Source organism: candidate division KSB1 bacterium, from assembly GCA_016214895.1.
Lineage (GTDB): Bacteria > Electryoneota > RPQS01 > RPQS01 > RPQS01 > JACRMR01.
Genome location: JACRMR010000002.1, coordinates 1 through 57,671 on the forward strand (window position 1 = coordinate 1; position 57,671 = coordinate 57,671).

The 57,671-nt window shown below is 60.5% G+C and carries 34 protein-coding genes, 1 tRNA gene and 1 pseudogene (1 of these 36 running past the window's edge); 25 read left to right on the top strand and 11 right to left on the bottom strand.

Annotation, left to right across the window (positions count from 1 at the left end; translation table 11 throughout):
• The first annotated feature begins 148 nt into the window (after nucleotides 1–148).
• From HZB60_00080 to HZB60_00110, 7 genes and pseudogenes are all read left to right on the top strand, one after another.
• Nucleotides 149–385 (top strand): annotated as a pseudogene (locus HZB60_00080) (DUF4365 domain-containing protein).
• Entirely contained in the window at nucleotides 382–1,545 is a 1,164-nt protein-coding gene (locus HZB60_00085) for a hypothetical protein (protein ID MBI5058161.1), read from the top strand. Before HZB60_00080 ends, HZB60_00085 begins: the two are co-directional and overlap by 4 nt.
• A 93-nt stretch (nucleotides 1,546–1,638) precedes the next feature.
• Nucleotides 1,639–2,130 carry a hypothetical protein gene (locus tag HZB60_00090; protein ID MBI5058162.1) on the top strand — a complete coding sequence of 164 codons (492 nt, stop codon included), beginning with the start codon at nucleotides 1,639–1,641 and terminating at the stop codon, nucleotides 2,128–2,130.
• 743 nt (nucleotides 2,131–2,873) lie between these two features.
• Entirely contained in the window at nucleotides 2,874–3,686 is an 813-nt protein-coding gene (locus HZB60_00095) for a PhzF family phenazine biosynthesis protein (protein MBI5058163.1), read from the top strand.
• Nucleotides 3,687–3,715: 29 nt separating this feature from the next.
• Nucleotides 3,716–4,066 carry an STAS domain-containing protein gene (locus HZB60_00100; GenBank protein ID MBI5058164.1) on the top strand — a complete coding sequence of 117 codons (351 nt, stop codon included), beginning with the start codon at nucleotides 3,716–3,718 and terminating at the stop codon, nucleotides 4,064–4,066.
• Nucleotides 4,067–4,068: 2 nt separating this feature from the next.
• Entirely contained in the window at nucleotides 4,069–5,094 is a 1,026-nt protein-coding gene (locus tag HZB60_00105) for a PPC domain-containing protein (GenBank protein MBI5058165.1), read from the top strand.
• Nucleotides 5,095–5,468: 374 nt separating this feature from the next.
• Nucleotides 5,469–7,160: a T9SS type A sorting domain-containing protein gene (locus HZB60_00110; GenBank protein ID MBI5058166.1), complete on the top strand. Its 1,692-nt coding sequence runs from the start codon at nucleotides 5,469–5,471 to the stop codon at nucleotides 7,158–7,160.
• A gap of 94 nt (nucleotides 7,161–7,254) precedes the next feature.
• Here the strand turns inward: HZB60_00110 and HZB60_00115 are convergent, their stop codons facing one another.
• The 3 genes from HZB60_00115 to HZB60_00125 are packed head-to-tail and all read right to left on the bottom strand — an operon-like array spanning nucleotide 7,255 to nucleotide 9,948.
• On the bottom strand, nucleotides 7,255–8,490 hold the full coding sequence (locus HZB60_00115) for a hypothetical protein (GenBank protein ID MBI5058167.1): 1,236 nt from the start codon (nucleotides 8,488–8,490) through the stop codon (nucleotides 7,255–7,257).
• A gap of 10 nt (nucleotides 8,491–8,500) precedes the next feature.
• Nucleotides 8,501–9,484, bottom strand: a complete 984-nt coding sequence (locus HZB60_00120) for an SPFH domain-containing protein (protein MBI5058168.1) — start codon at nucleotides 9,482–9,484, stop codon at nucleotides 8,501–8,503.
• The gene (locus HZB60_00125; GenBank protein ID MBI5058169.1) at nucleotides 9,484–9,948 is read right to left on the bottom strand and encodes a hypothetical protein; all 465 of its coding nucleotides are present in this window, start codon (nucleotides 9,946–9,948) and stop codon (nucleotides 9,484–9,486) included. Before HZB60_00125 ends, HZB60_00120 begins: the two co-directional genes overlap by 1 nt.
• 1,109 nt (nucleotides 9,949–11,057) lie before the next feature.
• Between HZB60_00125 and icd the strand changes: the two genes are divergently transcribed.
• The 7 genes from icd to HZB60_00160 all read left to right on the top strand — a co-directional run bounded on the left by icd (nucleotide 11,058) and on the right by HZB60_00160 (nucleotide 26,722).
• Nucleotides 11,058–12,308 carry an isocitrate dehydrogenase (NADP(+)) gene (gene icd, locus HZB60_00130; protein ID MBI5058170.1) on the top strand — a complete coding sequence of 417 codons (1,251 nt, stop codon included), beginning with the start codon at nucleotides 11,058–11,060 and terminating at the stop codon, nucleotides 12,306–12,308.
• Nucleotides 12,309–12,873: 565 nt separating this feature from the next.
• Nucleotides 12,874–16,578 carry a TonB-dependent receptor gene (locus tag HZB60_00135; protein MBI5058171.1) on the top strand — a complete coding sequence of 1,235 codons (3,705 nt, stop codon included), beginning with the start codon at nucleotides 12,874–12,876 and terminating at the stop codon, nucleotides 16,576–16,578.
• Nucleotides 16,579–16,696: 118 nt separating this feature from the next.
• A complete protein-coding gene (locus tag HZB60_00140) occupies nucleotides 16,697–18,748 on the top strand; it encodes a right-handed parallel beta-helix repeat-containing protein (GenBank protein ID MBI5058172.1) in 2,052 nt (683 codons plus the stop codon).
• Nucleotides 18,749–18,810: 62 nt separating this feature from the next.
• The gene (locus HZB60_00145) at nucleotides 18,811–21,756 is read left to right on the top strand and encodes a hypothetical protein (protein ID MBI5058173.1); all 2,946 of its coding nucleotides are present in this window, start codon (nucleotides 18,811–18,813) and stop codon (nucleotides 21,754–21,756) included.
• A 65-nt stretch (nucleotides 21,757–21,821) separates the two neighbouring features.
• Nucleotides 21,822–22,907: a PorV/PorQ family protein gene (locus HZB60_00150; protein ID MBI5058174.1), complete on the top strand. Its 1,086-nt coding sequence runs from the start codon at nucleotides 21,822–21,824 to the stop codon at nucleotides 22,905–22,907.
• Between the two features lie 23 nt (nucleotides 22,908–22,930).
• Complete coding sequence (locus HZB60_00155; protein MBI5058175.1) at nucleotides 22,931–25,141, top strand: hypothetical protein; 2,211 nt, start codon at nucleotides 22,931–22,933, stop codon at nucleotides 25,139–25,141.
• A gap of 78 nt (nucleotides 25,142–25,219) precedes the next feature.
• On the top strand, nucleotides 25,220–26,722 hold the full coding sequence (locus HZB60_00160) for a hypothetical protein (protein MBI5058176.1): 1,503 nt from the start codon (nucleotides 25,220–25,222) through the stop codon (nucleotides 26,720–26,722).
• A 13-nt stretch (nucleotides 26,723–26,735) separates the two neighbouring features.
• On the opposite strand, the gene HZB60_00165 is transcribed toward HZB60_00160, so the two are convergent.
• Nucleotides 26,736–28,670 carry a tetratricopeptide repeat protein gene (locus HZB60_00165; GenBank protein ID MBI5058177.1) on the bottom strand — a complete coding sequence of 645 codons (1,935 nt, stop codon included), beginning with the start codon at nucleotides 28,668–28,670 and terminating at the stop codon, nucleotides 26,736–26,738.
• 69 nt (nucleotides 28,671–28,739) lie between these two features.
• Between HZB60_00165 and HZB60_00170 the strand changes: the two genes are divergently transcribed.
• Entirely contained in the window at nucleotides 28,740–31,802 is a 3,063-nt protein-coding gene (locus HZB60_00170; GenBank protein MBI5058178.1) for a S8 family peptidase, read from the top strand.
• 95 nt (nucleotides 31,803–31,897) lie between these two features.
• Here HZB60_00170 and HZB60_00175 read toward each other — a convergent pair whose 3' ends face one another.
• From HZB60_00175 to HZB60_00185, 3 genes are all read right to left on the bottom strand, one after another.
• Nucleotides 31,898–32,332, bottom strand: a complete 435-nt coding sequence (locus HZB60_00175) for a response regulator (protein ID MBI5058179.1) — start codon at nucleotides 32,330–32,332, stop codon at nucleotides 31,898–31,900.
• A gap of 303 nt (nucleotides 32,333–32,635) precedes the next feature.
• Nucleotides 32,636–34,090, bottom strand: a complete 1,455-nt coding sequence (locus HZB60_00180) for an RtcB family protein (protein MBI5058180.1) — start codon at nucleotides 34,088–34,090, stop codon at nucleotides 32,636–32,638.
• On the bottom strand, nucleotides 34,090–34,524 hold the full coding sequence (locus tag HZB60_00185; protein MBI5058181.1) for an archease: 435 nt from the start codon (nucleotides 34,522–34,524) through the stop codon (nucleotides 34,090–34,092). Before HZB60_00185 ends, HZB60_00180 begins: the two co-directional genes overlap by 1 nt.
• A 254-nt stretch (nucleotides 34,525–34,778) precedes the next feature.
• Here HZB60_00185 and HZB60_00190 point away from each other — a divergent pair, with 254 nt between their 5' ends.
• A complete protein-coding gene (locus HZB60_00190) occupies nucleotides 34,779–35,951 on the top strand; it encodes a hypothetical protein (GenBank protein MBI5058182.1) in 1,173 nt (390 codons plus the stop codon).
• Between the two features lie 276 nt (nucleotides 35,952–36,227).
• On the opposite strand, the gene HZB60_00195 is transcribed toward HZB60_00190, so the two are convergent.
• The 3 genes from HZB60_00195 to HZB60_00205 all read right to left on the bottom strand — a co-directional run bounded on the left by HZB60_00195 (nucleotide 36,228) and on the right by HZB60_00205 (nucleotide 43,143).
• Complete coding sequence (locus tag HZB60_00195; protein MBI5058183.1) at nucleotides 36,228–38,213, bottom strand: T9SS type A sorting domain-containing protein; 1,986 nt, start codon at nucleotides 38,211–38,213, stop codon at nucleotides 36,228–36,230.
• A 63-nt stretch (nucleotides 38,214–38,276) separates the two neighbouring features.
• Nucleotides 38,277–40,295: a T9SS type A sorting domain-containing protein gene (locus tag HZB60_00200; protein ID MBI5058184.1), complete on the bottom strand. Its 2,019-nt coding sequence runs from the start codon at nucleotides 40,293–40,295 to the stop codon at nucleotides 38,277–38,279.
• A gap of 277 nt (nucleotides 40,296–40,572) precedes the next feature.
• A complete protein-coding gene (locus HZB60_00205; protein MBI5058185.1) occupies nucleotides 40,573–43,143 on the bottom strand; it encodes a T9SS type A sorting domain-containing protein in 2,571 nt (856 codons plus the stop codon).
• A 179-nt stretch (nucleotides 43,144–43,322) separates the two neighbouring features.
• On the opposite strand from HZB60_00205, the gene HZB60_00210 reads away from it, so the two are divergent.
• From HZB60_00210 to HZB60_00220, 3 genes are all read left to right on the top strand, one after another.
• Nucleotides 43,323–43,398 (top strand) — tRNA-Phe (locus tag HZB60_00210).
• Nucleotides 43,399–43,852: 454 nt separating this feature from the next.
• Nucleotides 43,853–44,857, top strand: coding sequence for a bifunctional helix-turn-helix transcriptional regulator/GNAT family N-acetyltransferase (locus HZB60_00215; GenBank protein MBI5058186.1), 1,005 nt, complete (start codon nucleotides 43,853–43,855; stop codon nucleotides 44,855–44,857).
• A gap of 178 nt (nucleotides 44,858–45,035) precedes the next feature.
• Complete coding sequence (locus tag HZB60_00220; GenBank protein MBI5058187.1) at nucleotides 45,036–46,724, top strand: T9SS type A sorting domain-containing protein; 1,689 nt, start codon at nucleotides 45,036–45,038, stop codon at nucleotides 46,722–46,724.
• Between the two features lie 157 nt (nucleotides 46,725–46,881).
• Here the strand turns inward: HZB60_00220 and HZB60_00225 are convergent, their stop codons facing one another.
• The gene (locus HZB60_00225; GenBank protein ID MBI5058188.1) at nucleotides 46,882–49,353 is read right to left on the bottom strand and encodes a hypothetical protein; all 2,472 of its coding nucleotides are present in this window, start codon (nucleotides 49,351–49,353) and stop codon (nucleotides 46,882–46,884) included.
• A gap of 332 nt (nucleotides 49,354–49,685) precedes the next feature.
• Here HZB60_00225 and HZB60_00230 point away from each other — a divergent pair, with 332 nt between their 5' ends.
• The 6 genes from HZB60_00230 to HZB60_00255 form a co-directional block, all read left to right on the top strand.
• The gene (locus HZB60_00230; protein ID MBI5058189.1) at nucleotides 49,686–51,050 is read left to right on the top strand and encodes an 8-oxoguanine deaminase; all 1,365 of its coding nucleotides are present in this window, start codon (nucleotides 49,686–49,688) and stop codon (nucleotides 51,048–51,050) included.
• Nucleotides 51,051–51,292: 242 nt separating this feature from the next.
• Nucleotides 51,293–52,237 (top strand): hypothetical protein, encoded by a 945-nt coding sequence (locus HZB60_00235; GenBank protein ID MBI5058190.1) that lies wholly within the window; start codon nucleotides 51,293–51,295, stop codon nucleotides 52,235–52,237.
• A gap of 119 nt (nucleotides 52,238–52,356) precedes the next feature.
• Nucleotides 52,357–53,145, top strand: coding sequence for a hypothetical protein (locus HZB60_00240; protein MBI5058191.1), 789 nt, complete (start codon nucleotides 52,357–52,359; stop codon nucleotides 53,143–53,145).
• A 60-nt stretch (nucleotides 53,146–53,205) separates the two neighbouring features.
• Complete coding sequence (locus HZB60_00245; GenBank protein MBI5058192.1) at nucleotides 53,206–55,170, top strand: FHA domain-containing protein; 1,965 nt, start codon at nucleotides 53,206–53,208, stop codon at nucleotides 55,168–55,170.
• Nucleotides 55,167–56,984 carry a glycosyltransferase gene (locus HZB60_00250; GenBank protein ID MBI5058193.1) on the top strand — a complete coding sequence of 606 codons (1,818 nt, stop codon included), beginning with the start codon at nucleotides 55,167–55,169 and terminating at the stop codon, nucleotides 56,982–56,984. Before HZB60_00245 ends, HZB60_00250 begins: the two co-directional genes overlap by 4 nt.
• Before the next feature lie 650 nt (nucleotides 56,985–57,634).
• Nucleotides 57,635–57,671, top strand: partial view of a TetR/AcrR family transcriptional regulator gene (locus tag HZB60_00255; protein ID MBI5058194.1) — the start only. Its footprint extends 596 nt past the window's final position; the window shows 37 of its 633 coding nt (coding positions 1–37); the start codon lies at nucleotides 57,635–57,637; its stop codon lies off the right edge, out of view.

Below are 57,671 nucleotides of genomic sequence, written 5' to 3' on the forward strand. Positions count from 1 at the left end.
CATTATGTCAGCGGTGGAACAGCACAATGACAACCCAACCCCGTTTCGCTGGGCCGCAACCGCCGACGACATCATTACCAAGTTCCGTCACGCCCGCGCCGCCCTCGATAAGTTGCAATCTGAGTGAGACACTACACTAGTTGGACCCAATGCGGTTCCGAAAATCCTGGTAGTGCTGTTAGTTCCTGACGATGAAGTGAAGTGGCTTGACCACTCTGAGGATCGACTAGAATTGCGCCGATGTGCGTATTGGATTAATCTTGAGTCGCTTGGTCCAACAACAAACCAGGCGAGCGTAACGATTCGTGTTCCTCGCTCGCAACAATTCACGGCATCTACCCTTAAGGGTCTCTTGGTGACAATCGGAAGCACAGGGGAACTATGAGCCCGATTGGAATTGACGACAGTCTCCTGTCTGCTGTCTCTGTCGATAGCCTGCAACTCTACCTTGCGAGCAGACATTGGCGTGAGCGCGAGAGCATTGTGGGGAAGGCTTCTCTCTGGACGAGGGACGACGGCGATGAAGAAGTCCTTGTACCGCAAAACAACCAGTTACGTGACTTTGTCCGGCGGATTTCTGATCTGCTGCAAATCCTCGAATATGATGAAGCTCGGCCTTCGTACCTGATCCTGAAGGACAGCGTCCTTGCCTGGTTTGACTGCTGGAGAATTCGTCGCGATGAGGAGGACACAAAGAACGGGACAATCTCGTTTGAGGATGGAGCGCGACTCATCGCTGGTATGCGCGACTTGCTATCTGAGTCTACTAGGGGTTTTGTTCAGTCGTTGCAGCTGGACCCGGAACCCTCCCGGCCGAAGTTACGGAGCATCCTTCGTCGATTCAGATTGGGTCAGACGGAAATGGGGAGCTTTGTCGCCACTTTGGTGACGAATGTCAAGCAAGACTCGCCATCAGACCCAATATCTGGCCTCCAAGTGCCCGGTACTCCCGTTCAACGCTTGGTTTTGTACCGTCTTAATAAGACCATTTTTGCTGCCGTTCGTGCTGCGGAGACATCAAGAGTCGAGCAGTTCCGCGACTCGATTTTGGACGGGGTTACGCCTCGTGTCTGCCGCACACTGGCTGCAATCGGGGCGGAACACGATTTGTCATCGTCCGTGGAGATTTCGTTTCAGTATTCTATGGGCCACGTGGTCACAACTCCTTTGGAAGCACGCGTTGCTATTTCTCCCGAGGCGCGAGAAATGTTGTCGGAGGCTGCGGAGTACTTGACTCATTCAGTCTTGCCCGCGACCGATGAGAAGTTTGCCGTTCGAGGACCAGTTGTTGTTCTCCAGCGTGATCCCAATGCATCGGAGGGAACCGTTTATGTGTTTTCAGACGTGGAAGGTAGAAATCGGAGAATCCGAGTTGAGCTGAAGGCCAGCGCTTACAGGCAAGCGATTCACGCGCATGAGCAAAATCTTGAGGTATCATGTCGCGGTACGCTTGTACGTGAAGGTCGTGCCTACCGAATAGACGATCCCAAATCGCTCACAATTATGGATTCGGGAGACCAGATCGACCTCGAACTGCCCTCTTAGCCTGCAGGTTGGTCGCGGCTCTTCCACGCGGCGCACCTGTCGGCATGTGTTCTGCTCGGCGAAAACTAAGAAGTACTGTCAGGAGAACTTGGCGTGAAAGAGAATTTGGCTGTGATCATAGTCGGCAATCCAAACTCGGGTAAGAGTCATACATGGAATACACTATTCGGAGCAGTCGTAAAGACAGGCTCACAGTTACGTCGACTGTGCTTGACTGTGACAACGAATGTTGAGGTCTTCCTAGTCAGCGGATCGCCAGAAGAACGCGAGACTTACGTTGGAAAGATTATCGGCGAGAAAGCTCCTCGTATTGTCTTATGCTCAATGCAGTATCGCCAAGACGCAGTTCAGACCATCCAGTATTTTGTAGAACACGACTATTTCCTATTTGTTCATTGGCTGAACCCTGGATTTCGAGATGTAATCAGATACGAAGATCGGTTGAATATGGTCTCGCTTATTCTTGCCGAAGAGTCGTTACTTGGTGTACGTAATGGCTCCACTGATTCGATTTCGCGAGTGCAGGAGATAAAGGACTTCATCTACGGGTGGGCGTTTAGTAGAGGTCTCGTTCGCACAACTTGACGTTTACCGCCGAGGTAGGTCCCCCGACCTGCCCGGAATCGGGGGTATTCCTCTTCCTCGCGGCGGCACTTGTCTCAAAGTGCCCCGCTCGGGCAAATGCGTGAACGTGGATGGGTTTCGCCGAGCGGGTCGGATGATGACATCCAACGCCGCGAAGTCGAATACGAATCACGGTCGCGGCGGCACTTGTCTCCAAGTGCCCCGCTCGGGAAAGTGCGTGCACGTGGACGGGTTTCGCCGAGCGGGTCGGATGAAGGCATCCAACGCCGCGATTCTCCTTCCTCGCGGCGGCACATGTCTTCATGTGCCCCCTTCGGCAACACCTGTGAGCGCGTATACGCCACGCCGAAGCCCGATGAAAATGCCTCTCGCATTTCCCTCCCGCGCGATAGCTTGATGTATGCCATCACCGGACAGCCGGGCAGTGCCTCTCGCTCCATTTCTGGTAACTCGTTTACGAATAATAGGTTACGACCTTTTCCTTCTTTCCACTTGCTTATTGCCCAAAAATGTTGTATATTAGGCTCCAAATGAATTCTGAAATATTCATTAAGGGCACAATTAGTGATATCAATCCTCCATTCAGACGTATTTATGATACTTGTTCGCCGACACTACGTATTCCGCCCTACTCCTTGTTTTTCCATCAGTAAACCAGTTCGTTTGGTCATAAAATATTTTCATCGACGAGCTTGACTTTCTTCTCCATACTTCATATTTCATAATTCATACCCTCCCCCGCCATGCAGCTCTTCACCGTCGATGTCTTCACCGACAAGCCCTTCTCCGGCAACCCGGCGGGCGTGTGCGCAATGGAGGCCCCGCTCGATCCGGCGCAAATGCAGCGCATCGCGTCGGAGCTGAACCTCGCCGAAACCGCGTTCCTCTATCCCATTTCGGAATCGCCGCTGTTCACGGAAGGGCAGGGAGGGTGGCATCTGCGCTGGTTCACGCCCGCCGTCGAGATCAATCTGTGCGGACATGCCACCATCGCCGCCACGCATATCCTCGAACAAACCGGCCGCATCGCCCCCGACTCCTTGGTCCACTATCAAACCAAATCCGGGGCGCTCACCGCCCGTCGCGTCGGCGACAAGTTCGAGCTTAACTTCCCCGCGGTCCGTGTCGAATCGCGACCGCTGTCCGCCGAGGCCATGCGCGCCCTCGGAGTTACTCGCGTCAGCTTCAGCACCGGCGGAAACTGGCAATTGGCGGAACTGGAAACCGAAGACCGCGTGCGGATGCTCAGACCCGACGTCCGCGCCCTGTATTCCCTCGGCATCGGCAACCTGATCGTTACCGCCCGGGCCTCGACCGCGCCCTTCGATTTCGTCATGCGCGTCTTCGTCCCCGCCTTCGGCATCGATGAAGATCCCGCCACCGGCGCCGCCCACTGCGTGCTCGCGCCCTACTGGTCCGCCAAGCTGAAACGATCTCCGCTGCTCGCGTGGCAGCTGTCCAAACGCGGCGGCTTCGCCGAATGCGAACCGCACGGTGACCGTGTCCTCATTCGCGGCGCCGCCGTCACTATGCTTTCCGCCGAACTGAACGTCTAAGCTACGCCTCCTATTTAGAAATCGCACCTATGCAAGTCCTCACCACCGACGAGAAAGACGTCATCGTGATTCATCTGCACGGCCGCATCACGGGTGTGCAAGACACGGATGATTTTCACAACGTGATCGAAACCATCCTCACGAGCGACTTCAAGAACGCCGTGCTGGATATCAAAGGCGTGGACTGGATGAATTCCACCGGCCTCGCGCTGCTGGTGCGCGCCTATACGCAACTGCACGAAGCCGGATGTCGGATGCACATCGCCGGAGCCTCGCCGGCCGTGCAGACCGTCCTGCACACCACCAAGTTGGACAGCGTCTTCGGCCTCTTCCCCAACGTCGCCGAAGCCGCCGCGGATCTGCGCCAAACCGTGGCTTAGCCATGTGGCGCGCGCGGATCTGCCCGCTGCTCATTGTCGCCGCACTGCTGAGCGCCGCGAGTCGCGTGCCGGCCGTCGTCGAAGTGGAACCCAATGACAATAACTGGCAAGCTAACCCGGTGGTCTGTGGCGACACGGTCATCTGTGCCGTCCTCAGCAGCGGCACCCCTGCGGACGTCGATAATTTCCGCTTCACGGTACTTGGCCCCGACTCCGTCCTGTTGACAACCTATTCCTGCTTTGCCTCCGTCAACACCTTCCTGATTCTCTACGACAGCAACGACTCCATCGTCGCGACCGACAACGACAGCGGCCCCGGCTATTGCAGTGAGATCCGCTATCGCACGCCCGGCCCCGCAACCTATGTCGCCCGCGTCATGCGCACCCTGCCGACCGTCGATTCCGTGTACTCCCTGACGATCTCGTGCCTGAATCCGCCCCCGCAGGAATACGATCTTTGCACCACCCCGCGGATTATCGAAAGCCTGCCTTATTATAATGAAGGCTCGACCTACGGCGCGACCCATCAGGCCGGCACGGCGGCGCCCGACGTCTTCTATCGCTTTCACAATTACACCGTCGCCAACTACGATATCACGGTTTGCGCTTCGACGTGGGACGCGCGCGTGGGCCTGCTCTCCTACTGCCACGGCGGCTGGGGTGACGACGAGTCCGTCGGCTGCGGTCTTGGCGCGGCGCTCACAACCTACGGCCTTCCCATCGGAGATTACCTGATCATCGTCGAAGGCGTCGCCGCGAATCAACAGGGAGATTTCTCTCTCGAAGTCGCCGCCGACCTGCCGCCTTGCCCCGCCCCCGATGCCGTCGTGATGTGGCAAGTCGGAGGGTATCCCTTCCTCGAATGGCCCGATCTGGTTGGACCCCAGTCCTTCGCGGTCTGGAACTCCGCGTCACCGGACGGCCCCTGGGAGCATCTCGGACTCTCACCGTTCTCCTACTATCTCGATTCCCTCGGCTACAATCCCAGCCGCCGATTCTACCGCGTCACCTCAATCTGTCCGTGGTGACGCCCCGCCGCGGCGCCTCAAGTTTAATCTCGAACTCGCCCGTTATCGCCGCCCCCCCGGCAACACGCCCCACGCGTGTGGCGCCATGTGCCCAATCGGGTAAGGTCCGTAACCGGGCGAGGCTCAGCGCCGCTCAGCACTTCCAATCGTCTCTTCGGCGCGCCTTTCGTCGAATTACATGACATATTGTATCCGTTCATATATGTCCAATGCTATACATGAATTCTATTTAGTATAGTATAGGCCTTGATTTCGCCGGGTCCGTTACCTATCTTCAAGTACCAAGTGAGATTCTTGACAGCTTGCGTACACAACCTGAAGATGGAGTGATATACCCCATGCGAATGATGTATGTTTTGGCTCTTGCCCTTTGTATGAGTTGGACCCTGGCGATCGCGCTGCCGCCGGCAGTCCAGTGGGAGAAGCAGTACGGACCGGGAGCGGCTGGTGAATTCGGTCAAGCGGTGATCCAGACCGCTGACGGCGGTTATGCCGTCGCCGGTGTGACGGACTTCCTCGATCTGTTCGGGGATTTCATGCTGCTCCGACTCGACGCCAACGGCGACACCCTCTGGACTCGCATCTATGTCGATTTGGCCGGTGAACAGTCGCCGCGGGCGCTGTTCCAAAAACCGGATAACGGATTTGTGATCGGCGGCCAGCATAACGACTTCATGTCCGGCGACGCCGATTATCGTTTGATCGAGACCGATGCCGCCGGAAACCTCGTCGGTACGCATACCTACGCGGATCCCAATTACGACCTATGCGCCGACATGATCCCGACCGCTGATGGCGGCGTCATGTTCGTCGGCACGCGCGATGTGTCCGGTGTCATGCAGGCGAACGTGCAGAAGGTCGATAATGCGTGGAATCTCGAGTGGGATTCCACCTACGCCTTCTTTCCCACCGGGTCGAATGGTGCCGCCGATATTCGCCAAACCGGTGACGGGGGCTACGCATTGGCGGGAACCTTTCAGAACGTGGATTCGACGAAGATCTTCCTCGCGAAGATCAACGCACTCGGGTTTACGCAGTGGGCGGTTCTGCTCGATCCCTACGGGATGGAATGGGGATACTGCCTCGAATTGGCTGGAAGCGGGTTCGTCGTCGGCGGCATGGCCGACACCGGCGGCCCGGACCTCTATGACGCGTGTCTGATCGCGACCGATGGCGCCGGAACCCTGCTCTGGAGTGGTACTTACGGTGGAGCCGACGTTGATTGGGCCCGCGATCTCAGTGCCACGCCTGACGGCGGGTTGGTAGCGACCGGTTACAATGTCGAGGGCTTCGACGATTATACCTACATCTTCAAGACGGATGGCAGCGGTATTGAATACTGGTCCGTACTCCTCGGTGCCGCATCGTCCGATGAGGGCCGATCCGTTCGTCCGACCGCTGACGGAGGCTACGTGGCGACCGGACTCCGTGCGCGTCCCGATGCCGAGGACCAGAACATCTACGTCGTGAAACTCATCGCTGACGTGCCGCTGCCGGTGGAACTGCTCGCCTTCGATGCTCGGATCGTCGGTGATGGCATCGAGCTCTCCTTCACCACGGCGGCTGAGACCAACACGGCCTATTTCGAGATTCTGCGATCCGCCGGCGCTGACTTCGCCGCGATCGCCAGACTCGAAGGCGCTGGGAATTCGACCACGGAGCGGCACTACTCTTTCGCCGATCAGCGCGTGAATCCGGGGACGACCTATCGCTATTTCCTCGCCGACATCGATGCCGACGGAAACCGCACTGAGCATCGCGATCGTATGCAGACCGTGACCTTCGGCGGAACCGCCGAGCTCCCCGCGGATTTCGCGCTGTCGGCATTTCCCAATCCGTTCAATCCCGGAACCACTGTCGAATTCGCCCTCCCGGAAGCGTTGCGAGCCACCGTGAAGGTGTTCGATCCGGCGGGCAGACTCGTCCGCACACTGGCCGACAACGTGTTCCCCGCCGGCAGCCACCGCGTTGCTTTCGCGGCGGCCGGTCTGCCCAGCGGAATCTATCTCGTCCGAGTCGAAGCCGGGGAATATTCCAAGATCGCGAAGCTCGTCCTGCTCAAGTAATCCGGTGTGAGCGCACCGCTCACGCGCCGCATTGAATGCAGAAGCGGTGGCCGTTCGGGCCACCGCTTGCGTTTTCTATGCTGCGGTCCAAGCGCTATTGCGGCCAGCGCTCCGCAACCCGCACCAGCGGCGTTAATAAACGACGGACGATCGCGCGGGCACCGGACGAACGCGCGAGCCGCACCGCCGCCGCCGGCGCCAGCCGATAGTAAAGCCGAATGAACAGCCGGCCCGCGACCGAACGCTCCAAAACCTGATCGCGGAACCGACGCAGCGCCGCCACTTCCGCCGCCCAGTCCGAACCGTAGGCCGCCGTCGCAATGAAACAACCCGTGCGCAGCTCGAGCTTTGCCGGACCGCTCCAGTCGCTCAGCGTCTTGCTCAGTTGAATCATCCGCCGCGTCGAGCTGTCCGTGGCGTCAACATCCTCTTTCACCGTCCAGATCTTGACCACGTCGTCAAGGTCATCGTCAACGAATCGTTCGAGTTGTAATTGGGCTTTCTCCGGCAGCACCGGCTTGTAGCCGCCGATATATTCAGATTGACTCGAACTGCCGTCAAGAAAAATGAAATAGCGCACGCCGCCCACGCTCGCCACTGCCGTCCAAAACGGCCAGTACACGCGCTTCACGTTCAGCTGCTGGAAGTACAGATCCTTGATCTTCGCGCGCGACTCCAGCCAGTTCTTCAGTTGCAACTCCGCCGCCTGCGCCGTGATCGTCAAGGGATACTGCGGCGTGTCGCCCGCCGATTCTCCGCTGAACGGCACAAGGCACGAGGTCGTGGCGTGCCGCAGCACGTTGCGACAGAAATCGATGTGAACGCTCCCGCGTCGCTCATCGAACAGCTCATTCATGATGCGGTCGCTGAGTTCTTCCAGCGACACGTCCGTGGTCGGCGGAGTAAAGAAGCGCACGGCGCGACCGGTCTGTCGCATTTCGTTCAGCTTCCCGGTCGCCGGAATGAACTCGTTGAAGCCGCCGCTGATCGTGCCATTCGCCCGCCAGCCCGAGTAAACACCGGTCATCAGATAGAACGGCCAGTACGCCGCCTGTACGCTAACCAGCCGCGAACTCTGCGAGAAGGCCGGCGGGACGTCCTCGTGCGGCGCGCGAATCCAATGGTCGATCAGCCGCCGCGCCGGGCCTTCCGCCAGCCGCAACGGAGCGATGGAATCGGGAGCGACGCCGGATTCCCGGGCTTCGGCCAGCAGCGCCCGTCCGCAATACTCGCAGACGGGACTGGCGGAGCCGAAGTCGAGCTCCGACTGGCCGCCGCAGCCCGGACACTTGACCGTCTTGACTTCGCTCTGTGTGCGCATGGAGTTCACGGGGCGGATCTCAAATCGTGTCAATCAGCTTCTGCTTCAACGTTTCAAACTCCGCCGCCGACAGCGCGCCGTTATCGAGCAGCGCCTTCAGCTGACCGAGCTTCTGCAACGCAGCGTCCGCCGTCCCGCGCGCCGTCGGCGCCGCGGACAGCGCCGCCTGAATGTACTGCGGCAAGGCCGCGCCCATGCCGATCCCCGCGCCGAGGCCGACGCCCGCGCCCGCGACGCCACCCGGGTTCTCCGCCGCGGTTTCGAGCGCCATCGCCGCCTTGAATTTCATGAATTCGTCCAGATTGCCGAGCGCCGCGATGGCCGAACGCGTGTCAATTACGCTCTGCACATCGTCGGGCAGCGAAATCGCGTTGACATGAAAGTCGTGCAACAATAACCCCAGCCCGCGAAACTCCGTCAACAGACTCTCGCGAACCAGCAGCGCCAGCCGGTTGAACTGCATCGGCAGCTCGAACACGGTCTTCAACTCGCGGCCCAGAAATTCCGTCACCCGGCTGACGATCAGATTGCGCAGATAGTTGGCGATCGTGTCGTCATAGTAAAGCCCTTCCGTGCCCACGACCTTATTCAGAAACAGCATCGGATCGCTGATCTGGATTGAATAGATGCCGTGGGCGCGCAGCCGAACCATTTTTAGCTCGCTGTCCCGGAACACGATGGCCGCGGGGGTTCCCCATTTCAGATTGGGGAAAAGCTTCATGTTGAGGAAGTAAACTTCGGAGCGAAACGGCGACTCGTCACCGTAGCCGAAGCTCGTCACCCATTTTCCGACCAGCGGAATGTTCGGCGTCTTCAGCACGTGCCGCCCCGGAGGAAACACGTCCAGCGCGCGCCCATCGCGGAAGAACACGGCGACCTGACTCTCGCGGACCGTCAACTGCGCGCCCCACTTGATCTCGCACGTGCCGTCCTCGGGCACGCGCGCGACCATGGTCTTACCGCCGTCGTCGAGAAACTCGAGGACTTCCATGAGCTTCGGCATTATTTGAACTCCTGCAAGTAGTGACCGCGGGCGTCAACACAATGCTCGAGGCGGTGAATGACGGTCGTAAGGTCCTGCCAGGTCAGTTCGGCCACGCGCTCCGCCAGACGAATCGCGGACTCCAACAGCTCCAGATCGCGTCTCGTCAACTCTTCGAGTTCCGCCGTGCCGATGGTATCACAGGCCATCAACCCGCTCGCCCCGGCGGGGGCATGGTGCAGCCGCTCGCGGAGGGTCTGGATTCGCTGGCGGCAATTCTCGGCCATCTGCGCCCGGATCTCCTGATGGCGATCCAGTTCGAGCTGGAGGCGCTCCCGAACGATTTCCTCGCACTGTTCCAGTGCCGCGCAGACCCGGGCGCGAACCTGCGCGTCGGACTGCCGCCGTTCGTCGCGCTCCGCATAGCCCGTATAGCCGGGCATATAGCGCATCATTTTGTCGATTATGTTGGGATCTCGCTGCATGGGCCGCTCCGCGCTGAAGAAATCATTCACGAGGCTATGTTCCAACGAATTTCGGCAAGAGATGTGCCAATTCAGCCGACCGGCGCCGGGGGGGAAGCGGGGCCTGCCGGAACGAGTACCGCCGTGAGGGCGCCCCAATTCCGGGCATTTGGGGAGGAGTCCGGCAGCCGGGTTCACAGAATGACCACTGGCCGAGGACCGTGCATGAATTCCCCGGCTTTTCACAGGATTCGCAGAATTGGCACGCCACCATGCAGTGCAGGAGAAGTGGACCGACAATAATTCACACCTAAACACTGCATTGCACTGCGATACGCGCACGGTGTGCATTATGTGAGTGCATGCAACAAAAACGTAAATACTTCTTTATCAATATATAAAGTCGTTGGCCTGCACATTGCGTAAGTAATCGTCGGAAGCTAATCGCTTCTCCCGGCCCTTCCGGGATGCTCGAACCGCCGGTCTCCTCGCGCGGCACACTCTCACCACCGTCGGTTGAGCACAAGAAACGGAACAAGGAGGGCCTCCAGCTAAGGCCAACCTGACACTGAGATCTCCCCGGTGTTGCGGTTCACTCAGGTTGACGGCACGAGAAACCGGCACGGCATCCTGACCTGCGAGGCCTTCCTGACTTCCGATTGACCGATCGCCCACATTCGCGGAGCTGCCCGGCGCATTATCTCGCCTACCTCAATGCGCTTCGGGAGTGGTGGCTGATTCAACCGCTTCGTCTCGCATCCGACCACTCCCAACCAAAACACCGGCGACCTGTCGGTGTTTTTTTTACCCCGTGGCCAGCGAACCGCCGGTCTTGCCGAACGGAGTGGGCCGAGACATCTCGACGTAAAGTGAGACGAGGGTTGACATTTGAGAGTTATTTGTTTATCTTCAACCGCGCGTTAAGACGGGGTTATCCGGCACGGTTTCCAGACAGCGCGAGCGGGCTGCCGAATTCCATATTAACCGGAGTTTGCACGCCGCGACCACGGATCTCGAAAGCCGCCGCCCGGCGGCAATCCTCCCGCCCTCCGCACCCCTTTTCTCTGTCTGGTCCCGCGACCGCGCCGCGCGCCGGTTGCCTGACCCTCCCAAATCCCGGTTGAATCCTTATGGCGGCTTACCAGAAACTGACTCCCCCGACCGCGGGCCATGCGATCACCACGGCCGGAAATCGCTTGAATGTCCCCGACGACCCGATCATTCCGTTCATTGAAGGCGACGGCACCGGCCGCGATATCTGGAAAGCGAGTCGCCGGGTGTTCGACGCCGCGGTACAGAAGGCGTACAACGGAAAACGCCGCGTCGAATGGTTTGAAGTCTATGCCGGCGAGAAGGCGCTGGGAGTCTATGGCGAAAACGTCTGGCTGCCGGACGATACGCTCACCGCGATCAAAGCCTATATCGTGGCGATCAAAGGCCCGCTCACGACTCCGGTCGGCGGGGGGATCCGGTCGCTGAATGTCGCTCTGCGGCAAGTGCTTGATCTGTATGCCTGCGTGCGGCCCGTGCGCTGGTTCACCGGCGTCCCGGCTCCCGTCAAGCATCCGGAAAAGCTGAACGTGATTATCTTCCGCGAGAATACGGAAGATGTCTATGCGGGAATCGAGTGGAAATCCGGCACGCCGGAATGCAAGAAGGTGCTCGACTTCCTGAATAACGAGATGGGGAAGAACATCCGCGCCGACAGCGGGATCGGCATCAAGCCGATCTCCAAGGAAGGCACATACCGCATCGTCCGCAAAGCGATCAAGTGGGCGATCGCCAAGAAGTTATCGTCGGTTACGCTGGTGCACAAGGGCAACATCATGAAGTTCACCGAAGGCGCCTTCCGCGACTGGGGCTACCAGTGCGCGCGCGAAGAATTCGGTGAGCAGACGGTCAGCGAGCAGGAATTGTGGGATGCGCACGGCGGCAAACTGCCGGCCGGAAAGGTGCTGATTAAAGATCGCATCGCCGATTCGATGTTCCAGCAGATTCTGCTGCGGCCCGACGAATACGAAGTGCTCTGTACGCCGAATCTGAACGGCGACTATCTGTCCGATGCCTGCGCCGCGCAGGTCGGCGGCTTGGGACTGGCGCCGGGCGCGAATATCTCCGATTTCTACGCGGTGTTCGAAGCCACGCACGGTACGGCGCCGAAGTACGCGGACCAGGACATGATTAATCCCGGCAGCGTGATCCTGTCGGGGGTCATGATGTTCGAGTATCTGGGCTGGCCGGAAGTCGCAGATGCCATCGTGCGCGGGGTGGACGGCGCGATCAAGAACAAGCGCGTCACCTACGACCTGCACCGGCAAATGGAGGGCGCGACCAAGCTCAAGACCTCCGAGTTCGCCGACGAGATTATCAAGAATCTGTAAGGCGCGGCTGACGGATTCCGGGCGGGTAACGCGCGTCGGCGAGGTGATGGTCGCGCACGCTGATCGCCGAGGAGGGACTGTGTCCCTGCCGGAATCAACCGCCCATCGCGTCCAGGTGACTTCCGCAATTCCGGCGGAGTATGGAGACCCCGCTCGGGGTTTGAAGTGAGACATCGGCCGTGCACTGGGGAGAATTCCCGACGGGGCACTTGGAGACAAGTGTCGCCAAGAGCATTCCGGGCGGATGATTGGTAGTGTGCGATTGAGACTTATGCGGTAACGCGCACGGCGGGAAAAGAAAACCCCTCACGAGGTGAGGGGAGGCTGTTTTGTTTTTGATCGGTTGCGGACTCGTTGTCCCGCGCCTGATCGTCGTTTGTTTGCGCTACTTCGCAGACGGGAGATCTCTATCTCTCCGCTTTTTGTTACGCTGTTGCGGGCACTTTGGTTTCCGGTCCCCCGATAATTCACTTCACTCGGGTTCCTTACCTGTATAGACGTTGAAATGCTTTTCTTGTTGCAGGCTCCCCCACGTTTTTCGAGCCGCCACCGCGAGGACTTCATCATGAATCGATGCCATTGGCTCCCCTTTGCACTACTCCTGTTGCTGCTCGTGAGCCTGCCGCTGGAACTGCTCGCCGGCCCCGGGAAGATTGCCGGTACCATTCTTGACGAAAACAAGGAGGGAGTGATCGGCGCGGCCGTCATGATTGTGCAGACCAATCAGGGCAGCGTGGCGAATATTCAGGGCGACTATACCATCCTGAATGTCCAGCCCGGAAGTTACACGGTGCGGATCAGCTCCGTCGGCTACGGCACACAGGTGTTTAATGGCGTGACGGTCAGCGGCGACCTGACGACGACGTTGAACGCCACCCTGCGGGATGAGGCGATTCAGGTCGAGGAGCAGGAGATCATCTATAAGGCGCCGACGGTCAAGGCCGACGTGCCGAACAAGGAGATCCGCTTTAATCAGGATGACTTCAAGTCGCGCGCCGTGACCAATATCAAGGATATGCTCACGAAGCAGCCGGGCTTCAAGGTTGACCAGGAAGGCGCGATTCACGTGCGCGGCGGTCGCGAACACGAGGTGCTGGTCGCCGTGGACGGCCAAGCCTACCGCGATCCGCTGGTCAACAGCTCGAAGCGACTGGTAAACTTCTCCGCGCTGAACGTGGAGGAAGTAGAAGTCCTGACCGGCGGCGACGCGCGCTACGGCGGTTTCCAGGCGGCGCTCATCAATGTGACCACACCGGAAGGCTCAATGAAGGACTACGCGGGGACCGCCGAGTGGCGAACCGACCGCGCGTTCCAGACCTACAGCTTCAACACCGACCAGTACGATTACTCCCTGTCGGGACCGGTGCCGTTTGCCGACAAATTGCTCGGCGCGAAGAAGCTGAGCTTCTTCGCCTCGGGCACGTCCAAGCTGACCAACACTTATACGCCATACAGCGTGCAGCGCGACGCCAACGATTACCTCGGCGTCGGCCTGGATGTCCCCGAACGGCAGTCCAATGACTACTCCGCGTTCCTCAAGCTGACCTACCGGCTGTCGGGAAACAAGAAGATGAACTTGTCCTACAACCGCGATTACTCGCTGTGGGACATCTACCCGGACGGCGAAGCGGCTATCGGCGGCAATTACGGCTGGACCTATAAGTACAACGTCGCCAATCGCCCGTACGCGAAGAACACGCGGCAGTCCGTCAATCTGGCCTTCTCGCACAACATTTCGAAGAATACGTTCTACGAGATCACGGTCGGCAATTTCCGCACGACGACGCAAATCCGGCCGCGCGGCAAGAACCCGGACCAATTCACGCTCGCGGATGACGTCGAAGACCAGAGCGTGCTCGACGGAGCCACGGTCGGCGACACGGATAACAATGGCTTCCTCGACGGCTATATCGACGCCAACCGCAATGGACGCTATGATGGTACCGGTGAAGGTTACGAGGACATCAACCAGAACGGACAGTGGGACCGCGGCGAAGATTTCGTGGACCTGAACGGCAACGGACTTTACGATGCCGCGGAGCCGTGGATCGATCGCGCCAACCCGCAGGGGGTCAACAATCTCGGCGTGTTCGACGCGTGGGATCCGTTCGTTGACCTGAACGGGAACGGCCGCTGGGATCCGGCCGAACCGCAGCTGTCCGAGCAGGACTGGAACCAGAACGGCGCGTGGGACGGCGAACGCTTCAACGATGCCAACGGCAACGGTCGCTATGACGGCGCCGGCGAGGGTTACGACGACAAGAACCGCAGCGGTGACATCGATCGCAAAGATCTCTACGCCATGAGCCAGGACGACCCGGACGTTCCCGAACCTTACGTGGATGGCGACTACTGGCACGATACCGGAGAGCCGTTCATCGATGAGCCGAACGCGTTCGGTTATTACAACGGACGCTGGGATGAGGGTGAGGTGTTCTTTGATCTCCCGTCGTCCTATAATGGCCCGTTCTCGCCGCGCTTCCAGGCGTCGTTGAACAACCGCTATGACGCGCCCAACGGAGCGTTTGACGAGTACGAATTGTGGACCTATCCGGCCGCGGAAGCTTATGGGTCCGATCCGCGCTTCCCCGTGCTATATACGTGGGAGGACGTGCGCTTCGGAATTCGCGAGTTCGGGGCGCAGTGGATCAACGCTCCTGTGGATCTCGTGACGGGGTACCCGGGGTACTTCCTGTATGATCCCGATCATTCCACCTGGACCAACGCGACGCTGGATGACCGGGATCGACCGATTGCGGATTTCCCCGATCGCGTGTGGAATTCAGCCGATGCGGGAACCGATTCCCGCCCCGGTCAGCTCGAAGCCTACGAAGACTACAACGGCAACGGCGTCGCGGATCGCTTCACGGACGGCTTCCTGAATCCGGGCTGGTGGGATGCCAACGCCTTCTGGCAGAACCGCGAAGCCACCGAGTGGGCCGGGAAGATGGACGTGACCAGCCAGGTCAACAAGTTCCACGAGTTGAAGTCGGGGATCGAGATGAAGTTCCGTGACCTGGACATGCAGTCGATCATCGGACCGGATCAGCCGTACGATAACCCCGATGTCCCGCTGCCGCCGGACGCGCCGTATGCGGGCCGCGGAGCCAAGCGCGACTTCTATACCCAGCAGCCGACCGAAGGCTCGCTCTATTTTCAGGACAAGATGGAATTCGAGGGCATGATCGTGCGCGCGGGGCTGCGCAGCGACTTCATCGTACAATCCGATGAATTTCTGCAGGCCACGCAGGACCTGATCGATGCCGAACAGCCGGGCGCATTGCTGGCGAAACGCGGCCGGTTCGTAGTCGCGCCCCGGCTCGGAATTTCGCACCCGATTTCCACCAAGTCCAAGCTGTATTTCAACTACGGCCACTACTATCAGGCGCCGTCGTTCGAGTACTTCTATCGCTCGGCAACCGTGAACATCGCGCCCAACACCGAAATCGGGAACCCGAATCTTGAGTACGAAAAGACGGTTTCCTACGAATTGGGCGTGAACACGGAGTTCACCGAGGATTGGGTGATCGACGTGGCCGGTTATTACCGTGACGTGTATAATCAGATCGGAACGGTGGAACAGCGCGTCGGACCGGTCACGCTGAACCGCTACTTCAATCTCGGTTACGGTCGCGCCCGCGGGTTCGAATTTTCACTGTCGAAGAAGCTGTCCAATATGTGGGCACTCACGGCCAACTACGACTTCTCCTATGCTTACGGCAAGGAATCGGCGGCCACCGAGGGCCTCACGCAACGGCAGAACTCGCAGGTGGAAAACCGCGACGAGCATCCGCTGGGCTGGGATGAGACCCACCGCGTCTCGGCGTTCCTCACGTTGTTAATGGGCCAGAAGGACAAGAAGCATCTGTTCGGGCTGCGGCTGCCGTCCGACTGGCTGGCGACGGCCGAGTATTCCTACGGCTCGGGCCTGCCCTACACACCGTCAACGTACACCACGGGCAAGAAGGCCAATCTGATTCTGGCCAACTCGGCCCGCTATCCGATGACGACCCGGACCGACCTGAAGGTTGACAAGTTCTGGACATTGAACCGGAATCTGAAGCTCACGACCGGCGTTGAAATCTATAATCTGTTCGACAAGAAGAACGTCCGCGAGCTGTACGCCGAAACGGGCAACGCCCACGACGCCTCGCATAAAGAGAATCAGGACGCGCGCGAAGACGACAATCTGGGCAAGGATGTCGATCACAATCCGCGCAACTACGGGTCGCCGCGCCAGATCATGCTGCACTTCCGGCTGGCCTTCTAAGCCCATGACAGCGCGCAGTGCATCCCCCAATCAGGTACGCTTGCAAACCTGCAATTCACCCCAGTGCGGTCATCCGGCCGGCACTCACGGTCCCGATATCCGGAGTAGAATGGCAAATATGACGAAATTTTTCGGCTCGCTTGGGAGCCTGCTCCTGGTCGGTCTGCTGATCGGCTGCACCAGCCCGACGTCCCACAAACCGGAGCCGCCCACCCCGAAGCGCGACGGCGTACCGCTCGACCGAACGCTGACGGAGATCTTCCCGTCCGCCACGGGCAAGCCGTGGTTGATCGATTCCGACTGGGTGATCGGCCCGGACGATGTAGTGCGGATTCACGAGGGTACGGAGTTCATCTTCGACATCAATCCCAGCGACACAATCGGCCCGGTGTGGGTGGACGTGCAAGGTCAGTTGATCGCCGATGGCTCGCCCGACGCGCCGATTATCTTCACGACGGCGTTCGTGGACAAGGATCGCGGGCACTGGCGCGGCTTCAAGCTGCGCAACCCCGATCCGGCGCGCGGGTCCGTGTTCGAACATTGCGTGTTTGAATACGGCGCCTATTTCGACGTGGATACGGTGTCCGATCGCGGGACGGACGCTCAGCTCTATCGCGGGATGCTCTCGATCATCAACAGCAGCCCGCGCATCGAACGCTGCGTCGTGTACTACAATCAGAACAACGCGGTGTTTATCAGCGGCCAGAACGCGCGGCCGACGATCCGGTTCAACATTTTCACGGAAAACGACGCCTCGGCGGTCCGCGCGGATACGCTCGTCGATCTGGACGAGATCGTGCTGGCCTACAACGACGTCGCGGACAACTCGGCCATCGCGTTCCTGATGGGTTACGATAGCACGCGATTCGGCAAGTTCACGCAGGTGAATTCGAATCTGGATAGTTGCGACCAGTTCTTCAACGTCGAGATCTCGCCGCTGTTTGTCGATGCGCCCAACGGCGATTTCGGGCTGCAACCCTGCTCGCCCGCGATCGATGCCGGTCCAACCGACTCGCCGCAATTCAACGATGCGGACGGCACCCGGGCGGACATGGGGATCTCGCCCTATTTGCAATCGCCGGGCGAATTGCGCGGCGTGCTGGCGGGAACGGACATCGTGCTGGATCCGGCCGTTGCCTATCGCATGTCCTGCGATTTGCGCGTGAATTTCGGACAGACGCTGACGATCCCGGCGGGAACGACCATCGAAATCAACGACGTTTACGACATCGAAGCGTTCGGTCGAATCCGCTGCATGGGCACCGCCGACAACCCGGTGCGCTTCTGGCGGCAGGGCGGCACGAATTCGTGGGGGACGATGACGATTCACGAAGTCGATAGCATGCAACGGCGGCCGGCACCGTGGACCTTCCCCTCCGAGTTCCGCTATACGGAATTCGTCAATTATCAATCGATCAACATCGAGAAACCGGGCGCGGTGTTTGAAGCCTGCAAATTCGAGCGCGGCTTCTTCTATGGCGCCTGGGTGAATCTGCCCAGCAAGAACATCGAAGACAGTGTCAATTTCAGCTATTGCGACTTCCTCGAGTGCGGAGCCTTCGGGCTGGTGATCGCGGAAAGCCCGGCCGGAGTCCGCAACTGCAAAGTCGTGCACGCGAAGGGGCGCGGGATCACCGTGTGGAAGGGCGGCGACAAGGTCGCGATCTCGAATTGCATCGTCGATGCGTGCAGCACGAGCGGCATCGTCATCGAAGTGCACGCGCATCCGCTGATTCTCAACAACTCCATTCGCGATTGCGGTTACTACGGACTCCAGATTACCGACCAATCCCGGCCGGTGGTGATGAACACGATCGTCGTCAACTCGGCACGCTATGGGGTTTACACCTACGCCAGCGCGCTTCCGTATCTGGACTACAACTGCTTCTTCAATAACTACACGCTGGGGAATCAGAATCTGAATTTCGGTCCGCCGGAATCCGGCGGCGATACGTTGGATTCGTTCAACGACGTCACGGATAATCCGCTGCTCGGCGCCGATTTCCAGCTGGGAGCCGGTTCCCCGGCCATTGACGCCGGCAATCCCGAAGCGCCATACAACGACGTGGACGCGTCCCGCAATGACATGGGCGCCTTCGGCGGCCCGCAGGGCGGCCGCGTCGGTCGGTTCAGTCTGCCCCGCAACCCGCACACCTTGGCCGCCAAATGAGTCATCGATTCGAACAAACGGGCTGGCACGCTGCTTTGAGTCCGATGGGAGGTTTGACTTCTATGCACAGGAACATGAAGGTCGGTCTCATGCTGGCCGCCCTCGCGCTCGGCTGGTCGTCAACGGCGCTCGCGCGCAATGACGCCTTCAATCCGGATCGCGTACGCGGCCCGGTCCGGCCCGCGGTCAGCAACCCGAATATTGAGAACCGCGTCCACGACAAAGGCCGGATGTGCATGAACGTCACCAACTACGGGTACTTCGGCAACTCCGACCCGTCACAGGACGCCCTGCCCAACCCGTGCCCGCCGGGCAACTGGGCCGAACAGTGCGAGTATCCCTGCGGCGGCGATCAGAACTATCTGTATCAGGCCGGGCTGTGGATCGGCGCACTGATTGTCGAAGAGGGCTTTGAAACCAAGCGCGTCAGCGTCGGCGTGGACGGCTGGCTGAATCCGTCGGTCAACGAGTTCTGGCCGGGGGAAGGCTCGGCGGGCGGAATTACCGAGCGGTCGATCCGTCCCGGTTCGACGAACTGTCTCGGCGTGATGGTCAGCGATCCCGCGGCCGTCTCCGACCAGGATTTCATCGCCGCGATGGCCGATACACTGCGCGACGATTTCTGGCTGACCGACGATCCGGTCGATGGTAAACACAGGCCGCTCGGTCTGAAAATTACGCAGACATCCTATTCCTTCAGTCAGGCGTTCGCGGAAGATTTCATCCTGATTGACTACGAAATCGAGAATATCGCCTCGAACTTCCTGAAGAACGTGTATGTCGGTCTGTATGTCGATGCCGATGTCGGCGACAAGAACCTCTTCAACGAGCATACAGACGACATCTGCGGGTTCCGCCGGTCCACACGCGAGGCGTCGCCGAATGGCGAAGACGTGCTCGTGCCGATCGACGTGGCCTGGATTGCCGATAACGACGGGCGTCCGTCAACGCGGGGCAGCGGAGCGCTGACGTGTCCGAATGTGACCGGAACGCGAGTAATTCGCGGGCCGAATCCGCGGCTCGAGACCTCATTCAATTGGTGGATATCGAACAGCGACCAGTCATTGGACTTCGGACCGTTCTGGGATATCCACTGCGATAATCCGCTCGATCCGCTCTATTGGAACCGCACGCTCGGCACCCCGATGGGTGACGAACACAAGTATCAGATTCTGAGCAATACGGAGTTTGATCCGGATCAACTCTGGGTCTGCGATATGGCCGCCGCGCCGCCGCAAATCATCGATCCGCCGGGAGGGAATCCCGATGATACCGTCCGAACGTGGGCCGTGTGCGACCCGTCCACCGAACAAGCGGATATCTGCAACGGCTACGATACGCGCTACCTGCTGTCCTGGGGGCCGCTCGGGATTCGTGACTATCAGGACCAGACCGGTCGGTGGATCTACCGCCTGAATCCGGGCGAGAAGTTCAATATGACCATCGCCTACGTCGGCGGCGAGAATTTCCACGATCCGACGCATCCGCAGAACGGCAATGAAGTCATCGACTCCACGCTGTTCAATTTCGCCGATCTCGAATTGAATGCGCGGTGGTCGAAAGATGTCTATGACAACCGCGGGACCGATACCCCGCAGTGGGACTGGGGTAACGATCACATTGACGGCACGGCGGATGATGACGGCAGCGAGGGCGATGGCATCCTGGATACCGGTGACGGCTGGTACGGGGAAGACGTCGGGAATGACGGCCTCTACACCGAAGTGCCCTCCGGTTTCCGGCCCGGTATCGACAGCGTCGTCGTGACCTATTGGAAGGGTACGCGCTGGGAGAAATTTGCCGGATATTATCGCGGTCCGGATGCGGGTGAACGTGACGGCATCATTTCCGCCGTCAATAACAGCTTCTTGTTCCCGGAAACGGGAGGCGCGGGCACTGAAGACGGAATTATTCCCTTCGATCTGGCCTACGAGCATCCCGTCTATCGTTACTGGGATATGGGGTGGATGAGCGGGAACGGGTTGCTGGACCAAGGGGACGGTTTGCCGGACTTCACGGGTCCGCCTCCGCCGCGACTCCCCGCGCTGTTGCATTGTGTGGAGAACACCAGCAACGCTTCCGCGCATCTGGGCGGCGTGGTGCGATCTCAACAGAACGGCACTTGCTTTACCGGCGGTCTGGGCTATGAACTCCTCAACACGGCGGTCACCCTGCGCTGGTCCAAACGCGCATCGGAAGACCCGGACTACGTGGATCCGTTCTCCCGCGTGCAGGACTTTGAAGGCTATCGTATTCATCGCGGCACGACACCGTTGGATACGTCGTTCTCCTTGCTCGCCGAATACGACCTGATCGACTTTGCCTACTTCTCGTCCACGGATTCGATGATGACGATTCCGATCGTCACCACGCGTCCCGATACGCTGCCGCAGGATACGACGATTCTCGAAGTTCAGGGCACGCTCAAGCCCTATGGCAACAACACCGGACTGCAAGATATCATCCGCGACGACTCGACGTATCAATTCACCGAGTCCGCGCATCCGCTGGCGCCGCTGTACTACTCGGTGACGGCGTTCGACTTCGGAGATCCGAAATCCGGGTTAGGCTCGCTGGAAACCCGTCCGACCGCCAACGCCGTGCTGCTGGCTCCTGCCGGCACACCCAAAGAGCCGGTCAAGGTCGTGCCGAATCCCTACCGTGCGTATGAAGACTACACGGTGTCCTCGCTGGGAATCAGCTGGGAAAATCAGAATGACGGGACCAAAGACTTCTACGCGCAGCAGGATCGTCGCATCGAGTTCATCAATCTGCCGGAGAAGTGCCTGATCCGCGTGTTCACGACCGCCGGGGACCTGGTCCAGATTATTCCTCACAATACCGACGGTGACAAGAGCGCCTGGGCGTCGATGGCTTCTGAACGCTGGGACCTCAACTCGCGCAATCGTCAACAGGTCGTTTCGGGGATCTACCTGTACTCCGTCGAAAACCTGACCGACGGTCATGGTTACGAAATCGAGACCGGCAAATTCGTTATCATCCGCTAAGCCGTGGCCAATCCCCTCAACCCAATCAACGCTCCTGCATCCTTGATATACGGAAGGATTCTCCCATGATGCGATGGACTTCCCTTGCTCTTCTTGCCGCGCTGTGTCTCCTGCCGGAATTCGGCTGGGCACAGGCCAAAGTGGGAACCGCCGGTGTGCAGTTTCTTAAGATCAGCCCGAGCTGCCGAGCGGTCGGAATGGGCGAAGCGTATGTGGCCGTCGCCAACGACGCCTCCGCTATTTTCCATAACCCGGGCGCGCTGGCCCGGATCGCGGAACCGCATGCCACGCTCAGCTATATCGATTACGCCGCGGGTTTGCAGTATGGCTATATCGGAATGTCGCAACCGATGAAGAAACTGAACGGAACGGTCGCCGCCTCCGTGGTCTATCTGACCACGGACGAAATGGAAGAGACGACGTCCCTCCAGCCACAAGGTACGGGCCGGACGTTCACCGCGGGCGACATGGCCGTCGGACTCAGCTACAGCCAGCAACTGACGAACAAGTTCTCGGTCGGCGGAACGCTGAAAGTCATCAATGAATCGCTCGCCGACAAGTCCGCGACCGGTTGGGGCGCCGATCTCGGGACGTACTATTACACCGGCTGGCGCAGCGTCCGGCTGGCGATGTTGACCTCGAATTTCGGTCCGGACATGAACTTCGTGGACAATCCGTTCCCGCTGCCGATGAATTTCACGTTCGGCATGGCCGGCTACATCATGAACTCCGGTCCGCGCGATTTCTGGACCGGCTCCGATTCGGTCGGTTGCCATGCCGTGCTGCTGTCGGGCGCCTGGTCGCATCCCAACGACAACCTTGAAGTCTATAATGTCGGGCTCGAATACGGTTTCGCGAATTCGGCCTTCCTGCGCTTCGGCAAAAAGATAAACGGCCTGACCCGCAAAGGTTGGGACGAATATCAGCGCAAGATCGAAGCCGGGGAAGACGCGACGAGCGAGAACCCGTTTTATGAGTATCCGCTGTTCTCGAAAACCGGAAAGTTCTTCCAGAACGGCGCCTCGGTCGGCGCCGGACTGAAGTTCGACAAGATAGGACTGACCATTGACTATGCCTTCAACGGCATCGCCTATCTCGACAACATCCACCGGTTTTCGCTCGGGTACCGTTTCAACCGACCGCTGTTTTGATCCGCGACCTCAGGAGATCCCCCATGAGAAACACAAAATACTTCCTTGCGGCTTGCGCGGTGCTGATTGCGGTATTCGTCTTTGATGGCTGTGACCGCCTAACCGGCGACGCGAACCCGAATGCCGCCCCCGACGTCCGATTCGTGAATACCCCGATGGATACGTCCACCTTCAATTATGCCCCGATCGTGTACTGGATTGGTTACGATTCGGACGGTCTGATCAGCGGCTACGAGTACTACGACGACTCGACCGAAGCCGCGCGCGAGGCCTATCGGCAGGATCGCACGACGCCGGGAACCTTGAAAGCCTACATCGACGCGATCCCGGCGGACGACTGGGTGCGCACGTCACGCACGCAAGAGACGATCTATCTCGGAACGGCCGCCGGAGAAACGAAGGAACACGTCTTTATCGTGCGGGCGATCGACGACAAAGAAGCGCGCTCGCTGCCCAAAGTGCGCACGTATTTCCGCACCAACGTAGCGCCCGACCCGCCGCTCGTCAAGTGGTCGCAGTCGGCGGACGAGGTCGCATTTGCCCGCGTTATCGTGATTGCGGAGACGCTGTTCTGGGGCGATACGGTCAGCACGACCTATCCCGGAATCGAGTTTCTCTGGCAAGGCAATGATGCCGACAGCCGCGACCTCAATATCATTCCCCTCGAATTCAGCTATGCGCTCGTGCGCTTGCCGAACGACACGATCCCGCACCCGATCTACGGTGACAGCCTGAATATTGTCGGCTACGAAGGCGGCTGGAGTCCGTGGTCGGAGGACGCCTCCGTTGTGTTCTTTGGCCAGGAAACGGGTGACTACGTGCTAACGTTGCGTGTGCGCGATGACGGCTTGACCCTGTGCCATCCTGATTCCTTCGCCTACGCGTATTTCAAGGCCATCAAGCCGACGTTCGCGTACCAGTTGCTGATCGTAGACGAAACGTCGATCCCCACCAACAACGAACTCAATCTGTTCGGCGCGCGCAATGCCGACTCCGTGATGGCCTTCTACTACGACCTCGTGCCGCAGGCGTTTCACATCGCCGAGCTGTTCAGGTCGATGGCGTATGATTCGCTGATCCCGACGCCGTTTGAGGACTACGAGATTCAACCGGCCGGAAGTGGCGCGCAGGTGCAGGAGTTCGACAACAAGAACGTCAACGATGGACACACGATTCCGTATGGCTTGATCGGACAGTTCAAGTGGGTGTGGGTCATTCACGATAACAATGCCAACAATACGGATGACATCGGTGTGGACGCCCGTCAGCACGTGATGGACCGTTACCTCCGAGTCGGCGGGCAGATCATGCTGTCGGGACGACGCCTGTTTTCCGGTGGGTACCTGCTGGCCGAAGGCGGCGAACAACCGCTTTCCGCGCAGGACAACGGCACGTTCTTCACGACGTTTTTCAACCTCAATACGGTGTCCGCCAAGTCGCAATGGGGGACCGCGCAACCGCCACCCGAATTCTCGGGAGCTACGACGTCGAACACCTTCCTGCCCGACCTGAAGGTTGACACCGCGGTCTGTGCATCGCTCAACTGGCGGGGTCGGCATTTCCCGAATCTCACGGAAATCGACTACTTCAGCCGGGCGACCAGTCAGACCAGCTACGACCTTTCGCTCACGCTCTACGATTACAACTCGGCAACCCGTGATGCGAGCTACGACACCACGAACGTGGACTGCAGAGTGCACGCGTCCTCGCCGTCCGTGGCCTACCTGCAGCCGGCGCCCGGCCACAACATCATTTTCCAGGTGGACCGGATTTTCAACGTGACGCGGGATGTCTATGCGCAGTTCCTCTGGATGGACCATGGCGGACCGTTTGACTCCGCCAGAATCGTTTGTTCGACACCCGAGCAGGCGGGTGCGTGGCTGACCAGCGATTCGCTTCAAGTTGACTACGTTTTCAGCCCGATCTCGGTGAATCACAACAAGCCGGTGGCCTGTCACTTCCAGAAGCATGAAGTGGTGCAGACTCGTGATCCGCGAAATCCGAACGCCTTTCTCTTCCAGTTGGCCGTGTTGTACCGGACATCGCTATTTACCTTCCCGTTCTCCTTCCTGGATACCACCGAGCAGGAGATCCTGCCGCAATTCGGACCGATGAATCCGGTAGCGTATATGGTCGCGAACGAGATCATCAACTTCAATTTGCCGCGAAATCTCGGTGATTTCAATTTTGATTTCAGCCGAGACCGCCCCGGTCCGGTCGGCCCGGTGCGATGAGGGCGCCTACGCCGTAACAGACGACGAACAAAGGCCGCGGGCAACAGCCCCGCGGCCTCTCTCTTCATAAACTCCGGGATGATGCTGAAGCGCTGGAATACGTATCGTGTGCTATGGTCGCTGCTCGTGCTGCCGGCCGCATGGTTTGGACCGGAGCACGGGAGTTGGTCGCTGGAGGATCAGTTGCGCCGATTGGACTTCTGCACGCACGGCGACTCGCTCGCGCGGACGCATAATTCCGTGGTCGTCGCGGATCTGGGAGTGACACCGCTGGCGACGGCCTTGCATCGCGGCGCGCACGCGTTCGGGGAGCGCCCGTATCGCCTGCTCTTTGCGATAATTGCGGTCGGCGCCGGGTGGCTCTGTGCCGCCGGCGGTTATGCCGCGGCCTGGTTGCTGATCCCGCTCACCCTGTCGGCGATCATCCCCGGTGAATACGGGCTGACGCTACTGCTGGTCTGGCCGTTACTCTATCTGCTGACGCGCGACAAGCGTCCGGGAGCGGCTCAGATCGCCGTGGCAGCCGTGGCCGGCGCCGTGGCCACCGCGCTGTCGCCGCTGCTAATTCCCGTCATCGTAATTCTGCTGTTTCAGGCGGGAGCCCGCGGCTGGTCCCGCGAGGCGATCATCGCGGCAGGCTGCTGGGGCATCGTGGCTTCTTTCCTCAGCGCGGAATTCGCGTCGCACCTGCCGCTCTTTGCCGCTCCGTCCGGCGAGAGCATCTTGATGAACTTGAGACGGGTCGCGGGAATGGATTCTGACCCAGTTTGGTCGGGAGTCGTGCTTGCGAGCTGGCTGATGGGCACGTTGCTCATGACTCGCAACGGGACGGTTCCGCGAACGGCCGGCGGCGGGTTGCTTGCCGTCGGCTTCGGTGTATTTCAGCACCGGTTGTGGAGTGCAGCCTTGACCTCTGGGCAGATTGACGGGCAGATCTCGCTGCTCGCGCTTGCGCCGTGGATCCTGCTCGCGGGATTGCCGCCCTATCGACGGCGTCCGACAGGCGTCGCGCTGCTGCTGGCACTCCTGTTTGGCGTGCTGGCATTGCGGATACCCGAAGACCCGCAGGCACTGCCGGTGGCTGCCGCCGTTCTGCTGCCGCTCTGGCTCATCGATCTCAAAAAAAATGGCCGCGATCGCGGCCCGGCATTTGTCAGTTTGTTGCTGCTGACCGCGCTGAATACGGCCGCGTTTTCCGCCATCGTATATGACCGCGCGCAGGCCACAGCGGATCACGTCCGGCTGCTCGAACCCCGAGCGGGTTCACCGCTCGTCATTTCACCGCCTAAACTCGGCTTCGAGGTGGCGCCGCTCTGGCGGCAGCGGGAGATCTACGGTGCGCATGACCGCGATCAACTGCTGGCGACCGCGCTCGAGTTTCGCCAGACCCACGTGGACACGTTCTATCTCCTGCTCGATGCGCACTATCCGCTGTATGTCGAGACCTTCCCGGGTGGAAAACCCGCCTGGCCGACGCAGATGACCGTTACCAACGGCGGTACAATCCATCGCACGCAGCGCCGGCTCTACCAACTCGTCACCAACCCGACGGATTCACTCTGGCAGCAGTGGGAGCAGTGAGTTGCATGGGTGACTACTGCCCAAACAGCGGCAGGAGCTGATCCCGCAGTCTGCGCGCCTCGGACAGGCCCGGATCGAGCACCAAAGCGCGATCGAGATGGGCGATGGCTTCGCCCTGGAAATTCATCCGGCCCAACGCGATCGCGAGATTGTAATGAGCGACCGGCGTTGGCTCGTAGAATATGCACGAATCGAGATAGGCCGCGCCCAACGAGTCCGCGCCCAACTTCAAATAACGAATTCCGACGCGGAAATTCAGCCCCGCGAGATTGTGCCTTGCATCCAGCGCCAACGGCCGCTCCTGAATCGCGCGGCGATAGCTCGCGAACGCGCCCGCCGTATCGCCCAACATCTCCTGCACGGTGCCGAGGTTGTTCCACGCTTGCGGATTGTGCGGATCGTAGCGCAATGATGTTTCATACCAGTAGCGCGCGCTGTCCAGCCGCTGCTTGCGGTAGAACACCACACCGAGGTTGAGCGCGTCGCGGGCCGGTTGTTCGCCGTCGCGGAGTCCGTCGCTGAAACAGACCCGTGCCGAATCGAGCTGATTCAGTTTCAGGTATGCATTTCCTTCCATGCTCCGCGCCCAGCCCTCCGGGGCTTCGCGCAACTGCCAGAGGTTCAGATAGGCCAATGCGCAGCCCGGGATCAGCAAGGTGAGCGGCAGCAACCTGCGAGTCCGGCCCCCGCGAATCACCGAAACCGACCAGGCGACGCCAATGCCCGATAGCCAACAAAGCCACGGGACGGCGGGCAATCGAAAGCGACTGGTCACAAAGAACAAGATCACGCTCACCGCGTAGGCGGCAACCATCCCGACCAGCAACCGTGTCCCAGCCTCACGCCGAGTGACCCAGCCCCCCAGCAGACTCAGCGGCACGAGCACCCCGAAGTTCAGGTAAATCAGCCACGGAAGCCAGGGACTCAGAGCGCTGAAATGAAGGATATGTTTGTTGTTCGAAATCTCAAACCGGTTGCAAAACAGAGCCGTCTTGTGTATCATAAAGCGGAAGCTGTCCCACGGATGCGAAAGCAGGAAGCGCCACGCCTTGTCCGCATAGAAATCGGAAAGTTCGCCGCTGCGGAGTTGTCGCCCGGTTTCGCGCTCGGCTTGCAGCTCGGCATCCTGCATGGTCCAGGTACTGCCGTATCCCGGGAGCACGGAGAGAATCCCGGTGGATTCGGGATTGTTACCGATCCAGAGATTGACTCCCCCCTGCGTGGCAATCAGCACGAACTCGTGGCCGCGCACGTAATTCGCCGCGGTTACGGGTACGATCGGTAGCGCGAGGCCGACCAGCCACACTCCGAGCAGCTTGAGCGGCGCGTTCGACCGCCGCATCCAGTAGGCCGCTGCGAGCAGCGCCAGAGGAGCGACCATTAAGAAATTCGGTCGCAGAATTGCCGCCGCGCCCCAGACCAGCCCGCACAGCAGGAGCGACGCCGGAGTCGAATCGCGACTCAGCCGCAGTGTGGCCCAGGCCACCAACGTGGCCGCGAGAATCTCCGCACTGACGGAGAGCAGCTCGCCGCCGTAGAAGATGCAAGTGCCGTTCAGCGCGAGCAGCGCCGCCGCCACGATGGCCGCGATGCTGCCGAAGTACGACTTTCCCGCGCGGAACACTGCCCACACCGCCGCCCCTTGCAGCAGCACATTCAGCATCCGCGCCGCGACCAGATCGCGCCCGAAGACCGCATAGACCCCGGCCAGCAGGGTAGGGTAGAGTGGAGCACGAAACAGCGGAAACGGCCCCCATTCACCGCGGGTGATTCGTTGCGCCGCCTCGTCGTACCACTGCGGATCTACCGCCGGGACCCAAAACGTCGGGTTCGTGTGGCTATTCCAGATGTGCAGGACACGCAGCAGCACGGCCAGCCCAACTAATAGCACCGGCCAGCCGTGCCACTCCGCCCAACGGGGTCCCTGTACTGTCGCATCGGCACTCATCTTGCACGCACAATATAACTATCCGTCTTCAATTCTGCCAATCCCGTTCGCCACAAGCCGGAGGAACCGATGAACCGCCTACTCAAACTACTCACGTGCACTGCGTGTGCGCTCGCCGTCCTGATCGGACCGGGTGGACTGTCGCAGGCCGCGGAGCACTCGCCGACGCTTGACGAAACCATACAAACCACGCCCGCCGGGAAACTGATCCCCGTGGTGCTCGTACTGGACAGCCGGGTCAGCATGGACGAGGTGTATCCGAATGCGCTCGCCCTCGCGATGGACGCCCGCCGCGACTATGTGATCCGCACGCTTAAAGAGCGCTTTGCCATGATGAGTGAAAGCGTGTGGCCGTACCTCGCCGATGAGAAGAAAGCCGGTCGCGTTTCATTGCTGCGACCACTCTGGGTCGTGAACTCGATCCGGGTCGTGCTCGATCCTGCGCTGATCGCTGACATCGACAGCAAGTTTCCCGAAGTCGTGTACATCCTGAGCGATCAGCGGTACGACAACACGCTCGATGCGGCGGGCTGGGGATTGCTCGACATCGAAGCGCCGCGCTGTTGGGAGGAGGTTGAAGCGAACGGCAGCGGCGTGATTCTCGGCCACAAGGACTCCGGTTGTAATACCGCGCTGCCCGCATTCGCCAATAATTTGTGGGTGAATCCCGGCGAGGACCTGAATGGCAACGGCCATGTGGACACGATCGAACAAAACGAAATCGATGATGACGGCAACGGATATGTGGACGACTTCTACGGCTGGAACTTCGAGGACGACAACGCATACTTGTATCCCACGGATGGCAGCGGCCACGGAAATCTGACTGCGTCGGTGATCGCCTCCGCGCTCGGCACGGCGACCAATCCGTGTGACACCTCCGCCGTCGCACCGGGAGTGAAGCTGATGATCCTGAAGAGTTACACTTCGCAGAGTTCTGTCTGGGAAGCGAGTCAGTATGCGATTGACCATGGTGCGATGGTCATCTCCGCGAGTTTGAGCTTCAAACTCTCCGATTGCGGAGATACCGTGCGCGATTGCCCGAATCTGGTCATGCATCGCCGGGTCAGCGAGATGGAACTTGCGGCGGGCATCATTCACGCGAATTCCACGGGAAACTACGGGCTGTCGAATCCGGTTCCCATGTCATGTTCAGCCCCTTCGACCTGCCCGCCGCCGGCGATGACCGACGGTCACGAACAGCAGGGCGGAGTCAGCTCGATCGTCGCGGTTTCCGCCTACCTCTCCGGGCATGTCCATTTCTCACAGTCCGGTCACGGTCCGGGCGGCTGGTCGCGCGATGACATCTGCTTCACCGCGGGGAGCCCGATCTCACGTATGCCATTCTGCGGACCCGCCGGTAGCAGCAACGCATATCCGGCCGAATACGAGGACTATCCGTGGCAGGACGGAGCATTCCCGGGATTGGCAAAGCCTGATGTGACCGCGCCGACGGTGGTTAGTGCGGTTGATCGCGGCGGCTTCTGCTCGAGCATTAACGGCACCAGCGGCGCGACTCCGCATGTCGGCGCGGCACTCGCCTTGATCTACTCGGCCTTTCCGGGGATTACGCCGGAAGACTGCTACCGCTACCTGATCGCCGGAATTCAAGATCAAGGCGAGGCGGGCTGGGATTCCCTGTGGGGATTCGGAATGGTGCGGCCGTATGCCGCGATTCTCGAAGGTCGCGGCCTGCGCGGGACCATCGCCGGAACCGCGGCGATCGGCCAATCACCGGTCGAGGGTGTGCGCGTCTCCGTCGCCGGGAATCAGCCGGTCTATTCGAATAGCAACGGAGTGTTCCGGCTCGTTGTCGCGGCGGGCGACTACGACGTGCTGTTCGAGCGGTACGGCTATCTCGACATTCATTTGAATCGTCACGTCACCGCGCAGGGAACGGTGAATGCCGACGTGGAATTGCAGGTTGCGCCGCAGACCACGCTGGCGGTCTCCGTCGTGAATTATGCGGGAGCCCCGCTCGCCGACATGCCCGTCTGGATTCCTGAGATCGAGCGCTCGGGGATAACCGATGTGAATGGATACGCGACCTTCAACGACATCTACGCCGGGGCCTACGACGTGCACTGCGGGGCCTTGCCGTGGGCTGAACACGTCGTGAACGCGGACGTCCACAGCGACCCATTGACGGTCACCGCTACGTTGAACTACTCGCCGCAGGCCACGGTCAGCGGACCGGATGAGTACGGATACTACATCTACGACAACTATGATTCGCCCCAGGCCGCGTTCGAGTGGGTGGAAATCAATCCGAATGCCGGCGGATTGAACGGAGAGTGCCTGAATATCACCGGCGACAATTGCGCCCCGCGCACACTGCCGTTCGACTTCCAATTCTACGGAGTAAGCACTACGTCCGTGCGAATTCACGCGAACGGTTTTGTCCTGTTCGGCACGACGTGTTCGCAAGACTGGGGTTCGAATCCGATTCCGCGCGTCGAAGCGCCGAATGGTTACGTCGCGCCGATGTTCACGGACTGGATGCCGACCGCCGCGTCGTGCGTCTATTACCTGGCCGACAATGCCAACCACCGCGTCATCGTCGAGTGGTACAATGTAATCGAGTATTACGAGACCGGTCCGGCGCGCTTCGAGATCATTCTCTACGATCCGCAATTCATGCCGACGCCCAGCGGTGACGGCGCGATGAAGATGCAGTATGATGGGTGGGAGGGCCGCTACGAGGGATCGGTCGGCGTCGAAAACCCGACCGGAACCGACGGATTGCAGTATTACTTCCAGGGCTATTATGAACCGCACGCCGCGCCGATCGTGCCCGGCCGGGCGCTGCTCGTCACCACCGACCCGAACCTCTCCGCGGCCGACGAGGCGCGTCCAACTTCGCCGCAGCAGTTCCTGCTGTCGCAAAACTATCCCAATCCGTTCAATCCGTCCACGACCTTTGCGATCACCGTGCCGCATCGGGCGCAGGTCCGCCTGACCTTGTTTGACGTGCTTGGTCGCGAAGCCGCCGTGTTACTTGACGGAGTTCGCGAACCCGGCGTACACTCGGTCACGTTCAACGCCACCGGACTCAGCAGCGGCATCTACTTCGCCCGCCTCGAATCCGGAGGCGCGATCTACACCGTGCGCAAGATCATGCTGCTGAAGTGATTTGAAAACACCGGCAAACGAAAGCCCGATGTCGCAGCATCGGGCTTTTCTCGTTGTGCCGGGGACTTCCAGGCTCACCGGCATACTCAAGGACGCTACAGAATATCGTGGCGATCCGCCATCGGCGTGGCTTCCTTGGAAGCACCCCAGGCTTGCTCGATGGCGGGCTGCAGCGAGTCGATGGCCTGCTTCAATTGATCCAGCGTAAACGGTTTTTCCATGTAGATATCGGGCCGCACGGCCTCCATGTTCAGAACCGCTTTCAGGTGCATTAAGCCGGTCACCAGTATCACAGGAATGTCGGGATTCATCGACTTGATGTCCGCCAATAACATCAGCCCATTCCGGTTCGGCATGTGAATGTCGGAAACCACCAGATCGGGATGATGCTCACGGAAGGCGGCAAATCCTTCGTCACCATCCTGTGCCGTGATCGTCTCGAACCCAAATTGCTGAATTGCCGTCTTCATCAGCATCAGAAAACTGCTATCGTCGTCCACGAGCAAGCACTTGTGAGTCGTTGCGGGCATGTTTCAATCTCGATTCATGAGTAGGCTGTTGCCTCAGGAATCGGCAAACGATATGCCCAACTTCCGGCGCCATTCGTCCCGCCCTTCCGTTGCGATTCGTCAACCTGCAATCCGGGGCCGAGATTAGTAGCGACCCCCCCCGGCCCCCCACAGGATGTGGGGGGAGGGCGGAGGCCGATTCCGGCGGGGTCCAGCGGATGCGCGAAGCCGCGCCCCCCCCGGCCCCCCACAGGATGTGGGGGGAGAGCGGAGGCCGATTCCGGCCGCGCGGGGACGCACGGCTCGGCGGGCGGGAATCGCGTGCTATCCCTTGATCCCGCCGACCGGACGCAGCTTCGCCACGGGTCGCGCCAGACCAACTCCGGCGGCGACCGCCACAACATCATCCACGTTCTTGTAAACTTCCGGTTGTTCTTCAGCCAGTGTTGACCCGGTACGTGCCTGCACGATGATCCCGCGGGCCGCCAGTTGTTCCCGCACCTCGTTGGAGCGCCGCAGCTTCAGTCCGGCATTACGCGACATCAGCCGACCCGCGCCGTGCGGCGCGGAGCCGAAGGATTCCGTCAACGCGTTCGGTTCGCCGACCAACACCCAGGATGCGCGGCCCATGTCGCCCGGAATCAGCACCGGCTGACCGACTTGCCGGTACGCGAGCGGCACGAGCGGATGCCCGGCCGGGAGTGAACGCGTCGCACCTTTACGATGCACGCACACGCGGGCTTCGTCGCCGGCGACGAGGTGTTGCTCGAACTTGGCAATGTTGTGACAGACGTCGTACACCAGGCCGAAGCCGCAGTCTTCAATGCGTCGTTTCATAATTTCCGCGAAGACCTGCATCCAGTGCCAGCGCATGGTCAACCGATTCACCCACGCGAAGTTCGCCGCGCATTTCATTGCCGCAAAATACCGTTGGCCCTCCTTGCTGGTGAGCGGAGCACAGGCTAACTGCCGATCGGGCAATTCAATCCCGAACTTGCTGGCCGCTCTGTCCATCACGGGCAGGAAATCCGTGCAGACCTGATAACCGAAGCCGCGCGAACCTGAATGCACCATGCAACAAACCTGGCCCGGAAACAGTCCGAATACTTGAGCGACGCGCTCGTCGTGAATCTCCTCAACCACCTGGACCTCGACAAAGTGGTTGCCCGCGCCCAGCGTGCCGAGCTGCTCGAAGCCGCGTTCCCGCGCGCGCGCCGAGATTTCGCCGGGGTCGGCTCCGGCGAGCGCCCCTTGCTCTTCCATGTGCAGCGGATCATCCGCCCCGCACACCCCTCGCCGGACGGCAAACTGAGCGCCGGTCAGCAAGACCTGCTCGAATTCCGGCTTTGTCACCCGCAGCCCGCCCTTGGATCCCACGCCCGTCGGAATCCGCGCGAACATCGTGTTGATCAACCGCTCCAGCGGCCCCTGTACTTCCTGCCAGTGCACCGCGGTTCGCGTAAGATTCACTCCGCAGTTGATGTCGTAGCCCACGCCGCCCGGAGAGATCACGCCCTCGGTGGCATGGAAGGCCGCAACACCCCCGATCGGGAATCCATACCCCCAATGCATGTCCGGCATCGCTAGGCTGCACCCGACGATGCCCGGCAGAGTGGCGACATTCGCCACTTGGGTCGGCGACATGTCGGCCCGGAGCTGGCCGAACAGAGAATCGTTCAGGAACATGATCCCGTCCGTCCGCATGTCAGCGCGGCTTTCCTGCGGAATTCGGTAGCGGAACGGCCCGGCGCGCTCGATGGTTGCTTGTGGTTGTGCCATTAGAGATCGCAGACAAAGTAAATCTTTACCATCCCCGTCTCCTTAGTAACGCGGAAGCCGTGGTACGTGACCGCTTTGACGTCGTATTTCAACTCGTGGCGCGTCGGGTCGAGGGGTTCGCCACCCAGAACTACCTGTAATTCGTTACAATCTTTAGAGTTACAATTTGTCATGTATTTTACCGAGCATGGCAACCAGCGTCTCGCAGATATAAGATAAATAATTTCATTAAGATAGGCGATCATCCGCCGATCTACATCTTCGTCAGCTATCCACAACGGAAACTGTTCTCGCTCTTCAATCGTATCAAGCGGAACCAACTGAGCCACCAGTCCAAGAGAGGCATTGGCCAGTGCCTCCAATTCGTCGGCGCCCCAAGCCTCAACTGCGAGGTCGCCGGAGTGGTCAACTGCCCGGAATCGTTTGTCGATCATGGACTTGGGTATTTCTGTGGATATGTGGATAACTCCAATATTTACGGAACCTTTACAATCCGCTGCGCGTTACATTTCGTAACCCGTTTGAGCAAAATAGTACATGCGATTCCCGCTGCGCAAGCCCTTGAGTTGACATAAAGATAGTCACTTTCTGCGATGGAAAAAAGTGGGGAAAAGGCATTGACAATCCTCGCAGAATTCACTATAATACCTGCCGATTTTCCCCAACCAACACCGGAGAAGGAACCCCTATGCTGAGTTTTAAGAAGTTTTTCGCAATTCTCGTCATCTGCGCTGTAATGATCCCGATGGTCGCCAGCGCAACGGTCACCCGCATGGTCGGCCTAGGCGGCGGCGATGTCACCTACATCACCAAGGACCAGTCCAACTCGAATGTCTGGCCGCAGCTCGTCAAGAAGTACGGCAATCGCGCCGGGGCCGAATTCGCCGGCAACTCGGTCACCTGGGATGCCAATGCCGTCTGGGCTACCTATGACTTCGGCGATGAGAAGTCGGTCCTCTACTTCGGTCTGAACAAGTATCAGGTCACGAAGTACACCGAGATGCCCGATGCCGTCAATGACGGACCCGGGATCAACAACGCGCTGTCGATCAAGTACGGTCGTCCGCTGGGCGAGAACATGCTGATCGGCGCGGGCCTGTCCTACGCGAGCGAAGGCTTCACGCAGAAGGCTACGGCTGGCGAGACGAACACCAATGCCAGTGACTTCGGCCTTGATCTCGGTGTTTCCTGCATCAAGAACAACTGGGACCTCGTGGTGGGCTTCGACATGGCTTCGTTCACGGATGAAGCCGGCGGCACCAAGCTCAGCGAGCCGAACGGCATGATGGGGATCCACCTTGATGGCCGCTGGTGGTACAACTACTCCGACAACGCGTCGCTCATTCCGAACCTCCGCTTCAGCACCCTGTCCGACGGGATGAAGGCGTCTGGTGGCTTCGAGCGTACGCACAAGACCACGGCGTTCTCCTTCGGTGCCGGTCACAACTGGTGGCCTGCCGACAATGCGCTCGTGATTTTCGACTTTGGTTTCGCGATGCGCTCGACCGCGCATGAGTTCAAGCCGGCGACGACCCCGTCCAGCGATTCAACTGACTCGTGGAGCGCTATGCCTTACTGGCGCGTGGGCGCCGAGACCAAGGTGTTCGGTTGGCTCGATGGCCGCATTGGTGCCGAGCGTTTCTGGGCGAGCCACACGCCGAACGGCGATCGCGACGACGAGATGACCCACAGCTACATGCAGACGAACACCTATGTCGGCGCGACGGCGCATTGGAATCGCCTGTCGCTCGATCTGTTGGTGCATCCAGACTTCCTGATGAAGGGCCCGTACTTCGTCTCCGGCGATGCGACCACTGAAATGTTCTCGCAGGTCTCGCTGGTTTACGACTTCAAGCAGTAAGCTCGCGTAGTTGGCAGTTCTCAGCCGGCTCACGGGTTCCCGTGAGCCGGTTTTGTTATTCTCCCCCCCCCCGTTTACGGGAGGGCTGGGGGGGTCTCGGCTGAGCCGGGTTGTGTCGTCGCAACCCGGCCTGATTCGGAAGTAGGGTGCGTTCAGAGCGGGCGATGCAATCGGCCCCTGCACTCTCCACGGGATCTGGAACGGCTCAATAGGCGCAAAGGTAAGGAGCGGGGCCGAAACCCCGCTCCTTGCTTTACAGCAGATTTCATCCCCCGACTACTTCGTCAGCAACAGCTTTCTTACCGCGATGTATTCGCCGGCACGCACGCGCATGAAATAGACGCCGGTAGCGAAGTCGCCGAGGTCTATTTCCAAACGATGATTGCCTGCACTCATCCCCTCGTGCCTGAGTTCGCGCACCGTACGTCCGACAACGTCAAACACGCGCAGCGCAACATCCGCCGCACGCGGTAGCGTCAGCTCCAGAGTCGTGATGCCATTGAACGGATTCGGATAGACCTCGGAGACCGCGAACTCCCCCGCAAGTCCGGGTTCAGTCTCCGCATCCAGCACGGTCACAAACACCGGAATCTCCGCGACCGTGTCCGGACACGTATTCGTACGCACCGTGAGCCGGCCGTAGAACTCGAAGACACCGTCATCCGTCGTGTCAGCGGTCACCGTGATCTGCACGGTTTCCGTTTGCAGCGGCGCGATGGAGCCGACCGGCGGATCGACCGATAACCAAGCTTCGTCCGGGCCGGGGTTGAACATCTCGACAGCGATCGAATAGGACAGATCCCCGTCGCCATCGTTGCGCAAGGTTAACGTGCCCCCCGCGGTCACGTGGTTGTACGCGATCAGGTTGATCGACGTCGGCAGCGACCCGATCGCGGGTTCGTGGGCCGTGATTGCGTACGCGAGCAGACTGTCCGCGGCCACGGTGATCCACGCGGTAGTGTCCGTGTCGATGCAGTTGCCGGAGTAGATCAAGCGGTGTTGACCGGCCGCCAGCCCGAGCACGAACCGGCCATCCGCGGTACTGACCGCCGTGCAGCTTTCTCCGACCGCCCGCACCCGGATTCCGCTCAGAGCATCGCCGTGGGCATTCCGCACGACGCCCAACACGCCCTGCTCCGGCGCAAGGCGCAGCGCGAACGCGCGCGAAGTGCCGCCCTCATTCGCGAATCCATAGACCAAGTATCCGCTGCAATTCAGGCCTTCGATGCCCCAGAAGCCTGAAGAATCACCCAAGTTGGGCGTCCAACTCCAGAGCGAATCGCCGTGCGAATCCGCGAGCATGATCAGGCACTGGCGATCCCCCGCGATTTCCACCCAGCCCGCGCAGATCGGCTGGTCGCCCCCGTACATGGCCACGCCGCGGAGGTGGCCGGTCATTCCTGACGCGAAATAATCGGAGCGCGACCAAATCAGATTCAGCTCCGGATCCGTCTTCGCCAAAAACGGCACGGCCGCTTCCCGGCCGCCGACATAGACATCTCCCGCTGCGCCGATCGCAGCGGCATACGCCAGTTGATCCCCGTCCAGCTCGATCCGTTGTCCGCTGCCCCACGCCAACGCCGTGTCGAACTTGGAAACATACAGGTCATACTCGCCGTTCGTCTCCGCCTGATCGTAACCTGCCGTGACAAAGTAGTCATCACGGAACTCGATTGAGATCGCGGCATCGATTCCGGAACTGTGTTCCATCATCGACCACAGGGTGTCTCCGGTCGCGGACTTGCGCATGGTCCACGCGTCCGAACCCATACCGATGCCACCGTAACCGTAACCGACCACGCCGAGATCGCCGCCCGGCCACAACGCGATATCCATCCCCTTCGTGCGCCCGCCCGGGGTTTCATAGCTCCAGACATGAATCACGTTGCCCTCCGAATCCACATCGAGCACATTCAGTGTGTACGAATTCGCAGACCAACCCACGACCCGCAGTTCACCGCTCGGCAACTCAACAACCGAACTGGCCTGATCCACGTCTTCGAACCCGCTCGTCGGCCGCGTCGTCCAGAGCACCTCGCCGTTATCGGCCAACCTGACGATCAGCATGTCCTGCGACGAGGCCTCACCATCGTCGATCGATCCCACCAAGACGAAGTCGCCGTTCGCGCAAGCGGTCGCGCCATAGAAGACCGAGTTACCGGTCAGGTCCGGCAGAGCCGACCATAACGTGTCGGGACGCGCGACGGCAAGCCGCGATGAAATTACCGTCAGCGCGATTACGAACATGGCTCGAAGCGTCATTGTCTCACCTCGATATGTAGGAAGCGGGCGCGGCCTGGCAGCCCGCGCCGAAAAACCGATTCGCTATTTCAGCAACAACAGCTTCGTCATGCGCGTCTCGGCTCCCGCGCGCAGCACGGCGAAATACATCCCGGTCGCTAAATCCGTTCCGTCAAAGCTCAACTCGTGAAGGCCCGCGCGCTGTGCCGCATCAACGAGCACCGCGGACTCGCGACCCTGAATGTCGAACACGCGCAAGGAGACCCGCGAATCCCGCGGCAGCGCGTAGCGAATGGTCGTCCGCGCATTGAACGGATTCGGATAGGCATCCCAGAGCCGGAACTCATGCGCGAGGGACGGCGGCGCAGCCGCATCGAGGACCGTGACCAGAATCGGGATAGCGTCCGTGCTGTCCGGGCAGGAGTTGGTGCGCACGCTCAGTGTCCCGGCAAAGTCATAGACGCCGTCATTTGTCGTGTCCGGCGCGACCGTCAGCATGACCGCAATGGAATCGTGCGCGCCGACGAGTCCTGCGGCAGGGGAAACACTCAACCAGGGCCCGACCGGCGCCTCAGCCTGAACCGACACCCGGAACCGCAATGCTCCCGAACCGCTATTGTAGAGGTACACCGGGGATGTCTGCGATACATCATTCCAAGCCAGCAGATTAATCGAGGTATGGTGCTTCGCGTAGTCCGGGACGCCGATTTCCAGATCCGTCACGAGATCCGGGTTGTCTGTCACTGTAATCCCGTGAAGCGTGTCCGTTTCTACGCAGGCGCCGGAAAGAATGAAGTCGAAGGTCCCCGCGGGCAGCTCCAGCGCATAGTAGCCATCGTCCGTTGAGATCGTGTATTGCCAGCCATCCGCTCGCTGCACCCACACACCACTCTGCGGGACTCCGCCTTCGCGATCCAGCACGCGGCCATGCAGCCCGCGCGGCCGCTGAAGTCGCGCAACAAAACCCTGGCTCTTGCCATTGACGACGCCCGCGCCAAAGGCCAGCCATCCGCCCGTTGACAACGCCGACACCCCGTAAAACCCGCTGCTGTCCGTCGGCCCATACGCCCACGTGCCTTCGCTGTCGCCCGCCGATGTGTACATCGCCAGCAAGAACTGTCGATGCGCGCCGCCGGTTCCGGCCGTACCCACGCAAATCGCCCCGCCCGCCGGACGTGCCGCGACGCCGCGCAGGCGCGAGTAGGGGTAACCGCCGCTTACCAATCGATCCCAATCGCGAAAGCCGTCTTCGGAAACCTTCACGAGATAGCCCGTGGTCAGATTCGACGACGTGCCCGCGCCACCGAGATACAAATCGCCGAACACCGAGCGGTCCATGTCCGCCAGCTCATCCGCGCCCGTGTGAGAATACGACGTGCCCCATTCCTGCACTCCGTTCGTGTCCGCGCGCAACAGCCAGAAATCATAGTTCTGGGTTCCGGCCTGGCGATAACCCGCAAGGTAGTAGGCATCGGCCACCGCGACGCCGCGCATGCCGTAGTCGTAAAGCGCGTTCATTCCGAACTGCGCGGACCACGCCTGCTCACCGGAAAAATTCCGAACGGAGAGCAGCATGTTCGGCGCCGCGTAAGGCGAATCAGCACGACGAAAGCCCACCGCCGCCACTTGACCGCCACCGGGAGTAAAGAAGAGGTCGTTCAGCCGCGCGCTGGAATCCGCGCCGCCGACGAAATACTCGGTCAGAAGCGATCCGGTTGACGACAGCCGGAGCAGCATTCCGCGTGTCGAGTTTCCTGAGACCAGTTGCCAACCGCTCACCAGCAGCTCGCCGTTCGGAAGTTCGATGACCGCCGTTCCCTGCTCCTGATGGCCAACGTACGCTCCGCCGCTGACCACGGAAGTCCAAGTCAAGTCGCCGGAAGCGGACAGCCGCGCAATGATCATGTCCTGTTGCTGAACTTCGCCAGAACTGCGCAAGTTGGTGACACCCGTCAGCAGGAAGTCGCCGTTGGCCGCCTCCGCCGCCCCCAGAAACACCGTGGCGCTGTCCGTTTCCACGTAGCGAGTCCACAGGGTGTCAGGCTGAGCGGCAACGTACTGTGCGGCAAACAGGATCAAGCTCGTGAAAACAAGAGGGCGCATCTGGGAGGGGGTACGGTTCTGTACGACAAGGAGCGGCGGTTCGCCGTCCGGACAATCCGGTTGAATATACCCTCCTTTCAATCAAGGGTCAAGGCTACACCCCTGTTTTCCACACGATGACAGACCCCCCGGGGCGCCCGGGTGTGCAAGATTTTCAGCCGCTTGGCTGGTAGCCAGACCCCAACCCAAAAGAGAGGCACAGCGTTCGCCGTGCCTCTCTTCATCAATGCCTCCGCCGCAGTCGCGCAAGAGTGCGGGGAGATGTGCTGCGCGTGGCCTATTTCATCAAGATCATCTTCCGCAACTGTGAAAAGTCGGCGGCCTCGATCCGGTACAGATATAGTCCGGACGGCAGTCCCTGCGCCGCAAACTCGACGCGATGGCGACCGGCATCCTGCCGGCCATTCTGCAACACGGCGATTTCGCGGCCCAGCACGTCGAAGACGCTGAGCTTCACGTGTCCGGCTTCCATCAAGTCGTACACGATGGTCGTGGACGGATTGAACGGATTCGGGAAGTTCGCATGCAGTTTGTATTCGCTGACCGTCTGCGGGTCAGCGGCGGTCACCGCGACCGAGCGCTCCGCGACGATGGAACGGTGTCCGTTCACATCGACCGTGAGGAGTCGATAGGCGTAGGTCGTGCCGATCAGCACCTCCGCGTCGCTGAATGCATAGTTGCGCGTTTGCGTGGACGTGCCTGCGCCGTCGAGCCGCTCGATCATGAGCCACTCGCCGCGAATCTGCTTTTCGATCTCGAAAGAGCGGTTATCGCGTTCACTCGCGGTGCTCCACTCGAGTCGAACTTCGCCATTGCCCGCGAGCGCCGGTTGATGCGCTGCCGAGAATGAAAGCAGTTCGACGTCGAGTTGCAGATCTCGAATCAAATAGTCTTCGACTTCGCCCAAGACCGGATCCACGCCGGCCTGCGCTTCGATGCAGCCCGGAGCGGAAGACATGAGCCGGAAGCGCAAGCGACCCTGATAGCGCCCGATATCCGTGACGCCGGGGTCGGGAAAACAGAATTGCAGTGTCTGAGTTCCATTGGCCTCCATCGGCGGAACGAGCGCGCCCTGAATAATGCACTCCGAAGCCTGGCCGTTGCAAAGCACGTCATCCCAACTGCAATCCAGATCCCCGTCTTTCCAGCCATAGATGTACATCGGCTCGCCAAAGTAGAACGGGCCGGTTCGCACCGTCACCCTCACGCAGACGTTCGCGCAGGGCTCCCACGGCGTCAGCAGAAACTCCACGCCGTCGTCGCCTGCGTCCGTGTCGGGTACGTTCGGTACGTCCTCGGCGGTGACCGTGTCCCCCAACCACGCCAGCGGAAGCGCCTGGACCACATTGGCCGGGCCGCCTGTCTCTAACGTTCCCAGCGGATAGCCCAACTGACACTCGGGCACCTGAATGTCGCCGAGGTCATACACTTCCGGGACCTGCGGACCGCACGGACCGCGAATGATCGACGGAAATTGCAGCGTGGCGTGGTCCAGACTCAGGGTTCCCTGGGCGTCCACGGCATAAACCTCGACCAGCCAGATGTCGTCGATCTCCGTGTCAGCCGCCGGAATACAGCTTCCCGAGTGATCCACCGGATGCAACGGATTCCACTCGTCGTCCACAAATCCGCCGTTGGTCTGATCGTTCATCACGAACCAGCGGTACTGATAGGTAACCGCGTCGCCGTCGGGGTCGGCAGGCTGCGGTCCGGTCACCAGAACGCATAGATCCTCATCCGCGGTGTAGCACGGTCCGCTTTCCACCAGCGGAGTGTAGGGCGGCTGGTTGCAGGCCTGCGTCCGATAGCGGACAATCAATTGCGACCAGTGAACCGTCGTCGCCCACGTGCAGGTGTAGTTCCAGACGTCGATGTCCAGAAACATTTCCAGGCCGCCGTCCGCCAGCAGCGCCCCGGGCGATACGTCGAACGTCGTTACCGCCCAGTCGCCATCGTTCCCTTGCAAATAGTTCGGATTCAGGAGCACCGCGTCCGCGAAGAGATTGTCGAGCTCGCAAGCCTGCGGATTGTTCGGATGCAATTCACTGCAATCGCTCTGATCGACATCGTATGAGCAGACGACGATCTCCACCGACTGCACGCACACCCCGCCTTCGGCATTGTAACCCGGCCAAGTGTGGAGCCAGCCGTAATCCTGATCGTACCAACTGTAGATGTCGAAGCCGTACTCGGTCATGCCGGAGACGCAGGGATTCGATCCCGCCGGGTACGGACCGCCATACAGCTCCGTGCCCGCGTCCGAGGCATCGACGGTCTGCACGTACGTCAGCGTACCGTCGCCGTTGTCATGCACGCCGTCGGCCAACTGCACTTGCTCGCACGTGTTCCGGCACTGCGAAATATCGAGCGTGTACGGCCCTTCGCCCCCGGCGGTGCGCGGCTCGATGATCAACCAGTACGTGCCTGCCGTCAGGGGCACGCAGTCAATGCGTGCCGGGCCGAAGGTCGTGCCACAGCCGTCGTCGTTCGTCGCGATCGTGCTGCCGCTGCAACAGCCCGTCTTGATGTAGATCTGGGTGTTCGTGGCGGCGGGTCCGTCGCAGAGCGAAAATGTGTATTCGTCCGCCACCGTCACCACGACTTGATAGATGTGCTCCTGGCCGGAGCGCACCAGACAATCGTTCACCGCGTCCACCAGCGTCGATTCGTGGTGATAGGGGAACGAAGTCACATTGAAGTCCGCGAGGCACGTGCGCGGACCGTCGTCCAGAATCGTACCGGTCTCGGTCCGGTCGGCCGCCTGCAGCTCATCCCAGTCGGAGGCTGCGGCAATCCCAAAGATCCCGAGCAGGCAAATCAACAGCAAAATCGGATATAGGTTCTTCATGCGTCTTACCTCCTTGGTCATCCGTTGTCGGTAACCACTTCATACCTGCAATGCACGCGTATCTGTTTTCGGCGCCCGGGCCGACCCGCCGGAATCCGGACTACTTCTCCGAATCCCGCCTCCAAGGGTGGAGGGGGGGTTGACTTTTGGGCGGCTAACTCGTAAATTCTCGCTCCCATGGCGTCTTAGCTCAGCTGGTAGAGCAACGGACTGAAAATCCGTGTGTCCCCAGTTCGATTCTGGGAGACGCCACCAAGGCAAATGGCCCGCAGATCTCCGGATTTGCGGGCTTTTGATTGTCCGCTTGTGATTCCGGTCCACCATAGTTAGTCGATTCGCTACGGCCCAAATGTACTCCACGATTTACCGTAAGTCAATAATGAATAACTCTTTATTGCATAATGCAATCATCGTGTGCTGAGTGCCACCGATCCCAACAGATTTCAAGGGCTTGCGACCCCATGAAGCATGTCAAGCCAAATAAGAACCTAAAGTTAAAGTGGGCATTTGGGCCACTAATAGACACGGTGCCGGCCGCCTCTGCCTCCTCAAGCGAGGCAATCTCCCGTGGGCTCGGTGAACAGGCTGACTGGTCGGACCGACCGCGGGTCGAGATCGCTATATCCGGCCGTGGCCTTGACTATTCTCCTCTCAGATGTTAAATTATGTAAGGCCTTACGTAATATCTAACCATCAGAGCATCCTCCGCATGGACCTAATCGATACCCTCGGATACCTCGCGGTCGGCAGCCGCCTCCGCCGACTCAGCGACCGCTTCATGCGGGACGCAGCGCGGGCCTACGAATCCCAGGAGCTCGACTTCGAGCCGCGCTGGTTTCCCGTTTATTATTTGGTGCTGAAGGCGCAGCAGCCGATCACGGTTACCGAAATTGCCAAGCGACTCGGAGTCACGCACCCCGCCGTCGTCCAGATTGTCAAAGACATGAGTCGCGAAGGTGTCATCCTGACCGACGAGGGCAAAGCGGATCGCCGGCAGCGGCTCGTCACGCTTTCGGAAAAGGGCCGGCGAATGGCCCCGCCGCTCGAAATACTGTGGGACGATATTCGCCAAGCGACCGTTGAGCTCGTGCGCGAAACCGATCTCGATCTGATCGCGGTTTCCGAGACGCTCGAAGCCGCGCTCGCCAAACGCGGCGTGTTCGAGCGCGTACAGGAACGCGTCAAGGCGCGTCAATTGGACGCCGTGCGGATTGTTGATTACCGCCCGACCTTTCGCGCGCTGTTCCGCACGCTCAATGAAGAGTGGCTGCGGAAATTCTTCGTGCTCGAACCACACGATGTCGAAATGCTCTCGGATCCGGAGGGCTGCATCATTGCGCGCGGCGGCGTCGTGCTGTTCGCGGAACTCGAGGGCGAAATCCTCGGCACCTGCGCGTTGCTGCCGCACGCGCCACACGTCTTTGAGCTGGCCAAGATGGCGGTGACGGAACGAGCGCAGGGCAAACAGATCGGCAGGAAGCTCGCGCTCGCCGCGATTGAGCGGGCGCGAACGCTGCAAGCGAACGCCGTTATCCTGGAAAGCAGCACTAAACTCGGGCCCGCGCTGGCCCTCTACGAAAAGCTGGGCTTCCGCCATGTGCCGCGTGAACGCCCCTCCGCATACGCCCGCGCGGATGTCTTCATGCGGCTGGAGCTCGACGGATCCGCTCGACGGGCGGAAGGTTCCGCACCGCACGCGAAGCCGGCGAATTGACGAGCAACGCTAACTGCTCGGCCCGTGACGGGGTTCGGTACTAAACTTCGCTCTATGCAACCGCTCCAAGTCGTTATCGCCGCGGTGTGCGGACGCTTGCAGTCCGGCGCCCGGCCTGCCGCTCAGGAACTCCTCGCTCGTGATTCCGCACATCAATCACATCGCTTATGAGGCCCGTATGACTACTCGCACGCTGCTCCTGCTCGCCAGCATGATCCTGCATGGTTCCGCGAATGCCGTAACGCGCAACGTCCCGGCGCAATATGCGACGATCCGAGAGGCAATCGTGGCTGCCGATCCCCACGATACCGTGCTCGTCGCCCAGGGTACTTACGCCGAGAACCTGAACTTCTACGGCAAGAATATCGTGGTCGCGAGTCACTATGTGCTCGACGGCAATCCGCTCACGGTCCGTCAGACGACGATCGACGGCAGTCAGCCCGTTGACCCCGATTCCGGTTCCGTTGTCGCCATCATTTCCGGCGAAGACGGAACCGCGGAATTGGCAGGCTTCACGATCACCGGCGGCACGGGGATGCCACTCGAAGATGACGACAACCACAGTTTCTACGTGGAGGGTGGCGGGATCATCATCGAGAATTCCACACCCTATGTTCATCACAATTTGATTGTCGGCAATGCCGCATCACGGCGACCCGCCGGAATCACGAGCGCGGGCGGCGGCGGGATCCGCTGCGGCTTCAGCGACGGCACGCGCATCCTGAATAACGTGGTGATCGGCAACAGCGGCCGCTACGGCGGCGGCATTGTCATCAATTATGCAATCGCCGAAGTGAGCAACAATATTATTGCGCTCAACTCCGGCGGTCAGGATTACGGCGGCGGAGGGTTGTGGACCAACGGCGCCCAAAGTGATACCCTTTTCGTCTGGAACAACACGATTGTGGGAAACAGCTCCGCGCTGCCCGGCGGCGGCATTCGCCGCTTCAGCCAACGGATCATCGGCGGCAACAACATCGTCTGGGGAAACCGGTCCGCGCAAGGCGGCGCGCAAATACACGGCGGCGGAGCGTCGCTGCTCCTGACCTATAGCGGCGTACAGGGCGGCTATGCCGGGACCGGAAATATCACGGACTATCCCGGCTTCGCCGATTCGCTGCTGGCGCTACTCGACGGCTCACCGTGCGTGGACAGCGGCGATCCGAATCCGATCTTCAATGATGCCAATGGCACGCGCAATGACATGGGCGCCTATGGCGGACCGCGCGCAACCGGCTTCAGTTTTGACAGCCCCCCGACGGTCTCGGCGCCCGCGTCCCGGCTGGCGAGCAGTGCGGGCCCGGGATCGGTTGATACGATCGGAGTCGCGATTTCAAATTTCGGATTGACAACATTACTGATCGAAAACGCGTCTTTCGTGACGGGCGAATCCAACGGGCTGCGAGTGGTCAATACTCCGATGCAGGTCCGCCCGGTTGCCGTTGACAGCTTGTACGTGCGCTGGGCGGCGCCGGGAAGCACTGACGTGTTTGATACCCTGCTGATCTTCCACAACGATCCGGCAGCGATGAATCCGGCGCGCATCGCATTCCACGGTCAGCTGTCGGCGGCCGCGGATCCGCGTCGTGAATCCGCCGTGGCTGGGGACCTGTGGATGTCGCAGAACTTCCCGAATCCGTTCAATCCGGAAACCGAGCTTCGTTTCACCCTCCCGTACGATACGCACGTCGTGCTCCAGGTCTTTGATCTCGCGGGGCGGTTGACCACCACGCTCGTCGCCGGCAGGTACGCTGCCGGGAGCCACACCATCAAATGGGACGCAGGCGACACGCCCACCGGTATGTACTTTGCCCGCTTGACGGCGGGAAACCAAACCGTCATGCTGAAGATGCTCTTGCTCAGATGAGAGCGGTGCGAGGTTCGTCGCGCTCCCGGAATACAAGACAAACAGGTGCAGCCGTGGGCCGCACCTGTTTGCGTTTTTTCGAGATTTGAACTACCTTAGTGCGGTCGACCGTCCCGCCGACGTCCAATGTCGGCATTTTCCGAGGAATCGATCCCGGTTATGGACAGTGGAACGTGACCACGTACTGTCGAAACGTCACCGGTGGACGACTGTCCGTGTAACTGACTGCACCGGCAATCGCCGCGGCGGCGTCCACCAACTCCCATGCCGGGTCGGCGCCCTCGTCGGGGTCGCCGTCGTTCTGCAAGTCGCTCGTGCTGTAGATCCGATAGTCCCCGTCGTGCAGCGCCGTCCAGAACAGCCGCACCCCGTCCAGCAGGCTGCGCGTGATTCGCAGATCGGGAACTGTATCGCAGGGAATTTGCACCTGCCCGCAATCGATCACGAGCGAGATCAGTCCGCAGGTCGTGCCCACCGTACTTTCATCGTAAGCGGAAACGCCAAGATAGTAGGTCCCGGGCCACAGCGAGTCGCAGCCCTGCTCCGTGTTGTACCGGCCCGTCAGCTCCAGCCCCGGATAGTTCACGTCCTGGCTGAAGATACAAGTGCTGTCCGGATTTGCACAATCCGTGAAGATTGCGAATTGAACGTCGCCGCCGAACGAAAGTGTATCGCCCGTGACCGTAAAGCAATACTCCCCGGCCGCGGTGACGACCAGGCGGGCGAACTGCTGCGGCCCGGCAATCCAGTGCGGACCCTCGCAGTTCGCTTCGGCCGTGCCGGGATAAAGTAAACAGCCGTCGCACGTATTCAGAAGCAGCGCGCTGTCGCACGTCGCCGTGACGGAGTTGGCGCAGGAAATCGTGCAGACGCCCAACGCGAGTTCGCTCAAACGGAGTTGGTAGTCCCCGCTGCCGGCCGCGAACGCCGCTTCCACCGATACAATGACATCGGCCGGGCCGTCGATCAGCCACCCGGTGGAGGTCGGAGGTTGACCGCCCGTTGCATCCTGGCAGGTGACCGGATCGAACAGCGACAACACCACAGCCGCCGGCTGAAGCAGGCAGTCCGTGTCCGATCCGCTATGAACTTCCAGCGTCGCCCGGATTCCCGCTGGAATGGACCAAGAGTAGAAATCGCGATCCCCAATCGGACAGACCGTCCCCGCGAGCGTCATGGCCCCACCGAGCACGCTCGGGTCAAGCGTTGCGCCGCAGATGCTATTCGGCTCTAATTCCGTGACGTCGCCGACGCAAAACTGCGGCAACATCGAGCACGGAAGCTGCAAGTCGGTCGTCAGCGCCAGGATGTAGCTTGACTGACACGCCGTGACGGAGCTGTCCGTCAGCTCGACGCGAATGTAGTACTCTCCGACCGGCAAGGCGAATGTCTCACAGTAATTGCTGCAGGCCGGAACACTGGCAGCCGCGAGACAGGGTAGAGTGTCACAATTCTCCACGGTGGACATGAGCACTAATCGCGTCGCATGCTGCGGCGCGAAGCAAATCGTGACGTCCGCGGACAGCGATAATACCAGCCGATACCAATCCGTGTCGTGAAGGAGTGAATCGTTGCGAACAAACGCTCCGGCCGCGCCCCAAACGGTTTCGTTCCCGGCGAGATCCACGAACGCAAACGGCAGGGATTCACAGCCGCCGTTGAACTGGTCGGTGTAGTCGGGGCCGCAGGGGGGCTCGCCTTCGTCAATCGCAAGACTTGGCCGCAGCAGCGTGCACGACGCGCACGGCGCGGACAGCAGCTGAAGCTGGTAGTCGCTGCCGCCGGTCAGGGAGTCGTCGGAGAGCGGATAGTAATAATCACCGGCCGCGAGGTTTGTCCAACTCAGAATAACGTTGCCATCCCCGCAGGACGCCGAATTCAGCGTAGCGGCGGCGCTCAGTGTGGCGCAGTCGCAGTCCCGTGCCAGATTCAACCAGACCGCGGAGAGCACCGGCAGCGAGCCACACAGCCGCAGCTCCACGTCCGCGCACTCCGGCAACGTGAATCCGATCCAAACATGGCGGCCGGGAAAAGTCGGGCAATCTTCCGTCGCGCAGCGCGTCGCCCCACTCATCACGGCGGGCAACGTCTGGAGCGCGACACTCACGCAACTGTCGTTCGGCGGTTGCACCGTGCATGGCGGATGCAGATCGATTCGCAAATCATATTGGCCGCCGACGGACTCGACGCCGTCGATCACGATGAAGTACTGCTCGCCCGGCTGTAGTACCATCGAATCCAGTCGGGATGCGGTAGGCGTTCCGCCGTTATTCAGGCAGCCGTCATCGTCGCAGGCGATCACCGTTTCCCCGCAACTGCCGGACAGGAGATACAGCTCCGTGTCAAAGGCTGACTGGCACAGCGTAATATCCACTGCGGTTGTCGAGTCCACCGTCACAAAATAGAAGACATCGGGGGCGTTGTGGCCGATCGCGGGACACGGCACTTCGATATCGTCGGCATAGCCGATCGTGGTTCCCGTCGCCTGGTAGGGCAGGGATTCCACCGCGGTCGCCGTTAGACAATCGTCGCCGCCCTGATCCAGCGTCGGTCGCTCACTTTGCCGTGGTGCGTCCACTCGCAGCAACACCGGCCCGGCTCGCCGCACCGGAGCCAGCGGTGTCACCATCGGCGGCGCCGTTCGCCGGGCGGATGGGAGCGCGCGTGGAAGTTCGGCCCGCCACCGTGTTACCGTGCGCCCGGAGGTCCCGCGAGCCGGGGAGTCTTGCTGACCCCCGAGCGCGGCGGCCGCTACGATGAACCAAAGGCCTGCAATGCGATACCAACGCCGCAAGTAACCCGACCTCTCTATTTGGTGATGAGACATCTGAATGTGTTCCTACTGTCTGCAATATACATTCCCTCCCGCCGATTTGCAATGGTTCATGACCCCACGCCGGAGAACGCGCCCGCGCCAACGTCAGCTGGTTCTTCCCGGAGGTCAAGCCTGATGATCTGCCCATGAATATTTTGCTGCAACACCTCGCTGCCGTGTTCCAATCCGCGGAGCGCGAACTGCGCGATGCCGATATCCTACTCAGCGATGAACGGATCGTCGAGGTCGGGCAGGCGATCGAACCGCCCGCAGGGGCACAAGTTATCGATTGCCGGGGTAAGGTAGCGATCCCGGGACTTATCAACTGCCACCACCATTTCTTTCAGATTCTCACCCGCTGTTTGCCCGGTGCGCAGGACGCGAAGTTGTTTGACTGGCTGGTCTTCCACTATCCCGTCTGGCGGCACATGAATCCCGCGGCGTTCCGCGCCGCCAACAGGCTGGCGATTTGTGAATTGCTGCTCACCGGCTGTACGACGACCTCGGATCACCTCTACCTCTTTCCGCAGGCCCAGTCCGAGGATCCGCTGTCGCTGCAAGTCGAGAACGCGCGCGAACTCGGCATCCGCTATTGTGGCACTCGCGGCTCCATGTCACGCGGCCGCTCGCAGGGCGGTCTCCCGCCGGACGATTTGTGCGAAGCTGACGAGCGCGTCCTCCTCCACAGCGAAGATTCGATTCGTCGTTATCATGATCCGCGGCCATTCGCCATGTCGCAACTGCACCTCGCCCCTTGCAGTCCGTTCAATGTCACGCGTGACCTGCTGATCCAGACGGCGCGACTGGCCCGCAAACACGGCGTCCGGCTGCATACACATCTGGCCGAGACGACCGACGAGCACGAGTACTGTCGCGAAGTTTACGGCTGCACTCCCCTCGAACTCATGGAACAGGTCGAGTGGCTTGGACCCGATGTATGGTTCGCGCACGGCGTCTGTTTTTGCGATGCCGAGCTCGACGCACTGGCGACCGCGCGATGTGGAATCTGTCATTGCCCGTCCAGCAACATGCGCCTCGGGTCGGGCGTGGCGCGGGTTCCCGAGATGCTGTTGCGGGATATTCCGCTCGGCCTCGGTGTGGATGGCAGCGCGTCCAACGACAGCTCGGATATGCTGGGCGAACTCAGACAGGCGATGCTGCTCGCCCGAATGAACTATGGCGCCGCCGCGATGAATGCGCGCACGGTCTTGCGGATGGCCACCGAAGGGTCCGCACGCCTGCTCGGTCGGCCTGAACTGGGCCGGATCGAACCGGGAATGGCGGCGGACATCGCGGTTTTCGACGTGGAACGTCTCGGCTTCGCCGGGGCCGCCGATCCTATCGCTGCCCTGCTGTTCTGCGGCTTCGACCACCGGGCCTGGCTCGTCATGGTCAACGGGCGAATCCTCGTCGAGAAGGGCCGCCTGACCACCGCGGACGAAACCCAGATTGCCGCCGATGCCGTTCGAGAGGCACGAGCGATGTGGGCAAGATCCGGCGTGATTCGGTAGCTGGTTGTACCGGATCAGTCTGCCAGAACCGTTGCGGGAGAGCAGCGTATCAAAACGTTATATTTCAGGTCGAAATGGTGAAATGACAGATTCGGGCTCACATGACTCGCTGCGTCCAAGACCGATACCGAATCGGCCGGGCCGCACAACGGCCTATTGCATTTTCGCCCGCTCGTCCTATCTTGTCAGGATTGAATCGATCTTGACCCATTCCTAAGATTAACGACCCGGCTGCCATAATCGTGACCAACTCTTCCGATAGTCGCCTCGATGAAGACCTGCGCGATCTGACCGAGCTTCGCGCCGGATCGCAAGGCGCCGCCAACCGGCTGATCAACAGGTACCAGAAACCCCTTACAGGCTTCGTGCTCGGACACTGCACTTGCGCCCGCGATCAAGCCGCCGATCTCGTGCAGGAAATCTGGATCCGCACACTTCCCGAACTGACCAAGCCCGCAGATGCCGGGGGCTACGATCCCGCCAAAGGGTCGTTCTATACTTTTCTGATTAACCGCCACGCTCGCTATCTCGTCCTGCAGTTCATCGATCGCACACGCCGCCGCCCGGAATCCGTGGTTGCATCGGCGGATGATGGTGCCGTGGAATCGCGATCCGCGCTGACCGACGAGCAGGACAATGCTGAGTCCCTCCTCATCAAGCGCGAGGAGCTGCGCCGGCGCCACGATCTGCTCACCGAGTGCTTTCGGTTGACCTTTCTCCACGGCGGCTATCCCCATCAAGTACTCGCCTTTGGATTCTCCAAACTCATCCTGGGCCAATCTACGCGTCGCGACTCCGTGAACTCGGCCGCCGGCGCTAAACGCAGACGCGAGATCGAAGGCGATCCGCAACGGCTGGATACCGAACGTGGCGGAGAGGACCTGAAGCAGCTTGCGGACGCCTTCTGGGAGTGTTTTCAGCGCGGCTCCGGGCTCGATCAGCCCGCTTTGGACCGCCTCGCCCAGGCGATGCAACCGACTCGCAACAGCCTCCCGCTGACCGTCGAACAAATGGCGGTCGGCAACCGTCTCTTTCTGGACCATCATGCGGCCATCGCCGGACGAATCGTCGGCCAGACCGCCTTGCGGGACTACTATGGCGCCCGCGGCCTGAATGCGATTGCCGACTGGTGCGACAAGGTCCAGAACCGGGTTCGTGATAGGCTTGGAGTAGGTCGGCATAAGTGACCGGCCCGGACTCCGCAATCTCGTGCATGATTCCTCGCCCGCTTTCGACCTGTCCCGCGAGAACTCCGCCCCCCCTGCGTAATTGAGCATGAACTCCCGATGCCAGTCGGATCATTAGCATGAATCACCTCAACGACAACATCCTCTTGGCCTACGTGGCTAATGAGATCGCCGATGACGTCCGGATCAGTACGGATCGGCATCTCAGCGAGTGTGACGATTGTGTTCGACGTGTCCGCGCACTACTCGCCCTGCGCGGTTCCTTCGAGGAGGTCTGGATGTCCTGGAGCGCGGATGAACATGCGCGCATCGCGCGTCAATTGCAATTGCTGCAGGCGCTGAATCCTGCCACCGAGTCCTTGTCGAAACGCGCGGCCGAGTGGCTGAGCGCGATTTCCGCGGGTGCCGAACTCGCTGTCAGTGTGCTGTTGCATCGCGGCGAGCGTGTCGCCGGACTCGCAGCGAGCAGCCTGCCGCCCGCATTCCGATTCGAATTTCATCCGGCCATCTCCGGCGTCGGCTCGCCCGCCGAAGAAGCACTGCTCGATCGCATGATTGCCGACAGCAGCGTGGCGCTCGCGGACCATCAGACCGAACGGGCGCTGGCCGCGCTGCGAGAGGTTTCGCACATCAATGCGATCGTGGCGCAGTCCGCGTCGTCGATCATCTACCGCGATAACCGTAAGTACGCGGAAATTGTGGCTGACGGCCGCCGCGGATCGCTGATGGTCAAACACTGGCCGGGCCCGAATCCATCCGCGGAATACGTCCTGCTGATCCCCGCCGACCCGACGAAACTCCCCGCGCTCGGTGTGCTCGCTGCGGTCGCAGGCGAAGAGTATTTGCTGGCGGCCTTTGCCGACTTTCCCGACGGCGCCTGTGATGTGATTATCGGGCCGTCGCGCTAATTCCCCAAGCCCTCCGCAATCGCCCGTGCCCGCTTCGCGTTCCGCCGAGCGGGCCATTCCATGTTACATCCCGCAACCCCACAAGACCTCCCGCACGAGCGCGTCAGAATCGTCATCATCCCGGCCGATGGCATTCGAGCGCCCATCGAACGCGTGTTCGCTCAGCCGGTGATTCGCGTCGGACGACCCGATCCGGCCAATCCCGGCCAAGCGCCCGAGCTGAACTTGCATCCGGACATGACGGTGAGCCGGGAGCATGCCACGATTCTGCGTCAGGGTGCACGCTGGCTCGTCGAAGATCAACGGAGCAAGCACGGTACCGCCCTCAACGGGAAACAAATTCAAGGCGCCGGCGCCGTTGAAATTCCGTTCGGCGCGCTGATCCGAACCGGCGATTCGCTGTGGACGTTGATCCCGGAAGATTGGTGGTCCGTGCCGTTCGACTCCGTCCTGATCGTGGCCCCCTGTGCACGCGTCCTCAACTACGCATCGTATCATTGCGGCATGCCGATCATGCCGCGACTGGTCGCGATCAACACGGCGCGCAGCGTGTCACGCCCGTTCATGCTGCGGCTGCAGGTCTCCGGACTTTCGACTCCCGTGGACATCCGAGTGGCGCCACTCGAACCTGAAATGTCGCGGGAAATCGCCGTGCCTGCCCTGGCGTTTGACACGGCTTCACTGCGCGCGCAGATCGAACCCATCCGCGCCTCGATCCGGTTGGACTATGAAGCCAAACTCGGAGTCGAGCCTTCCGTGGATACCTTGGGCGGCCGCGGCGCGCTTCCGCAATACCCGCCTGATGCGACACCGCTCCGGTTGCGTGGTGAGCGCGAGCTGACGGTGCTGGGCTTCTGGGACTGGCCGTATGATTCCGCTTCACGACGCACGATCGCGGCGTTCGTTACCCCGCGCAATCCGGCCGTCGAACGGATCATAAACGAAGCACAAGCTAAGCCCGGCGCACGCGCGTTTCGTGAACTCCTGCGGACCGGTGCCCCTGACGCCGAACTCGAAATTCTCCGCTCCTTATACGACTTTCTGGCCACGCAGCGGTGTATTCACTATGAGGATCCGAAGCTCAAGTCCGGCGTGGCGTTGACCCCCTATCAGTCGATTCGATCCCCGCACCGCATCTTTCACGGTGATAACCCCCGCGATCCCGGGCGCGCCACCTGCATCGACCTCGCGGTGTTGTTTGCCGCGTGTCTCGAGCATGTCGGGCTGTGCCCCTTGATCATCTTCTCCGGTGCCGCTGATATCGCGCCGCGTCACGCGCTCGTCGGAGTGTGGGTCGGTTCGACACCGGGAGGTCAACCGGTCATCGACGATCAGGCCATGCTGATCCGCGAAATCCGCTCCGGCCGGATGCACACGGTCGAAGGCACCGGAGTCACCCTCGATGTCGGTGGCGGCAAACCGCGCCTCGCGTTCGCCGATGCGGTCGCGCAGGCCGCCGCGCTGATCGAACGCGCCGCATGGGTGAGCGCCGTCGATGTGCTGGCGTTGCGGCCGCCGCACGGCACCATTACGCCACTTGAGAATGCCTACGAACCGGAAGTCGCGCGTATCTATGACGAGTGCCGGCGGCTGGCGACCGTGCAGGGAGCGCGACATGTGGAGACCGGGCATCTCTTTTGCGCGATCATCACGGCAGGCGGGGAAATCACCGACCGCTTGTTCTCGCGCATGAATCTGAATCTTGCCGAAATGCGCGCGGCGGTCCGGGGACCCGAATTGGCCCGCGAGGGCATTTTGCGCGTGGTCGCGACGCAAAACGTGCTCGAGACGCAGCAGCTGGCGTTCAACTTTGCGCGCGATGCCGGTTCGCCCTCCGTGCGCGAACAGGATTTGCTCTGGGCCGTCATGCAAAAGGCGCCGCTCAGCCCCAAGCTGCAGGACCTGCTGCGCAAGTTGCAAATTGACCTGGCGCGCATGCGCGAACTGCTCGCCGACGAGTTTCCCTCGCCGTTGCTGGCGGCGACCGGCGTGTTCGCAAATGAGCGCTTAGGCCAAGCCGAATGACAACGGTGCTGCCCGCCGTCCTCGCCGCTCTTTGTTACCCGCTGGCCGCCGGCCTCTGCCTGTTCGCCCTCGCGCGCTTCCTCTATCCTACTCCCGCCCGGGTCAATGCGGTGTTCAGTCAATATCGCCGGCCCCCGAAACTCCGCAAGCTGATTGTTGCCTGGTTTCTGATCATGGTGGGCGTGTTCATCGCCGTACAGGTCATCCGTGTCCCGATCCTGTTCAGTACGCTCGATCGGATCGCCGGGCAGCAAGCGGGGTCGTGGAAATCGGTCGTGGGCGTGATCGGATTCTGCGGTTTGATCGCGACGGAACTTGTGATCGCGGCTAACTGGCTCATCTACATCGGGTACGCATGGCTGGGTGCTTCGCGATATCAACTGCCGGTCCCGCAGCCCGGGAATTCGCGCGTGGTGCCCGTGGCCGTGGTCATTGCCTGCTGCGATGAGGACCCGCGGATTCTCGAACGCAGTCTATCGTCGTGCGCCCGACTGAATTACCCCGACTTCGAGGTGTTCCTCCTTGAGAACTCCCGGCGACCTGACGCCAAAGCCGCGGCGATCGATCTGGCGAAGCGCTGCGGCGCGACGATCATTGATCTGCCGAACCGCGGCCATAAGCAGGGCGCCATGAACGATGGCGTGCCCTTCATCGACCGCCGCTATGAATACTGGGCCGTGCTGGATGCCGATCAGCGAGTCCGCCGGAATTTCCTCGGTGAGCTTGTCCCGCTCTTGAGCGGCGATGAGCGGGTCGCGTTCGTGCAGACGCCGCAGTTCTACGAGAACTCCGACGAATCCTGGTTGACCCGCGCGGCCGCGCAACAGGAGATGCTCTCCTACGATACCGTGATGGAGGGCAAGGGCGCGCTCGAACGCGCGATGTGTTGCGGCACCAACTACGTGATTCGACGCTCGGCCATCGAAAGCGTCGGCGGCTACGATGAAACCTCGCTGTCCGAAGATATGATCATGTCGTATCGCCTGCATTGCGCTGGCTGGAAATCGCTCTTTGTGCGCCGGGCCTATGCGTTCGGGATCGGGCCGCGGGACCTGTCGGCGTACTGGAAACAGCAGCGACGCTGGGTGATCGGCAACACGACCATCGCCAAGGAGATCGTCCTGTCGGCGTTCTCCGCGCGACGCAAGCAGATTCCGTTGAGCGTCGGCATCGAATACTTGTGGAGCTCCGGCTACTACATTGCCACGTTGCTGCTGGCCGCGCTCGCTACCGTGCCGATGCTCATGTTGACCTATCATCTCCTGCGCTTCGGGATCGACGCCACGTTTCCCGTCGGCGGCGGTTCGGAATGGCTGTACCTCTCCGTGCTGCCCTTCTACGCGGTGGTGATGGCCTTTCCCTATCTGCATATGCGACTGCGCGGCTACCGGCTGCGACACCTGCTCATGGTGCAGGGAATCCTCGCCGTGACCATGCCCGTTTATGCGACCGGAGTGCTTCGTGCATTACGCAAACGGGATATGAAATGGGACGTCTCACCGAAGGCGCGCGGAGCGCGGATCAACCTCCTCACATCGCCGCAAACCTATGTATTTCTTGCGGCGCTGGCGGTTGGTTCCGTTCTTGCCTTTCGCCTCGGTGAGCGGCCCCAGGCACCGCTCGGCTGGGTCGCGTTGTTCTGGCTGTTCTTCTATACGATCAGCTTCGGACACTTCTTCTTCTATGCCGCAAATCCGCGGGCGGACGCCGCGCTTGAGACCGACCTGCCCGAAGACACGACCGCAGTTGATCACAGTTACGCGGAGGCGGAAGGAACTGCATCCGCGTCACGCAGGGAGGCGATTCCTGAATGAGCGGACTCCGGTTTTCGCCAAAATAGCATTCGATTTTCGATGCTTGTTGATGACAAACGCCTCGCGGATTCGCTGTGAAGATTTTTGCATCCGCCCGGAACCCGGAGCCGGTTACGCGGGTATCATCAACGTCAGACAGTCAGCAAACGACACGACTCAGCTGCCGCTTTCGCGGAACTGATTACGCATAAGTTTAAGGCGTGCCGTGGAGATCACCGACGACGGAGGCCACGTCGTAGTTTCTTCTCGGGCCGCGGCTCGCCGCCAATTTCGCGTGGTAGGGTAGGACCGGTCTTCGACGGCTGGAACCGCGCTTCCCAGACTCAGGCCTCCTCCACGCGCATCAATAGTGACCGGGTCATCAACTTGCTGGTGACCCGGTTTCTTTTTGCCTCTCTTCCATATTCAAGCCTCTCCATCCCACGGAGAGGCGTTGTCTTATCATAGCTGACCCACTGGCATGTTCTATACATAAGTATTTTAATAATTTATGTAAATACGATGCGACTTGACAATATGCTGTTTTATTACTAAACTATGTTCAGTGACTGAAACACGATTACCGACCATGTAGTCAATTAAGGTAATCGACGCAGAATTCCGTTAGCTCGCGCAGGCACACACCGAGCTGAGCCTGACGAGAGGCACACATGACCATCGCCGAACGAAAGTCCCGTGAACGCCAGG

Excerpts from the sequence above, each read along its gene's own strand:
- HZB60_00085 (MBI5058161.1), top strand. The coding sequence starts at position 382 with ATGAGCCCGATTGGAATTGACGACAGTCTCCTGTCTGCTGTCTCTGTC.
- HZB60_00095 (MBI5058163.1), top strand. The coding sequence starts at position 2,874 with ATGCAGCTCTTCACCGTCGATGTCTTCACCGACAAGCCCTTCTCCGGC.
- HZB60_00100 (MBI5058164.1), top strand. The coding sequence starts at position 3,716 with ATGCAAGTCCTCACCACCGACGAGAAAGACGTCATCGTGATTCATCTG.
- HZB60_00105 (MBI5058165.1), top strand. The coding sequence starts at position 4,069 with ATGTGGCGCGCGCGGATCTGCCCGCTGCTCATTGTCGCCGCACTGCTG.
- HZB60_00110 (MBI5058166.1), top strand. The coding sequence starts at position 5,469 with ATGAGTTGGACCCTGGCGATCGCGCTGCCGCCGGCAGTCCAGTGGGAG.
- HZB60_00120 (MBI5058168.1), bottom strand. The coding sequence starts at position 9,484 with ATGCCGAAGCTCATGGAAGTCCTCGAGTTTCTCGACGACGGCGGTAAG.
- HZB60_00125 (MBI5058169.1), bottom strand. The coding sequence starts at position 9,948 with ATGCAGCGAGATCCCAACATAATCGACAAAATGATGCGCTATATGCCC.
- icd (MBI5058170.1), top strand. The coding sequence starts at position 11,058 with ATGGCGGCTTACCAGAAACTGACTCCCCCGACCGCGGGCCATGCGATC.
- HZB60_00135 (MBI5058171.1), top strand. The coding sequence starts at position 12,874 with ATGAATCGATGCCATTGGCTCCCCTTTGCACTACTCCTGTTGCTGCTC.
- HZB60_00140 (MBI5058172.1), top strand. The coding sequence starts at position 16,697 with ATGACGAAATTTTTCGGCTCGCTTGGGAGCCTGCTCCTGGTCGGTCTG.
- HZB60_00145 (MBI5058173.1), top strand. The coding sequence starts at position 18,811 with ATGCACAGGAACATGAAGGTCGGTCTCATGCTGGCCGCCCTCGCGCTC.
- HZB60_00150 (MBI5058174.1), top strand. The coding sequence starts at position 21,822 with ATGATGCGATGGACTTCCCTTGCTCTTCTTGCCGCGCTGTGTCTCCTG.
- HZB60_00155 (MBI5058175.1), top strand. The coding sequence starts at position 22,931 with ATGAGAAACACAAAATACTTCCTTGCGGCTTGCGCGGTGCTGATTGCG.
- HZB60_00160 (MBI5058176.1), top strand. The coding sequence starts at position 25,220 with ATGATGCTGAAGCGCTGGAATACGTATCGTGTGCTATGGTCGCTGCTC.
- HZB60_00165 (MBI5058177.1), bottom strand. The coding sequence starts at position 28,670 with ATGAGTGCCGATGCGACAGTACAGGGACCCCGTTGGGCGGAGTGGCAC.
- HZB60_00170 (MBI5058178.1), top strand. The coding sequence starts at position 28,740 with ATGAACCGCCTACTCAAACTACTCACGTGCACTGCGTGTGCGCTCGCC.
- HZB60_00175 (MBI5058179.1), bottom strand. The coding sequence starts at position 32,332 with ATGCCCGCAACGACTCACAAGTGCTTGCTCGTGGACGACGATAGCAGT.
- HZB60_00180 (MBI5058180.1), bottom strand. The coding sequence starts at position 34,090 with ATGGCACAACCACAAGCAACCATCGAGCGCGCCGGGCCGTTCCGCTAC.
- HZB60_00185 (MBI5058181.1), bottom strand. The coding sequence starts at position 34,524 with ATGATCGACAAACGATTCCGGGCAGTTGACCACTCCGGCGACCTCGCA.
- HZB60_00190 (MBI5058182.1), top strand. The coding sequence starts at position 34,779 with ATGCTGAGTTTTAAGAAGTTTTTCGCAATTCTCGTCATCTGCGCTGTA.
- HZB60_00195 (MBI5058183.1), bottom strand. The coding sequence starts at position 38,213 with ATGACGCTTCGAGCCATGTTCGTAATCGCGCTGACGGTAATTTCATCG.
- HZB60_00200 (MBI5058184.1), bottom strand. The coding sequence starts at position 40,295 with ATGCGCCCTCTTGTTTTCACGAGCTTGATCCTGTTTGCCGCACAGTAC.
- HZB60_00205 (MBI5058185.1), bottom strand. The coding sequence starts at position 43,143 with ATGAAGAACCTATATCCGATTTTGCTGTTGATTTGCCTGCTCGGGATC.
- HZB60_00215 (MBI5058186.1), top strand. The coding sequence starts at position 43,853 with ATGGACCTAATCGATACCCTCGGATACCTCGCGGTCGGCAGCCGCCTC.
- HZB60_00220 (MBI5058187.1), top strand. The coding sequence starts at position 45,036 with ATGACTACTCGCACGCTGCTCCTGCTCGCCAGCATGATCCTGCATGGT.
- HZB60_00225 (MBI5058188.1), bottom strand. The coding sequence starts at position 49,353 with ATGGTGACACCGCTGGCTCCGGTGCGGCGAGCCGGGCCGGTGTTGCTG.
- HZB60_00230 (MBI5058189.1), top strand. The coding sequence starts at position 49,686 with ATGAATATTTTGCTGCAACACCTCGCTGCCGTGTTCCAATCCGCGGAG.
- HZB60_00240 (MBI5058191.1), top strand. The coding sequence starts at position 52,357 with ATGAATCACCTCAACGACAACATCCTCTTGGCCTACGTGGCTAATGAG.
- HZB60_00245 (MBI5058192.1), top strand. The coding sequence starts at position 53,206 with ATGTTACATCCCGCAACCCCACAAGACCTCCCGCACGAGCGCGTCAGA.
- HZB60_00250 (MBI5058193.1), top strand. The coding sequence starts at position 55,167 with ATGACAACGGTGCTGCCCGCCGTCCTCGCCGCTCTTTGTTACCCGCTG.